The organism is Brevundimonas sp. UYEF29 (assembly GCF_040546195.1).
Taxonomy (GTDB): domain Bacteria; phylum Pseudomonadota; class Alphaproteobacteria; order Caulobacterales; family Caulobacteraceae; genus Brevundimonas; species Brevundimonas huaxiensis.
Window position 1 is genome coordinate 499,819 of the sequence record NZ_JBEPNH010000001.1, and the last position, 50,909, is coordinate 550,727.

Annotated in this window: 55 protein-coding genes (2 of these 55 only partly in view); 33 read left to right on the plus strand and 22 right to left on the minus strand. The window is 66.2% G+C overall.

The window, feature by feature from the left end; genetic code table 11:
• Positions 1-43, plus strand: partial view of a S9 family peptidase gene (locus ABIB58_RS02585; RefSeq protein WP_288758580.1) — the end only. It extends 2,345 nt beyond the left edge of the window; 43 of the gene's 2,388 nt are visible here — the last part of the coding sequence; its start codon lies beyond the left edge, outside the window; its stop codon occupies positions 41-43.
• Here ABIB58_RS02585 and ABIB58_RS02590 read toward each other — a convergent pair.
• The 4 genes from ABIB58_RS02590 to ABIB58_RS02605 form a co-directional block, all read right to left on the minus strand.
• On the minus strand, positions 1-1,691 hold the 5' portion of the coding sequence (locus ABIB58_RS02590; RefSeq protein WP_354038914.1) for an asparagine synthase-related protein. The gene continues 25 nt to the left of window position 1, outside the view; 1,691 of the gene's 1,716 nt are visible here — the first part of the coding sequence; its start codon is at positions 1,689-1,691; its stop codon lies beyond the left edge, outside the window. The two genes, ABIB58_RS02585 and ABIB58_RS02590, sit on opposite strands and share 68 nt — an antisense overlap.
• Before the next feature lie 3 nt (positions 1,692-1,694).
• Positions 1,695-2,354 (minus strand): lasso peptide biosynthesis B2 protein, encoded by a 660-nt coding sequence (locus ABIB58_RS02595; RefSeq protein WP_288758022.1) that lies wholly within the window; start codon positions 2,352-2,354, stop codon positions 1,695-1,697.
• Between the two features lie 308 nt (positions 2,355-2,662).
• Positions 2,663-2,791, minus strand: a complete 129-nt coding sequence (locus tag ABIB58_RS02600) for a hypothetical protein (protein ID WP_288758024.1) — start codon at positions 2,789-2,791, stop codon at positions 2,663-2,665.
• A gap of 70 nt (positions 2,792-2,861) precedes the next feature.
• Complete coding sequence (locus ABIB58_RS02605) at positions 2,862-3,575, minus strand: GntR family transcriptional regulator (protein ID WP_354038917.1); 714 nt, start codon at positions 3,573-3,575, stop codon at positions 2,862-2,864.
• An 87-nt stretch (positions 3,576-3,662) separates the two neighbouring features.
• Here ABIB58_RS02605 and ABIB58_RS02610 point away from each other — a divergent pair, with 87 nt between their 5' ends.
• The 22 genes from ABIB58_RS02610 (at position 3,663) to ABIB58_RS02715 (ending at position 19,904) form a co-directional block, all read left to right on the plus strand.
• Positions 3,663-4,142 (plus strand): helix-turn-helix domain-containing protein, encoded by a 480-nt coding sequence (locus ABIB58_RS02610; protein WP_288758028.1) that lies wholly within the window; start codon positions 3,663-3,665, stop codon positions 4,140-4,142.
• Between the two features lie 95 nt (positions 4,143-4,237).
• Positions 4,238-4,504, plus strand: a complete 267-nt coding sequence (locus ABIB58_RS02615) for a helix-turn-helix domain-containing protein (protein ID WP_288758030.1) — start codon at positions 4,238-4,240, stop codon at positions 4,502-4,504.
• Between the two features lie 74 nt (positions 4,505-4,578).
• Positions 4,579-5,202, plus strand: a complete 624-nt coding sequence (locus ABIB58_RS02620) for a lytic transglycosylase domain-containing protein (protein WP_288758032.1) — start codon at positions 4,579-4,581, stop codon at positions 5,200-5,202.
• Positions 5,199-5,501, plus strand: a complete 303-nt coding sequence (locus tag ABIB58_RS02625; protein ID WP_288758034.1) for a TrbC/VirB2 family protein — start codon at positions 5,199-5,201, stop codon at positions 5,499-5,501. The genes ABIB58_RS02620 and ABIB58_RS02625 overlap by 4 nt, the downstream gene beginning before the upstream one ends.
• Positions 5,501-5,665: a hypothetical protein gene (locus ABIB58_RS02630; protein ID WP_288758036.1), complete on the plus strand. Its 165-nt coding sequence runs from the start codon at positions 5,501-5,503 to the stop codon at positions 5,663-5,665. Before ABIB58_RS02625 ends, ABIB58_RS02630 begins: the two co-directional genes overlap by 1 nt.
• Entirely contained in the window at positions 5,658-5,993 is a 336-nt protein-coding gene (locus ABIB58_RS02635; RefSeq protein WP_288758038.1) for a VirB3 family type IV secretion system protein, read from the plus strand. Before ABIB58_RS02630 ends, ABIB58_RS02635 begins: the two co-directional genes overlap by 8 nt.
• Positions 5,986-8,358 carry a VirB4 family type IV secretion/conjugal transfer ATPase gene (locus tag ABIB58_RS02640; protein ID WP_288758040.1) on the plus strand — a complete coding sequence of 791 codons (2,373 nt, stop codon included), beginning with the start codon at positions 5,986-5,988 and terminating at the stop codon, positions 8,356-8,358. Before ABIB58_RS02635 ends, ABIB58_RS02640 begins: the two co-directional genes overlap by 8 nt.
• Positions 8,355-9,083 carry a TrbJ/VirB5 family protein gene (locus ABIB58_RS02645; RefSeq protein WP_288758043.1) on the plus strand — a complete coding sequence of 243 codons (729 nt, stop codon included), beginning with the start codon at positions 8,355-8,357 and terminating at the stop codon, positions 9,081-9,083. The genes ABIB58_RS02640 and ABIB58_RS02645 overlap by 4 nt, the downstream gene beginning before the upstream one ends.
• Positions 9,080-9,298 (plus strand): hypothetical protein, encoded by a 219-nt coding sequence (locus tag ABIB58_RS02650; RefSeq protein ID WP_288758045.1) that lies wholly within the window; start codon positions 9,080-9,082, stop codon positions 9,296-9,298. The genes ABIB58_RS02645 and ABIB58_RS02650 overlap by 4 nt, the downstream gene beginning before the upstream one ends.
• Before the next feature lie 12 nt (positions 9,299-9,310).
• Positions 9,311-10,231, plus strand: a complete 921-nt coding sequence (locus tag ABIB58_RS02655; protein WP_288758047.1) for a TrbL/VirB6 family protein — start codon at positions 9,311-9,313, stop codon at positions 10,229-10,231.
• A 3-nt stretch (positions 10,232-10,234) separates the two neighbouring features.
• Positions 10,235-10,468, plus strand: coding sequence for a hypothetical protein (locus tag ABIB58_RS02660; protein ID WP_288758049.1), 234 nt, complete (start codon positions 10,235-10,237; stop codon positions 10,466-10,468).
• The gene (locus ABIB58_RS02665) at positions 10,465-11,148 is read left to right on the plus strand and encodes a VirB8 family type IV secretion system protein (protein WP_288758050.1); all 684 of its coding nucleotides are present in this window, start codon (positions 10,465-10,467) and stop codon (positions 11,146-11,148) included. The genes ABIB58_RS02660 and ABIB58_RS02665 overlap by 4 nt, the downstream gene beginning before the upstream one ends.
• On the plus strand, positions 11,145-11,948 hold the full coding sequence (locus ABIB58_RS02670; protein ID WP_288758052.1) for a TrbG/VirB9 family P-type conjugative transfer protein: 804 nt from the start codon (positions 11,145-11,147) through the stop codon (positions 11,946-11,948). The genes ABIB58_RS02665 and ABIB58_RS02670 overlap by 4 nt, the downstream gene beginning before the upstream one ends.
• Positions 11,945-13,084: a type IV secretion system protein VirB10 gene (gene virB10, locus ABIB58_RS02675; protein ID WP_288758053.1), complete on the plus strand. Its 1,140-nt coding sequence runs from the start codon at positions 11,945-11,947 to the stop codon at positions 13,082-13,084. Before ABIB58_RS02670 ends, virB10 begins: the two co-directional genes overlap by 4 nt.
• On the plus strand, positions 13,084-14,091 hold the full coding sequence (gene virB11, locus ABIB58_RS02680) for a P-type DNA transfer ATPase VirB11 (protein WP_288758055.1): 1,008 nt from the start codon (positions 13,084-13,086) through the stop codon (positions 14,089-14,091). The genes virB10 and virB11 overlap by 1 nt, the downstream gene beginning before the upstream one ends.
• A complete protein-coding gene (locus ABIB58_RS02685; RefSeq protein ID WP_354038924.1) occupies positions 14,057-15,919 on the plus strand; it encodes a type IV secretory system conjugative DNA transfer family protein in 1,863 nt (620 codons plus the stop codon). The genes virB11 and ABIB58_RS02685 overlap by 35 nt, the downstream gene beginning before the upstream one ends.
• Positions 15,916-16,524 carry an LPD7 domain-containing protein gene (locus tag ABIB58_RS02690; RefSeq protein ID WP_288758059.1) on the plus strand — a complete coding sequence of 203 codons (609 nt, stop codon included), beginning with the start codon at positions 15,916-15,918 and terminating at the stop codon, positions 16,522-16,524. Before ABIB58_RS02685 ends, ABIB58_RS02690 begins: the two co-directional genes overlap by 4 nt.
• Before the next feature lie 240 nt (positions 16,525-16,764).
• Positions 16,765-17,097 carry a hypothetical protein gene (locus ABIB58_RS02695; protein WP_288758060.1) on the plus strand — a complete coding sequence of 111 codons (333 nt, stop codon included), beginning with the start codon at positions 16,765-16,767 and terminating at the stop codon, positions 17,095-17,097.
• Positions 17,094-17,453 carry a helix-turn-helix domain-containing protein gene (locus ABIB58_RS02700; RefSeq protein WP_354038926.1) on the plus strand — a complete coding sequence of 120 codons (360 nt, stop codon included), beginning with the start codon at positions 17,094-17,096 and terminating at the stop codon, positions 17,451-17,453. The genes ABIB58_RS02695 and ABIB58_RS02700 overlap by 4 nt, the downstream gene beginning before the upstream one ends.
• A 3-nt stretch (positions 17,454-17,456) precedes the next feature.
• On the plus strand, positions 17,457-18,470 hold the full coding sequence (locus tag ABIB58_RS02705) for an ImmA/IrrE family metallo-endopeptidase (protein ID WP_354038928.1): 1,014 nt from the start codon (positions 17,457-17,459) through the stop codon (positions 18,468-18,470).
• A 77-nt stretch (positions 18,471-18,547) separates the two neighbouring features.
• The gene (locus ABIB58_RS02710; protein WP_354038930.1) at positions 18,548-19,153 is read left to right on the plus strand and encodes a C1 family peptidase; all 606 of its coding nucleotides are present in this window, start codon (positions 18,548-18,550) and stop codon (positions 19,151-19,153) included.
• A complete protein-coding gene (locus tag ABIB58_RS02715; protein ID WP_354038932.1) occupies positions 19,125-19,904 on the plus strand; it encodes a thymidylate synthase family protein in 780 nt (259 codons plus the stop codon). Before ABIB58_RS02710 ends, ABIB58_RS02715 begins: the two co-directional genes overlap by 29 nt.
• Here the strand turns inward: ABIB58_RS02715 and ABIB58_RS02720 are convergent.
• The 4 genes from ABIB58_RS02720 to mobC are packed head-to-tail and all read right to left on the minus strand — an operon-like array spanning position 19,890 to position 23,390.
• Entirely contained in the window at positions 19,890-20,573 is a 684-nt protein-coding gene (locus ABIB58_RS02720; RefSeq protein WP_354038934.1) for a uracil-DNA glycosylase, read from the minus strand. The two genes, ABIB58_RS02715 and ABIB58_RS02720, sit on opposite strands and share 15 nt — an antisense overlap.
• Positions 20,570-21,880 (minus strand): nucleoside triphosphate pyrophosphohydrolase family protein, encoded by a 1,311-nt coding sequence (locus tag ABIB58_RS02725; RefSeq protein ID WP_354038936.1) that lies wholly within the window; start codon positions 21,878-21,880, stop codon positions 20,570-20,572. The genes ABIB58_RS02720 and ABIB58_RS02725 overlap by 4 nt, the downstream gene beginning before the upstream one ends.
• Complete coding sequence (locus ABIB58_RS02730) at positions 21,877-22,872, minus strand: relaxase/mobilization nuclease domain-containing protein (RefSeq protein ID WP_354038939.1); 996 nt, start codon at positions 22,870-22,872, stop codon at positions 21,877-21,879. Before ABIB58_RS02730 ends, ABIB58_RS02725 begins: the two co-directional genes overlap by 4 nt.
• Complete coding sequence (mobC, locus tag ABIB58_RS02735) at positions 22,869-23,390, minus strand: plasmid mobilization relaxosome protein MobC (protein WP_354038941.1); 522 nt, start codon at positions 23,388-23,390, stop codon at positions 22,869-22,871. The genes ABIB58_RS02730 and mobC overlap by 4 nt, the downstream gene beginning before the upstream one ends.
• A 406-nt stretch (positions 23,391-23,796) precedes the next feature.
• Here mobC and ABIB58_RS02740 point away from each other — a divergent pair, with 406 nt between their 5' ends.
• The 3 genes from ABIB58_RS02740 (at position 23,797) to ABIB58_RS02750 (ending at position 26,192) form a co-directional block, all read left to right on the plus strand.
• Positions 23,797-24,291, plus strand: a complete 495-nt coding sequence (locus tag ABIB58_RS02740; protein WP_291535377.1) for a helix-turn-helix domain-containing protein — start codon at positions 23,797-23,799, stop codon at positions 24,289-24,291.
• Positions 24,292-24,375: 84 nt separating this feature from the next.
• Entirely contained in the window at positions 24,376-25,059 is a 684-nt protein-coding gene (locus tag ABIB58_RS02745; protein WP_354038944.1) for an Abi family protein, read from the plus strand.
• On the plus strand, positions 25,056-26,192 hold the full coding sequence (locus tag ABIB58_RS02750) for a DUF3800 domain-containing protein (protein ID WP_292176451.1): 1,137 nt from the start codon (positions 25,056-25,058) through the stop codon (positions 26,190-26,192). Before ABIB58_RS02745 ends, ABIB58_RS02750 begins: the two co-directional genes overlap by 4 nt.
• A gap of 35 nt (positions 26,193-26,227) precedes the next feature.
• Here the strand turns inward: ABIB58_RS02750 and ABIB58_RS02755 are convergent, their stop codons facing one another.
• The 3 genes from ABIB58_RS02755 to ABIB58_RS02765 all read right to left on the minus strand — a co-directional run bounded on the left by ABIB58_RS02755 (position 26,228) and on the right by ABIB58_RS02765 (position 28,389).
• The gene (locus ABIB58_RS02755; RefSeq protein ID WP_291535381.1) at positions 26,228-27,112 is read right to left on the minus strand and encodes an ArdC family protein; all 885 of its coding nucleotides are present in this window, start codon (positions 27,110-27,112) and stop codon (positions 26,228-26,230) included.
• 70 nt (positions 27,113-27,182) lie between these two features.
• Entirely contained in the window at positions 27,183-27,479 is a 297-nt protein-coding gene (locus ABIB58_RS02760; protein WP_291535382.1) for a DUF736 domain-containing protein, read from the minus strand.
• A gap of 331 nt (positions 27,480-27,810) precedes the next feature.
• Entirely contained in the window at positions 27,811-28,389 is a 579-nt protein-coding gene (locus tag ABIB58_RS02765; protein ID WP_291535383.1) for an SOS response-associated peptidase family protein, read from the minus strand.
• 120 nt (positions 28,390-28,509) lie between these two features.
• Between ABIB58_RS02765 and ABIB58_RS02770 the strand changes: the two genes are divergently transcribed.
• The 4 genes from ABIB58_RS02770 to ABIB58_RS02785 are packed head-to-tail and all read left to right on the plus strand — an operon-like array spanning position 28,510 to position 34,998.
• The gene (locus tag ABIB58_RS02770; protein WP_291535384.1) at positions 28,510-29,268 is read left to right on the plus strand and encodes an ImuA family protein; all 759 of its coding nucleotides are present in this window, start codon (positions 28,510-28,512) and stop codon (positions 29,266-29,268) included.
• Positions 29,183-30,703 (plus strand): Y-family DNA polymerase, encoded by a 1,521-nt coding sequence (locus ABIB58_RS02775; RefSeq protein WP_354038982.1) that lies wholly within the window; start codon positions 29,183-29,185, stop codon positions 30,701-30,703. Before ABIB58_RS02770 ends, ABIB58_RS02775 begins: the two co-directional genes overlap by 86 nt.
• Entirely contained in the window at positions 30,700-33,945 is a 3,246-nt protein-coding gene (locus ABIB58_RS02780) for an error-prone DNA polymerase (protein ID WP_354038948.1), read from the plus strand. Before ABIB58_RS02775 ends, ABIB58_RS02780 begins: the two co-directional genes overlap by 4 nt.
• Before the next feature lie 42 nt (positions 33,946-33,987).
• A complete protein-coding gene (locus ABIB58_RS02785; RefSeq protein WP_292176449.1) occupies positions 33,988-34,998 on the plus strand; it encodes a hypothetical protein in 1,011 nt (336 codons plus the stop codon).
• Between the two features lie 251 nt (positions 34,999-35,249).
• Here ABIB58_RS02785 and ABIB58_RS02790 read toward each other — a convergent pair whose 3' ends face one another.
• From ABIB58_RS02790 to ABIB58_RS02810, 5 genes are all read right to left on the minus strand, one after another.
• The gene (locus ABIB58_RS02790; protein WP_291535387.1) at positions 35,250-36,614 is read right to left on the minus strand and encodes an AlbA family DNA-binding domain-containing protein; all 1,365 of its coding nucleotides are present in this window, start codon (positions 36,612-36,614) and stop codon (positions 35,250-35,252) included.
• Positions 36,601-37,515, minus strand: coding sequence for a HEPN domain-containing protein (locus ABIB58_RS02795; RefSeq protein WP_354038951.1), 915 nt, complete (start codon positions 37,513-37,515; stop codon positions 36,601-36,603). Before ABIB58_RS02795 ends, ABIB58_RS02790 begins: the two co-directional genes overlap by 14 nt.
• Before the next feature lie 1,409 nt (positions 37,516-38,924).
• Entirely contained in the window at positions 38,925-39,497 is a 573-nt protein-coding gene (locus ABIB58_RS02800) for a thermonuclease family protein (RefSeq protein WP_354038953.1), read from the minus strand.
• The gene (locus ABIB58_RS02805; RefSeq protein WP_291535393.1) at positions 39,463-40,347 is read right to left on the minus strand and encodes a hypothetical protein; all 885 of its coding nucleotides are present in this window, start codon (positions 40,345-40,347) and stop codon (positions 39,463-39,465) included. Before ABIB58_RS02805 ends, ABIB58_RS02800 begins: the two co-directional genes overlap by 35 nt.
• A complete protein-coding gene (locus ABIB58_RS02810; protein WP_291535394.1) occupies positions 40,344-40,532 on the minus strand; it encodes a hypothetical protein in 189 nt (62 codons plus the stop codon). Before ABIB58_RS02810 ends, ABIB58_RS02805 begins: the two co-directional genes overlap by 4 nt.
• Before the next feature lie 106 nt (positions 40,533-40,638).
• Between ABIB58_RS02810 and ABIB58_RS02815 the strand changes: the two genes are divergently transcribed.
• A complete protein-coding gene (locus ABIB58_RS02815; protein ID WP_291535395.1) occupies positions 40,639-40,965 on the plus strand; it encodes a hypothetical protein in 327 nt (108 codons plus the stop codon).
• A 66-nt stretch (positions 40,966-41,031) separates the two neighbouring features.
• The gene (locus ABIB58_RS02820) at positions 41,032-41,670 is read left to right on the plus strand and encodes a hypothetical protein (RefSeq protein ID WP_354038956.1); all 639 of its coding nucleotides are present in this window, start codon (positions 41,032-41,034) and stop codon (positions 41,668-41,670) included.
• Here the strand turns inward: ABIB58_RS02820 and ABIB58_RS02825 are convergent.
• The 3 genes from ABIB58_RS02825 to ABIB58_RS02835 all read right to left on the minus strand — a co-directional run bounded on the left by ABIB58_RS02825 (position 41,654) and on the right by ABIB58_RS02835 (position 46,495).
• Entirely contained in the window at positions 41,654-42,592 is a 939-nt protein-coding gene (locus tag ABIB58_RS02825; protein ID WP_354038958.1) for a hypothetical protein, read from the minus strand. The genes ABIB58_RS02820 and ABIB58_RS02825 overlap by 17 nt on opposite strands.
• A gap of 241 nt (positions 42,593-42,833) precedes the next feature.
• Positions 42,834-44,876 (minus strand): ParB/RepB/Spo0J family partition protein, encoded by a 2,043-nt coding sequence (locus ABIB58_RS02830; protein ID WP_354038960.1) that lies wholly within the window; start codon positions 44,874-44,876, stop codon positions 42,834-42,836.
• A gap of 512 nt (positions 44,877-45,388) precedes the next feature.
• Complete coding sequence (locus tag ABIB58_RS02835) at positions 45,389-46,495, minus strand: IS110 family RNA-guided transposase (RefSeq protein WP_354038962.1); 1,107 nt, start codon at positions 46,493-46,495, stop codon at positions 45,389-45,391.
• A gap of 79 nt (positions 46,496-46,574) precedes the next feature.
• Here ABIB58_RS02835 and ABIB58_RS02840 point away from each other — a divergent pair, with 79 nt between their 5' ends.
• Positions 46,575-47,222, plus strand: coding sequence for an aldo/keto reductase (locus tag ABIB58_RS02840; protein WP_354038964.1), 648 nt, complete (start codon positions 46,575-46,577; stop codon positions 47,220-47,222).
• 77 nt (positions 47,223-47,299) lie between these two features.
• Here the strand turns inward: ABIB58_RS02840 and ABIB58_RS02845 are convergent, their stop codons facing one another.
• From ABIB58_RS02845 to ABIB58_RS02855, 3 genes are all read right to left on the minus strand, one after another.
• Positions 47,300-49,267: a DUF3732 domain-containing protein gene (locus ABIB58_RS02845; protein WP_292176444.1), complete on the minus strand. Its 1,968-nt coding sequence runs from the start codon at positions 49,265-49,267 to the stop codon at positions 47,300-47,302.
• Positions 49,264-49,746, minus strand: a complete 483-nt coding sequence (locus ABIB58_RS02850; RefSeq protein ID WP_291539392.1) for a three component ABC system middle component — start codon at positions 49,744-49,746, stop codon at positions 49,264-49,266. The genes ABIB58_RS02845 and ABIB58_RS02850 overlap by 4 nt, the downstream gene beginning before the upstream one ends.
• On the minus strand, positions 49,743-50,909 hold a 1,167-nt coding region (locus ABIB58_RS02855), incomplete at its 5' end, for an ABC-three component system protein (protein WP_354038967.1). The genes ABIB58_RS02850 and ABIB58_RS02855, both read right to left, overlap by 4 nt.

The window sequence follows — 50,909 nt, forward strand, 5'->3', positions numbered from 1 at the left end:
ATCTGCCAGCGCCGGAGCCATGCCTCCGTCAGGGCGAGACTGATCAGCCTGGAAAAGCCCCCTCGCCACAGCAGGGCTTCTCGGGTGAGTTCACTGGAAAAGCCGGGAGCCAGCAGGCCCGCCTGGGCCAGTTCTCCTTCGAGGAGGAAGCTGCGGAGAAACGGCAGGTTGGACGCGACAGCCTCCCCATAGAACTTGCCCAGTTCACCCTTGGAGCGACGTGAGAAGATCGCGGGCGGCAGGACGTCTTCATAGGCCGCGCGAGCCGCGGCGCGATCCCGGCCGCCCTTCGTCAGTTCGACCGACGACAGAGCCAGCCCGGCTTCCATGACTGGCTGGCTCAGCAAAGGATGCACGCTCGGTCCTGGCCGATTTCGCACCGCCAGGCCGTGAAAGGTCTGGCAGTTCACCAGGGCGGCGATCTGCAGGGCCTTGCCCGGGGGCACGCCCTTGAGGTCCTGAAACCATGGGTGCTCCCATTTGCTGCGGCCTCGCCGATGCCCTCTCCAGGCTTTCATCCAGGCGGCCGGCCATAACGACTGCCCTGTCCAGCGCGCGGTCTGATGAAGGACCGGGAAACGCGCCATCAGCCTGCGTTCAAAGACCTCGTCCAGTGCAACCAGATAGCTGGGCATCTGGAAAAAGACCGCATCTCCACCCTGCCCCGTCATCGAGCCACAGGCGCCTGAGGCCTCGACCCTGGCGGCGACATCGTCATTGTAGTCGGTGTCGAGATCATTGATCGCGGGCCGAAAGCCGTGGGCTGACCGATCGAGCCGAGCTTTCGACAGGGTGACGCCCCGCCGCCCCACCTCTGTCAGGACGTGGCCGTGTCGTTCCACGATCGGGCGCGCGAATACGCGCTCATCGCCCTCGGGGTCGTCAACATAATGGTTCAGCCAGACGGAAACCTGCGACCGCGCCCGATCACCGAGGGCGCCGGCGACGATGGCGGAGTCCAGTCCTCCGCTGACCTCCATGAGCCAGCGCCCTCCGCCGGCGAAGGCGCACACTGTCCGGTCGACAACGGCGCGGATGTCCGGTCGGGCCCCGTGTCTCGCGGCGCGATAGATTTCTCCGGGGGCCCAGACCTGGGAAGAGCGCCCGGCAGGCCCGCGCACACAGGCCAGTGCGCCCGCCGCGATCGGAAAAAGCCCTGTCAGGGCGAGCTCGTGCCGAAAGGAGCCGCCCCTGTGAAGGAGCTGGCCAAGCGAGTCCCAGTTTACTGCGAGTTCGTCGGGCAGAAGCGCGTCCAGGGCTGAAGGTGCGCTAGGCGCGATGACGGTGACGCCAGCCTTGCCCCAGGCCACCGCCTCGAGCGCCCCGGACGGATCTCGAAGGACCGCCGCCTCTCCAGAGACTCTTCGCACGAGGACGTAGCGCCCCCAGTGGCTCCGTACGATCCGCTCTGCCCGCGTTGGATCCAGGGGCCTGCAGGCGACCGCGCCCCGATCATCTTTCGACAGGGCGCGCCCTTCATTGTCGAATATCTGTCCGAGGACCACGCCGTGGCCATCAAGACCTTCGGTGATCTCGAGCCGGGACGTGGCGGGCGCGAACACCTCGAGGTAGGGCCGCGCCACGACCTTCCTCCATCCGGCTCCGGCGAGGCGGCGACCGACTTGCTCTGAGAGCCGCTCCAGGGCCCCGGGCTCATCCTCCACCAGGACGACGTAGCTATCCGCGCTCATGGTTCAGATCACCATGATGGGGCGATACATTGTGAGGGTCTCGGGGTTCTGACTGACGCAGTGGTCCCCGATCTGCAGCCAGCAATGCGCCATGAACGGCCAGGTTCGGACGCCGAAAACCCAGTCGGCATCCAGGCCGGCCGCATTGAGGAAACGAAGAAGAAGCTCGGCTTGGAACAGGCATGCGCCCACCCGCGGCGCAAAGGGAAGCAGGCGCCGAAACATCTCGACACGTCCGGACACAGCGATGAGGTCGTCACGACAACCCTCCCGACCGGCGAAGCCCTCTACCAGCGCCTGGAGGGCCGGTCTGCGCATCGAGGCGCCGGCCCAGATCGACGCAAAACTGGCCATGTCCCGCAGTGACGGATGCTGGGCGGCTGTCTGCGGTAGGGCATATTTCGGCAACGGCGGCGCCCCAGGGCGGTCGCTCGCCGGACCATCCGACTGAAGAAGATCGTTCGCGGCGAGATCGAGCAGCAGATCCATGGGGGCTCGAAGCGCAGCCCCGTTCACCTGCACGGTCGGACATTCGGGCACGAGAATGTAATCGTCGGTCTCGAGGTCCAGCAGGATGAGATCGTCTCCCGATTTGACGGCGTGGACGGTTCTCGCCAGCAGAGCGTTCTCGGATAAGGCCGAAACCTGGACGTCGGCGACCATGCAGATGTGCCTTATGTGACCCACCCGGCGAGCAGAGACGGGCGGCGTTTTCTCCAAGGAGGCGGACCGCCTTGCGAGCGGCCCGCTCCAGTGTCAGCCGACCGACATCTCCCAACGCTCGGGAGAATTCAGTTCGATCAGGTGTCCGGTCATCGAGGACCGGGTCAGGCAGCGGGCTTTTCCAAGCCGCAGCACGCGGGTGTTGGCGTTCATCGCCATCTCCTTGTCTTGGAGCGCCCCTTCTCTGAACGCATCGGGCGGGGCGAAGCCGAGCGTCCGGGCCGCCCCTCAGGGACGGCCCGTCTCGATCAGGCGCTCGCCGGGATGTCGTATCGTTCCGGCGAGTTCAGCTCGACGAAGTCTCCGTCGGTCGCCGAGCGGGTCAGCTTGCGCGCCGCGCCAAGGCGCACGAGGCGCGAGATGGTCTTGGGGGTCATGGTCGTCTCCTGTTTTGAACAGCCGACAAAACGTCGACGACCACCCATCAACCCCCGGACGACAATCGATTCAAACTATATTTCGCGTATACTCGGACTGACCGGGATCGATCCTGCGAGCGCGTGAGGCGAGACTTCCTGCACCCACACGCCAGCGCTCATGATAGGCCTTCAGCCCATCCTTCTCCTGCGGGTCGATCTCCACTTCAGTCAGACCGTTCAGTCGGCGCAGTGGCGACAGGCGGCGGCGGACGCGGACGAGGCTCTCGACAAGAGGCTGGTTCTCGCAGCGGCTGAGGATGTCGTCGATCCAGGCCTCGACGGCGGCGTCCGAGCCATCCGATGGAGGCGTCTCTCCCATGGCGGCGGCCGCGAGCCGGAGATGGGCGACCTCCAGATCCAGCAGGCCCAGGATGTCCTCAAGGGGAACGCCACGGGTGAAATAGCCGAGCCCACGGCGGTCTTCGATCAATCCTTCGCCGCACAGTCGAGAGAGCGCCTCGCGAACAGGGCTTGTGCTGAGCCCGAGGCCGGCCGCGATGTCCGCGATGGACAGATGCTGTCCGGGAGCGAGGCCTTCATCAAGGGCTGCGCGCAAACTCGCCAAGGCGGTTCCGAACGGGTCGCGCTGCCTCATGACCTCGCCCCTGTTGCGGCAATACGAACGTCCGCGATGACAAGTTCTCGGGTCGACCAGGCCATGGTCCGGTTCCAATACTGATCTCCGCAAGAAACCTGCGCCTGAACCGCAGATTTTATGCTCTTGATCTTTCAAGGCTTTCATTTGGCGCCCCTGTGAGGCAGTTTTCAACCTGCAGGGGTGCGGTTCGGATAGCGCGCGTGGCGCCCGCAGGAGGGAGGACTTGGCGACATGGACGCCCGGCAGACGCAGACGGCGAACGCGGTCCTCTCCTCGAGCCTGCGGCTGATCCGGACCCACAGGCGGATGCGCTCGGCCGATGTCGCTCAGGGGATGAACATGGCCCTGCGCTCGTATGAGCATTTCGAGTCCGGTGCAGGCCGCATCAATATCGAGCGCATTCATCGCTTCGCCGAGGTCACGGACAGCGATCCGCACGGCATCCTAGCCGCGCTCGCTATCGGATCCCCCGCATTCGCCTTGCGGTGCGCCGACAACAAACTTGCGACGATCCTGGCCGTGGCGCTCCAGGAGTTCGATGAGGAGGCGGGCGACGCCATCAGCGAGCTGGGCGCGCGAACAATCATCAACGCCTTCACAAAGACGCTCCGGGACCTTGCCGACCTGTCCGTGCGGCGTGACGCGGAGGCGGACGCCTGGCTGGACCAACGTCGAGGGCGGCTGCTCGCACCGGCCCGGGATGACGGTTAGCGCCCGACCGCGCAACGTGACGCCTGCGGTCGTAGATCCACGGTCGTTATGTAACGGACTGTCGCTGCAATCCCGTTTCGCGGCTGGATTCGGGGATGCAATCCCCCGTTCCCGCCTTCGCACCGACATCCACTCCGGAGCTCGACGCCCTGACGACGCGCCAGCGCCAGTGTCTTCGTCTCGCGGCGCTCGGGCTCACGTCCTCGGGCATCGGAGAGCGGCTCGGGCTGTCACCTCGCACCGTTGATGAGCATGTGATGACGGCGTGCAGCGTTCTGGGCGTCCGCACTCGTGTCCAGGCCGTCGCGCGGATGGCGGTCGGCGACCGGCGCGCTGACGAAGCCCGCTCATTCCGACCGTAGATTTCCCACCGGGTTCTGGCGGGTCGTTTCCGGCAAACGATTCCGCTGAGCTGATGCGTCCACTGGAACGCCCCATGCTCGATCTCGCCTTCGTCCTCGCTCTCGCCCAGACCTGCGCCCCCTCGGTGGCGCCGCAGACCCTCGCCGCCGTTGCCTATGTTGAGAGCCGCTTCGACCCCTTCGCCATCGGCGTCAATCGCGGAGGGTCCAAGCCCCCGCGCCAGGCCAGCGCGCAGCAGGCGGTCGAGACGGCGCATCAGCTCCTGCGCGACGGGGCCAACCTTGATCTCGGCCTCGCCCAGATCAACAGCGATAATCTCCAATGGCTCGGCCTCACCGTCGAAGACGCCTTTGATCCCTGCCGCAGCCTCGCCGCCTCCGCCGAAGTGCTGCGCGCCGGCTATCGCCCGACCGGTGACAGTCCTGATGCTCGCCAGGCCGCGCTCCGCGTCGCCCTGTCCCGCTACAACACGGGCCATCCGCAGCGTGGATTCCGCAACGGCTATGTGCGCCGCGTGGAGGCGGCCGCGGCGCGGCTGTCCCTCACCCTGCCGTCCCAGGTCGCCGCCCCGTCGTCGGGCGCTCCGGTCCATCTCGCCGCGCAGGCTCCGCCTCCCGCCTGGGACATCTTCGCCCGGGCGCGCGCGGCCGCCCACATCGCCGTCTCGACACACCCCATCGGGAGTTCGCCGCCATGACCGTTCGTGTTTCCAACGCCCGCCGCTTGGCCGCCGCATCGGCCATCGCCTGCGCCGCCAGCCTGGCCGCAGCCGGTCCCGCCTTCGCCTCCGCCAATGTCGAAGGCCTGCTACAGAATGTGGTGGACATGCTGACCGGCAACACCGCCCGGCTGCTCGCGGTCCTCGCCGTCGTCGTGGTCGGCATTCTCTGGATGTTCGGCCTTTTCGACCTGCGCCGGGCCGCCATCGTCGTGCTGGGCATCGTCGTGGTTTTCGGCGCGGCGGAGATTGTCAGTCTCATCACCGGGGGCGGCTGATGACCGGCACCTGCGTCACCGCCGCGATCCTCGCGCTCGGGCTCGGTGCCCTGCCGCTGCGCCGGATCGTCTCGCCGGCGCGGTTCGCCCAGACGCTGGGCGGCGTCGCGCTCGGACTGCTGCTCGCCGCCAGCGTCGCCCCGGCGGGAGGCGGCCATGGATGATGAGCGCCTGGCGGAAGACCCGCTGTTTCTCGCCTGCACCCGGCCGGCGATGGTGATGGGCGTCCCGATGGAGGCCTTCGGCGTCAACGTCATCCTGTCGGGGATCGTCTTCCTCGTCGGCGGCAGCCTGCTTTATCTGCTGGTCGCCCCGGCGCTGCATCTGGTGTTTCGCGCCATCTGCAAGGCGGACCACAACGCCTTCCGGCTGCTGGTCGTCTATGTCGACACCAAGGGCCGGGCGCGAAACGGCGCGACCTGGGGCGGCTCTTCGCCGACGCCCCTGCCCTTGGTGCGCCGCCTCACGCCCAGAGGTCTGCGTCATGGCTGACGGCGTCTCCATGCGGCGGCTGAAGCAGGAGCCCGAGGCCCGGGCCGCCCTGCCCTACGCGCGTCACGTCACCGACGAGATTGTGGCGCTCGACAGCGGCGCCCTGATGATCGGCCTGAAGCTCGACGGCGTCAGTTTCGAGACCGCCGATGCCCGCGACCTGAACGACTGGCACGTCAAGCTGAACCAGGCCTGGCGCAACCTCGCCGACGATCGGCTGGCCGTCTGGCACCATGTCGTGCGCCGCCCGATCGCGCTGAGGCCCGCAACGGGCCACGCCTCGGCCTTCGCGCGCGAGCTGTCGGTCGACTATGACGCCCGGCTCGCGGCCGGACGCCTGTTCGTCAATGAGCTCTATGTCTCGCTGGTGCTGCATCCGGGCCGCGAGGCCGGCGAGCGTGCCGGCGCCCTGATGCGGCGGCTGCGCGCCGCCCGGCGCGGCGGCGCCGAGATCGACGCCGCCCTGCTGCGCCGTCTGGAGGACGCCGCCCGCGACCTCGTGCAGTTTCTCGGGCGATACGGCCCGCGCTGCCTCGGCCTCTATGAACGGCGCGGTCTGTGGTTCTCCGAGCCGCTGGAGATGGTGCGCCTGATCCTGACCGGCCGGGCCGAGCGGGTGCCGCTGACCTGCGGCCATCTCGGCGACGCCGCCTATGCCGCACGGGTCATCTTCGGCCGCGAGGCCCTGGAACTGCGCGACGTCGCGGAGACCCGGTTCGCCGGAGTCCTGGCGATCAAGGAGTATCCGTCCGTCACGCGGCCCGGCCTGTGGGACGGTTTGCTCGACGCGCGCTTCCCCTTCGTCGTCGCCCAGTCCTTCGCCTTCCTGTCCAAGCCCGCGGCCCGCGCGGTGATGGAGCGCAAGCAGAACCAGATGGTCTCCGCGCGCGACCGCGCGGCTTCCCAGGTCAAAGGCCTGTCCGACGCGCTGGACGATCTGGTCTCGAACCGCTTCGTCATGGGCGAACACCACGCCTCCATCCTGGTCTATGGCGACGACCCGGCCGCCCTGGCCGACCACCTGGCCAAGGCGCGCGGCGTGCTGGCCGACTCCGGCTTGGTAGTGGCGCGCGAAGACCTGGGGCTGGAAGCCGCCTTCTGGGCGCAGTTTCCGGGCAATTTCACCAAACGCACCCGGCCCGCCGCCGTCACCTCGCGCAACTTCGCGGCGCTCGCGCCCTTCCACGCTCATCCGGTCGGGCGGCGATCGGGCAATCACTGGGGGGAGGCCTTGGCGGTGCTGCGGACCACGGCCGCCTCGCCCTTCCATCTGAACCTGCACATCGGCGACCTCGGCCACACCTTCATCTGCGGCCCGTCGGGCTCGGGAAAGACCGTGGTGCAGAACTTCATCCTGGCCCAGCTGGAGCGGTTCGGCGTCCAGCAGCTGTTCATCGACAAGGACCGCGGTGCCGAGATTTTCGTGCGGGCCTCGGGCGGCGACTATCTGGCGCTGAAGGCCGGCGAGCCGACCGGCTTCGCGCCGTTCAAGGCGCTGACGCCGTCCCCCGCCAACCGGGCCTTCCTCGCGCGGCTGGTGCGCGCCCTGGTGGATCGGCCCGGCGAGACCCTGACCGTGTCCCAGGCCCGCGCCATCGACGACGGGGTCCGGGCGCTCGAATCCCTTCCGAGGGCGCAGCGTTCGTTGTCCGCGCTCAGGAGCCTGCTCGGCCAGGGCGACGCGGGCGGGATCGGCGCCCGGCTGGAACGCTGGGTTCAGGGCGGGCCGCTCGCCTGGGTGCTGGACAATCCGGAGGACGCCGTGGCGCTGGACGCCCGGCTGGTCGGGTTCGACATCACCACCATCCTAGACGACGCCGAGGTGCGCGCCCCGGTGATGCTCTATCTGCTGCACCGGATCGGCGAGCGGGTGGACGGCCGCCGCCTGGTGCTGGACATCGACGAATTCTGGAAGGCCTTGGGCGACCCGGCCTTCACCGATCTGGCCCGCGACGGGCTCAAGACCTGGCGCAAGCAGAACGCGGTGATGGTGTTCGGCACCCAGTCGCCGTCCGACGCCCTGGCTTCGCCGATCGCCCCGGCGATTCTCGAACAGTGCGCCACCAAGATCTTCCTGCCGAACGCCCACGGCCAGGCCCGCGACTATGTCGACGGCTTCGGCCTGACCCAGACCGAGTTCCGCCTGATCCGCGATGAGCTGACGCCGGAGTCGCACCGCTTCCTGGTCAAGCAAGGTCACGCCAGCGTGGTGGTGGAACTGGACCTGACCGGCATGGACGACGCCCTGGCGATCCTGTCCGGCCGGGCCGAGACCGTCGCCCTGCTCGATCGCCTCCGGGCCGAGCATGGCGACGCCTACGCGCAGTGGCGCGACGCCTTCCACCAGCAAAGGAGACTCCCATGATCCGCCGTTCCCTCGGCGCGGCCGCAGCGGCCGCCGCCCTCTGGCTCGCCGCCGGCGCCGCCCAGGCCCAGCAGATCGTCCACGACCCGACCTCCTACGCCCAGTTGGTGCGCGAGGCCCGAACGGCGCTGGATCAGCTGGAGCAGCTGCGCGAACAGGTGCGTCAGGGCCAGCAGCTGTTCGACAGCCTGAACGACATCTCCGACGTCAACGCCCTGGCCCGCGAGCTCGGCCTGCCCGAGGTGCGCAATCCGCTGCCGGACCTGCGGTCGCTGCGGGCCGCCGCCGACGGCGATCTGTCGGCGCTCGGCGCCCTGGCCGAACGGGCCGACGCCATCCGCGCGGAGACCCGCCTCTATACGCCCTCGGCCGGCGAGGTCCCCGAGGTCGATCGCTACTACCGCGAGGCGCTGGAACGCTCCGGCGCCCGCACGGCCCGCGACCTGGCCGTGGGCGAGGCCGTCGGCGCCGCCGCCGACCAGCGGCTAGCCGGGCTCGAAGCCCTGCGCCAGGCTCTCGACACCGCGCCCAACGCCCGGGCGGTGATGGACCTGGACGCGCGCCTCGCCGCCGAACAGGCGCTGATCCAGAATGAACAGGTGCGGTTGCAAGGCCTGGCCCTGACCCAGGCGGCCGAGGCGCGTCTGGAGGAGCAGCGCGCCCGCGAGCGGGCGGCCGCGGCCCGGGACGCCCGCCTGTCCACCTACCGGGAGGCGATCCAGTGAGGACGGTCCTCCCCCTCCTGGCCGCCCTGGCCCTCGTCGGCTGTTCGGACGACGGCGGCTCGGTCGAGACCTTCGCCACCGACCGTCCGGCGGCGGAGGCGGCGGTGGCGGACTGCAACGCCGGCCGCCAGTCGCGCGGCTGCGACGCCGCCCGCGAGGGTCTGGCCGAAGCCAAGCGCCGCGACCGCGAAGCTCTTTACCGGCAGGCCCACTGAGGGACCGGCGCCATGAGCTTCCGCGTCTTCGAGCCCAGCTACGTCTTCATCGACGACCGCCTGAACGTCTTCCTGGGCGATCGGCTGTCGTCGGTGATCGCCGTGGTCGAAGGCCCGCTGCGCGTGGCGCTGGTCCTCTATGTGCTGCTCTACGGCTACGCCATCCTGCGGGGCGCGATCTCCGAGCCTGTGATGGACTTCGCGGTCCGCTCGGTGAAGCTGGCCTTCCTCTACGCCCTGGCGACGACGGCGGCCTATTCCAGCTTCGTCACCCAGCCGCTATTCGTCGATCTGCCCAACGCCCTGACCCAGGCGATCAGCGGCTCGGGCGCCCCCAATGTCGGGGCGGCCTTCGACCAGTTCCTCGCCTATGCCGGCTATCTCAGCGAGACCATCGCGCGCGAAGGCTCGGCCTTCGATCTGGCGCCCTACATCGTCGCCGCCGCCGTCCTCGTCATCGGCGCCCTGGCCTGCGCCATCGGCTTCGGCATCGTCATGGTGGCCAAGCTGGCCCTGGCGCTGCTGGTTACGCTGGGACCGATCTTCATCGCCGCGGCCCTGTTCGACGCGACGCGGCGCTACTTCTTCGGCTGGCTCAGCCAGGCGGTGAACTACCTCGTCCTGTTCGCCCTCATCATCGTCATCTTCCAGCTGATCCTGTCCCTCATCCGCGACCAGTGGGGCGCGATCGAAGGCCAGGACCCGATGGTGGGCGGGCTGATCTTCATCGCCCTGTGCCTGCTCGGCGCGATCTTCTTTCTCCAGACTCCGGCCATCGCCGCGGGCGTGGCGGGCGGCGCCAGCGCCGGCCTCGCCGACTTCGCCAACGCCGCCGCCCTCGGCTCCAGCCGCTCCGGCCGCGCCGCCGGTCCCGTCGAGGCGGGCCGGGCGCCGCCGCGCGGCGGCGGCTCCATCCGACCTCAAGGACGCTGACCCATGCGCAAACTCCTCCTGCTCGCCGCCCTCCTGCCGCTCGTCGGCGGCTGCGCCAGCCTGACGGCGGACCGCCTGCCGGTCTGCGACGGTCAGGCCCGCCGTCCGGCCAATCCCCACGGCTCGGTGCTCCTGCCGGCCGCGCCTCCGGCGCCGGAACAGCCGGTCGGCCCTGCGGTCGATCCCGCAGAGCTCGCTGAGCCCCTAACTGACAGCGCGACGGGAGGCTGCGTATGAGCGGCGTCCCGTCCGACGACCTGAAGCGCTATTTCACCGAGGCGAAGCGCTGGGATCAGGACCGGCTGGCCTCGGCCGTGCGGTCCAAGCGTTTGGCCTGGACCGTGGCCGCCACGGCCGGGGGCCTCGCCATCGCGGCCGTCCTGGCCGTCGCCGGCCTGACGCCGCTGAAGACGGTCGAGCCCTTCGTCATCCGGGTGGATCAGGCGACCGGCGCGGTCGATCTGGCGCGAGGCCTTTCCGAAGAGACCGGCCCGGTCCGCTACGAGGAGGCGGTCAGCAAATACTTCCTCGCCCAATATGTCCGCGCCCGCGAGGGCTATCTGGACACGGCGGCCGAGGAGAATTTCCGCCTGGTCTCCATCCTATCAGGCCCGACCGAGCAGCGGCGCTGGGCCGACCGGTTCCGGGGCACCAATCCGGACAGTCCGCAGAACCTCTATGGCCGGGCGGCCGAGGCCTCGGTCTCGATCCGCGCCGTCGGCTTCATCAATCCCGAGGTCGCCAACGTCCGCTACCGGCGGACGGTGCGCCGCGCCCAGCAGGTCGAGGAGAGCGACTGGATCGCCACCATCGCCTTTGCCTACACCCGCGCGCCGATGACCGAGGCCGACCGGCTGCGCAATCCCCTGGGCTTCCAGGTGCTCTCCTACCGCTCCGATCCGGAGGTGATCCGATGAGACCGCTCGCCGCGCTGCTCGGCGCATCCGTCCTCGTTCTGGCCGCGCCCGTCGCGGCCCAGGACGGTCGCATCCGCGACCTGACCTATGCGCCCGGCGCCGTCTATCGCATCGACGGCGCCTTCCGCACCGCGACCCAGATCGTCTTTTCGCCGGACGAGACCATCCGGCACGCCGCCATCGGCGACAGCGTCGCCTGGGAGGTGGCCGCCGAGGGCTCGGTCTTGTTCCTCAAACCCCGCGAACGCCACGCCCCGACCAATCTGCTGGTGGTGACGGAACGGGGCGGCGAGATCCGCCACTATGCGTTCGAGCTCACCGCCGGGGGCGGCGCCGGCGCCGTCTATCAGGCCCGCTTCCGCTATCCGGACGACGAGCGCGCCGCCGCCGAGGCGGCCCTGGCGCGGGCCGCCACTTCTGCCGAAGACCGCCTCATCGGACTGGAGCTGGCGCACGGCGCCGTCGCGGGTCCGCGCAACCTCGCCTATTCGGTCCAGGGCGACGCCGCCCTCCAGCCCAGCGAGGTCAGCGACAACGGCCGCTTCACGGTGCTGCGGTTCCCCGGCGGCCAGGCCATCCCGGCCCTGTTCGAGGTGGACGGCGAGACCGAACGGCTGGTGCCCTATGACGTGCGGGGCGAGTTTGTGGTCATCCACGGCGTCGTCCGGGGTCTGCGGCTGCGACGCGGCCAGGCGGTGCTGTGCATCTTCAACGAGGCCTTCGACGACCGCGCCGGGGCGACGGGAACCGGCACGGCCTCGCCCCAGGTCGATCGCCTCCCGGCGCGAGGCGCGGCATGACCGACCCGATCGAACCCCGCCGCGACCGGGACGCGCCCGAACCCCGGATGCCGGAGCCGAAGGCGGCCCCCGCCGACCGGTCCATTTCGCCGATCGCCGGCCGCTTGGGCGGACCGCGCAGCCGCTGGATCACCCTGGCTGCCCTGACGGCGGGCTGCGGCGCCTTCCTGTTCGCCACCTGGGACCAGGGCGACCGTCGGGACCGCCCGGCGCCGGACGAACCGGCGCGGCAGTTCGTGCCCTTCGAGCCCGCCCGGCGCCCGGCCGACCCGCTGCTGTCCGATCAATATGAAGACCCCAACGCCCCGTCGCTGACCGGCGAGCCCGTGGTGCCCGCCATCGACGGGGCCGCCTCCGCCTCCCCGGAGTCGCGCGGCCCGTCGCCCGAGGACCAGCGCCGCACCTTGGCGGAAAGCGCCCAGCGGGCGCCGGTGCTGGCCTATAGCCGATCGGGCGGCGGCGCCGCGCGCCCGACTTTCGGTGACGGGCCGATGGTCGAGCCTGCCGGTCCCGGCGAGCCGAACGCCCTGGACCGGTTGCGTCAGGTCAGCCCGATCGGACAGGCGCGGGCGGGACGTCTGCCGGATCGGCGCTTCCTCATCACTGCCGGAACCACGGTCCCGTGCGTGCTTCAGACGGCGATGGACAGCGCCACACCGGGCTATGTCAGCTGCGTCATCCCGCGCAACGTCTATTCCGATGACGGCTCGGTCGTGCTGATGGAGCGTGGCGCCCGCGTCCTGGGCGAATACCGCGCCGGCCTCCAGCGCGGCCGCGGAAGGCTGTTCGTGCTGTGGACCCGCGCCGTCACGCCGGAAGGGGTGGCCGTCGCCCTGGCGTCGCCCGCCGCCGACGCGCTCGGCCGCGCCGGCTTCGACGGCCGGATCGACAGCCATTTCTGGGAGCGGTTCGGCGGCGCGCTCGTCCTCAGCATCGTCGATGGGGCGGCCTATACCGCCGTCGATGCGGGGACGGACCGGTCCGTGGTCCGCGCGCCGTCCGAAGCCGCCTCGGTAGCCTTGCAGGACTCGGTCGGCATCCCGCCGACGCTCCGGAAGGACCAGGGATCGGAGGTCTCCATCTTCGTGGCCCAGGACCTGGACTTCGCTTCCGTCTATCGCCTGAGGCCGCGCTGATGGGCGACACCGCTGTCCTCGACCACTATCTGACGCCGCTGCGGCCGCTGCTGGAGCCCGACGACGTCACCGAGCTGGTGGTCAACCGGCCCGGCGAGGTCGGCGTCGAACGGTCCGGCCGTTGGGTCTGGCGCGACGTGCCGCAACTGTCCGAACCCTGGCTGCGGACCCTGGCCGTGGCGGCGGCGGCCTACACCCGCCAGGACGTGGGCGCGGATCGGCCCATCTGCTCGACCGTCCTGCCTGGCGAGGAACGCTGCCAGATCGTCCTGCCGCCGGTCGCCCCGGAGGGCACGGTGTCCCTGACCATCCGCAAGCCCTCGCGGCGGTGCCTGACCTTGGAGGATTTCCGGGCCGGCGGCCTGTTCGAGACCACGGCCGTCGCCTGCGAGGGCGAGACGGACGCGATTGACGCGGAGTTGATCCGGTTGCGCGACCTGGGCGACTGGCCGGCCTTCTTCCGCCTCGCCGTCGAGGCCCGGCGCAACATCCTGGTCTCCGGCGCCACGGGTTCGGGCAAGACGACCTTCGCCAAGGGCCTGGTTGAGTTGATCCCGGCCGAGGAACGGCTGCTGACTATCGAGGACACCCGCGAACTGGTCGCGCCCCACCGCAACGTCGTCCCCATGATCTATTCCAAGGACGGTCAGGGCCTGGCCCCGGTCGGCCCCAAGGCCCTTCTGGAGAGCGCGCTTCGGATGCGGCCGGACCGCATCCTGCTTCAAGAGCTCCGCGACGGGACGGCCTTCTTCTATCTGCGCAACGTCAACTCGGGCCATCCGGGCTCGATCACCACGGTCCACGCGGATTCCGCGGCCCTGGCCTTCGAACAGCTGACCCTGCTGGTGCGCGAATCCGAAGGCGGCCGCGATCTGCCCCGCGACGACATCCGCGCCCTGCTGCATCTGCTGATCGATGTTGTGGTGCAGATGAAGAAGATCGACGGGCGCTTCCGCATGACCGAGGTCTGGCATGAGCCGCTTCGCAAGCGCCGCGCCGGGGCCTGACGCCTTAAAGCTGGCCTTCGGCCTGTTCGCCGCCCTGCTGTTCGTGACGGTCGGCGGCGGGACCATCGCCCTGGTCGGCCTCGGCCAGTTCTCCGGCGACGTCGATCCGCTGCGGGCGCCCGCCTGGTTCTGGTATTATCGTGGCGATCCCGAGGTGCGGCGCTGGCTGACCATCGGCGGCGCCTCGACCGGCCTGCTCGTCCTCCTGACAGCGGCGGCTGTTGCGCTCTCCCGGCGCCGGCCGCTGCATGGCGCGGCCCGCTGGGCCACCGGGGCCGAACAGCGCGCCGCCGGATTGCGCGCTTCCGCAGGAATCCTGCTGGGCCATGCGTCGGGCGGCGGCTTCCTGGTCTCGGACGGGCCGGAGCATGTGATGCTCTACGCCCCGACCCGGACCGGCAAGGGCGTTGGGGTGGTGATCCCCAACCTCCTGGCCTGGCCGCACTCGGTCGTGGCGCTGGACATCAAGCGCGAGAACTTCGCCGCCACCGCGGGCTATCGGGCCGAGGGCGGCCAGCGCGTGCTGCTGTTCGATCCCCTGGCGCTGGACGGCTGCACGGCCCGCTTCAATCCGCTGGGTCATATCCACCGCGCCGACGCCATCGCGGTGCTGGACGAACTCCAGCGCATGGCCGCCATGCTGTTCCCGGGCCACGATCACGCCGATCCCTTCTGGGCGGAAGCAGCCCGGACCGGCTTCATCGGCGTGGGCGCCTATGTGGCGGCCAGTCCGCCCCTGCCGTTCACCTTGGGCGAAATCTTCCGCCAGCTGACCGAGGACGATCCGCGCCGGCGTTTCCCCAAGGCGATCGAAGCGCGCCGCCAAGCCGGCGATCCGCTGCCGGCGCCGTGCGTCTCCGCCCTCAACGACTTCTGCACGTCGAGCGAAAACACCTTCGCCTCCATCCGCCAGTCGATCACCACCCGCATGGGCCTGTGGCTGAACCCGGCGGTGGACGCCGCCACCAGCGCCAGCGACTTCGATCTGCGCGACCTGCGCCAGGGCCGGATGTCGCTCTATCTCGGCGCCACGCCCGACAACCTGCTGCGCGTCGCTCCGCTCTACAGCCTGTTGTTCCAGCAACTGGTGGACCTGAACAGCCGCAGCCTGCCGGGCCCGGACGACAAACCCGTCCTCGTCCTCCTGGACGAGTTCGCCCGGCTCGGCCCGGCGCCCGTGTTGGCCCACGCCTTCTCCTGGGTGGCCGGCTATGGGCTGCGGCTGCTGCCGGTGATCCAGAGCCCGTCGCAGCTGCGCGGCCTCTATGGGCCGGACCTGGCCGAGGACATCCTCGCCAACTGCGGCGTCGAAGTGGTGTTCGCCCCCAAGGAGCTGAAGGTGGCCCAGGAACTCAGCGAACGGCTAGGCGCCTATACCTATGGCGCCCAGAGCCGCAGCCGGCCGCGCGCGCTCGGGCCTGGGCGGCGCACCCTGACCACTTCGGAGCAGCGCCGGCCGCTGATGCTGCCGCAGGAACTTCTCCAACTGCCGGGGTCCGTGCTGATGGTGTTCAAGGCCGGCACGCCGCCGGTGCGCGGCCGCAAGATCGTCTATTACCGCGAGGCGGCGTTCCGCCGCCGCCTGCGACCGCCGCCGGAGATCGCCCAAGCGCCGCCGCCGCCGCCGCGGCCGGCTCCCGCGCCGGTCTTCCCGATTTCATCGCCACCTCAGGAGGACGCCGACATGGAGTTCGACGCGATCGTTCGCGCCTTCGCCGAAGAGGGGCTGTCGCCACCCGCCCACGGCGCCTCGGAGGGCGAGGTCCGCGACTGGCTCGACCGCATCATGGCGGAGCCGCCGTCGTCACATCAGGAGCGTGAACCATGACCGATCCGACTCCGCCGCGCGACCGCGCCCAGGACGGCCCGGCCGCCAACCGGATCGGGCCGGACCGCGCCCGGTCCGGCGAGGCCCAGACCCGCTCGGTCGCCAAGGGCGACGTGCCGCAGACCCTGCTGGACCGCTATCTGATCGAACGCGACCTGAGGGGACGACCGGAGCGGTTCTACCGCGACCATCGCACCGCCGATCCGGCCTTCCGCGACGCGGGCCGGCGGCTGAGCGCCGACCGGACCTATCCGGACACGGTGGCCGACATGCTCAAGGTCGCCCAGCATCGCGGCTGGTCCCGGCTGAAGGTCGAGGGCGAAGAAGGGTTCCGGCGCGAAGTCTGGGTCCAGGCCCGCGCAATGGGGCTGGAGGTGCAGGGCTACCGCCCGCGCGACCGGGACCGAGGGGCGGCCGGCCTGCCGCACGGCCGGACTCAGATGGAACACCGGCTGCGCATGGCCTCGACCGTGGTGCGGACCCTGATCGCCGATCCGGAAGCCCAGCAGCGGCTGATCGCCCACGCCGCCGCGCGGGTGGGCCTCGCCCCGTCTCACCACCAAGAAGATCGAACTCCACCTGTTGACCGAGGTCGTGATCGGTGACGCCACGCTCTGAACAGGCCTTTCACAAGCACCCTTATGTGGGCGCTTAAGGCCCGCATCTGCGCCTAACACCCATATGTAGGGGGTTGTGAGGCAAACCCGGCCTTGGACCGATGAGGCGGCGCTGATCCACGCGCCCACCGCCTAGCCGGCCAACGCCCGCAGGAAAATCATGGGAAGCAGTTGAATGTCTGATTTTCAGACATTACATTGGTGTCGTGTCGGATTTTGGATACCCCAATGACCCAGATTGACGAAGAGACTCAGGTCAAGACCTTTCCTCTCCAGGAAGTGTCGAACGCCTTGCTCGCCGAACTCACCCTGCTGGTGGAAGGAGAAGCCCAGATTCAGGGCATTCCCCTCCCCACCCAGCCGGCCGCGCTGAGGACCATGCACATCCGCCTGGATTCCTTGACGGTCGTCGCCATCACCTGCGCATTGGACGACATTCTGGGCTTCGAGCCCAAGGACATCGTCAAGGCTGGGGGGTATGATTCGATCGACGCCGCCATGAAGCACATGATGCCGCGTATCGAAGCCGCATGGGCCAAACGCCATCCGGTGAAGGCATGACCGATCTCGACGACGAGACGGCGCGCAAGAGCCTTGGCGAACGCCTACGCGAAGCTCGGGAATACCTGGGCCTCAAGCAGGACGAGGTCGCCGCCTACCTTAAGCTGCCACGAACAGCCCTGACGGGGATTGAGACTGGGCAGCGCAAGGTCGAGGCGATCGAACTCACTCGGCTGGCCAGGCTTTACCGCCAGTCGATCGGCTATCTGACGGGCGAGGAAGAGCAAGCGCGTGATCTTCCCCCCGATGTCGCCCATCTCGCCCGTCAGGCTGCCGACCTGTCGCAGGACGACCGGCAAGAACTGGCCCGCTTTGCGGACTATCTGCGCACCCGCGCCAAACTCGACAAGGTCTGACTCTTGGCGCGCACCTATGCAGAGGCAGTCAGAAATGGGACCGCGGCGGCGAGTAAGCTGCTGCGACGGCTCGACTGGCAAGCCAAGCTCGAAGCCGAGCCCGGCGCCGTCGACATCTTCGCGATCATCGCCGAGCTCGATCTGCCTTTGATGCTGCGCCCGTTGAAGGGGCTCCTGGGCGCCTTCCTGAAGGTTCCCACGCCTGGGATCCTGGTCACCACCCAACGGCCGTTGAGCATCCAGCGCTTCACCGCCGCGCACGAGTTGGGTCACTGCCTTCTGGATCACGAACCCAGCCTGGACGACGAAGACCAGATTCTGCGGCGAGCGCCGCGCGCACAAGACGCGCGCACAGGCTTTCAGGAGACAGAGGCGGACGCTTTCGCTGTCGCCTTGATGATGCCGAAGTGGCTGATCCTCGCCCATTGCGCGCGCCAGGGTTGGCGGGTTCCGCATCTCGAGCAGGCCGACAATGTCTACCAGCTCTCGGTTCGGATCGGCGCGAGCTACGAGGCGACCGTGTGGACCCTCGAGCGCTACGGCCTGCTCAATGCGGGCCGCCGGGCGGCGCTCTTGCGGACACAGCCTCGGGCGCTGAAAGCCAGCCTGCTCGAGGACTTCACCCCGCCGAGCTACCACGGTGATGTCTGGCTCCTGACCGAAAAGGACCAGGGCGGCCGCATCGACGGAAGCCGCAACGACCTATTCGTCGTCAAACTGCCGGAGTTGGGCGCTGCCGGCTACCTCTGGGATTTCGACACGCTCGCGGAGAGCGGCTTCAGCATCGTGCGCGACAGCCGACTCAGTGTGGATGAAGGGGGAATCGGCGGGCCCAATACCCGCCGTGTCTTGGCTGTGCCCGATGAGGATGCGCACGGACTACTGCAGCTCGAACAACGCCGCCCTTGGCTGCCAGCCGCGCCTCTATCGACTTTGACTCTTCCCTTCGACCTGACGGGGCCGGAAGAGATCGGCCTGTCCCGCGCCGAGCGTCGCCAACGCCTGGCGGCCGCATGAGCCATTCCATCGTCTTCATAACGGACCTGAGGGCCCGGTTGGGTTCCGCCAGGGACCAAGGGCCCCGGCCGACTTGCTTGGCGTTCGCAGCGAGCGATCTGCATGCGGCCATCCGACCCGGATGGGATCCGTTGTCGTGCGAGGCGGCCTTTTTTCATGCCCAGCGTCGCGCTGGCCGCCCGCCGTCGGTGGGGGCGACCCTGCCTTCCATGCTCGAAGCGCTCACGCTCGACGGCCAGCCTATCGAAGCGGCATGGCCTTATCTCGCCGAGACTCCCATCGGGTCAGGCGCGTGGACGCCGCCGTCGTTTTCCGAAGACGTCTTCAAGCGTTCGGGCTCCGCCGTTACGCCGGGCTGGTCTCATCTCACGGACCTGCTCAATGCCGGCAAGCCGGTCCTGCTCCTGATGACCCTTTCGCCCAGCTTTTTCCGTCCCGTCCAAGGCCTGGTGGAGGCCGCCAATGACGAGGCGCCCGACCCGACGCTCAGACATGCGGTTCTCGCGGTGGCCCACGGCGCCGTAGACGGCAAGGCTGCCGTCCTGGTGCGTAACAGTTGGGGTGAATCTTGGGGCGCAGCTGGACACGCCTGGCTCACCGCCGATTTTGTCACAGCCCGCCTGTTTGGCATGGCCCTCCTGAATGAGGATGAGAATGTATCTTCCCATTCCATCGCAGCCTGACTGCGCCACCACATGGCGCGAGGCGCTTCGGGCGGTCATCGCCCAGGGGATGGAGGCGCATAACGTCATTCTCGACATCGCCGATCCAACCGCCGGAGCAACCCTGGCCGATCCTGTGGTTCGCAAGGTCGATGAATTCCTGCGGTCCAAGAACGTAAAACCTGTCGAGACGGTCGCCAACACCTTGTTCCCGGCCGCCCTCTCTCGGCGTTACCCTGGGCCGGACCTCTACGAAGCCTTCATGACGAAGGTCCTTCGCGCCGCAGGGAAGAGCGGGCCCTGGTCCGGCTACTATTTCGAGCGGATGATTCATCTGCGCGGGCCAGACGGCGCCGTCGTCAACCAGCTTGCCGACATCATCGACCGGATCTCAGACCCGAAGGTCGTCGCCCGGAACAAATTCGAGATACAAACCTTCGACCCGACCCGGGACGTGACCCGGTCCCCCTATGGGGGCCAATGTCTAAGCCACGGCAGTTTCAAGCTGCGCAAGGCTGGAGCCGTGGACAAGCTCGACCTTACGGTTCTCTACCGCAACCATTTCTACGTCGAGAAGCTGCTCGGCAATCTGATCGGCCTGGGCCGGTTGATGGCCTTCGTCGCCGAGCAATCCGGCGTCCAGGTGGGAGCTCTGACGGTTGTGTCGACCCACGCCTGCGCCGATCAGCCCAGGGACGCCCAGAAACGCCAGACCTCCGTCGCGGAGATCAAGGCGCTGCTGACCGCTTGCGATGCCCTAGTGACGGACTGAGGAACGGTCCTGGTCATCAAGGAGAGGCAAGCCAGTCAACGACGGCGCATAGAGAGCAAACATCCCCGCCATGAACTCCGCCTGACCACCGTAGCTCGGGTGGCGGACGGGCTCCGCAGTGACGCCGAGATCAGCGAGGGCGACGCTCGCATCCCGGCCGATGGCGACAATACGTTGTGGCTGGACCATCTCGATCAGCGCCTCCAACAGCGGCCAGGTCTCATCGCGTTCGGCTCGCGTATGACATCGGTTCGACATCGGATCGTCGGCCTGGTGGGGATGGAAGGGAAAGACATTCCACAGGACCACGGGCTGGCGCACCTGTTCCAGCACGCGCCACACCACTGCGGCCGTCCGCTCCGCCATAATGGGTCCTTCTGTCGCCCGGACCAGATCGATGTCCCCCAACAGCATCGAGGCAGACGCGAGGTGAACTTCGTCGGTGAGAGGCACCCCAGTACGACGCCCCCCCCGGTAGCCGAGATCGCGCCCCACCCACATGGTAGACACCTCTGTTGCGATCGCCCGCTCGAGGAATAGCCGGAGGTTCTCACGACGGAGCGCTGCGGCGTCTCCGCGATCATGCACGGCGCAATGGTCCCGCCAGGGGTTGAAGACGTTGGGTAAGGAGGCGGCCTCTAGGGCGCACACGAACTCGGACGGGGTCATGACGCGAGCGGCTCTATACGCAGTTGCCGATTCCCGAAATCGATTGTGACCAGGCCGCGCCGGTGCTCCTGCAGAAAGCGGAACGCCGCATATCCCTGCAGGATCGCCTCCTCCCAGAGCCACAAGGGGTAGTCCTGGGGTTCATAGCCTTGGACAAATTGGTGGACCTGCTTCAGCAGGTCGAGCGGCAACTCGCCGGCCTTCATGCCGCGGAAATAGTCCAGCGGACGCGCCATGCTGAACACCCAGGTCGAAATGCCCTCCTCGATCAGGATGGCGCGAGCGCCATCCTCGGTTTCATCAAGTTTGGCGTCGCTCTTCCGCTTGAGGCGAAGGAGCGAGCGAACGACCGGAGACCAGCCGAGCACGGCCACGAACGCATAGTGGAAGACGTCGTGGAACCGGTAATCGTCGGCTTCGTGGGCGTTGTCCGTCAGGCGATCGCCGATAAAGAGCTCGTTGCATCGCTGGAAGACAAAGGGACGGTCGCCCACGCTCTTCTCGAATATCTCTATCGCCATCTGGCGCGGCAACTGCTCGTCGTAATCCTTGTCGGCGTCGGGGGCGGCCGGATAGATTTTCTCCTCTGGCCAGCGCCCCAAGATTTTATGCCGGTTCTTGACCGCCGCGCCTTCCAGCGTGAGCCCGGCTTCCCGGGAGGCCTTCAACAGCAGTCTGAACACGTTGGTCAGCCGCCGCGCCAAAGCCTCCCCGCCCGGCACGAGGGCGGCGTTCTGATGATCGGCCACCATCGCGCCGACTTCGGCCGCAAGTGCAAGCAGCGTTTCCTCGAATTGGGGAAGCGGCGCTGCGGTCCGCACGATCGTATGCGGCTGAAGGGCCTCAAACGTGAGGGCCGGGTCATCCTTGTTCAGCCATTGCCCATCCTTGCGGTAGAGGTGGGCGGCGATGGCGCTGAGGCTTAGACCGCCCCGTCGCGCGATAGCGGCGAGATACCAAAGGACATCGCCGAGTTCCTCGGCGACGGCGTCCGAATAGGCCACAGACGACGCCCGGTCTCTCTGCTTCTTTTTCAGGGCGCTCAGCAGACTCCCCGTTTCGCCAAACAAGCCGAGCAGCGGGAACGCCAACGATTGACCCTCGACGCCCCGATCTGTCTTGGCGGCCTGGTCCGCGTAGGCTGCGACTGTCAGTGGTGCGAAGCTGCCGTCCATGCGTGCTGTCACGATCCCCCGATTGCGCCTTCGTCCTTCGGTCACGCGATTCGCCCAACTGAGCGAATCCTGTTCGAGGTCGAAATGGGATACCGGTTCAATCCACACGCCCTCCATCGGCGGGTCGATCATCGCTTCCGTCCAACATCGCCGTGCTGTTCCTGGCCCATGCGCGCCAACTGCTCAGCGCGGATCTCGACCTTCGGCAGAGCCCGGACATGCTCCGCCAGGGCCGCGCCCAGGATGCGATCCTCGGCGCGATCGGACCGAGAGAGCGCGACCGCTTCGGCCGCCAGGGCGCGACGGATGCGGCGCTGCCGTTCCCTCAAGGCCGTGTCCCAAGGCACCTGTTTGGCACGCCAATCGATCGCATCGCGCACGGCCCCGACCAGCACCTTCGGTGCAGCCCCCCTTCCATCGGCGAACCGCTCCCGCAGCTTGCGCACCGGCGTCCGCTCCGCCTTGCGGATGACGCCGCGCGCGCGCCGCGGACTGGCCTCGGCCTCCACGCCGCGATCGCGCAGGGCCTGGGCGAACGTCTGTCGCCACAGCGCCAGGTCCGCCTTCCTTGGATTGAGACGGCGGCCATCGGCGCCCAGCACCCGCACGGTCAGATGGACATGGGGCTGGCGGTCCTCGTCATGGAGCGCGAACACATAGGGGAACCGCTCCCCGAAGGTCTCCTTGGCGAAGGCGCGCGCGGCGTCGTGCAGCCGCATCGGATCGGTGCCCGCCGGCATACTGAGGACGATGGAGCGGGACACGGGGCTGTCGCGCCGCCGGCCCGGCTCCAGGGCCAGTTCGGCAGCCCAGGCCCCTGCCAGATCATGGACCGCCGCCCGTCCCTCGTGGCGTTCGCCGTCCGGCCCCTCAAGCCCCAGCTTGCCGTTGCGGCTGATGTAGTCGAGGTGGTGTCGCAGATGTCCGGCGTCCATCGTCGTGCCGGTGATCTTGACCACCACCTCCGGCGCCCGGCGGATGATCCGCGCGAGTTGCGCATAGGCGGCCGCATCGCCGGCCCGTCCGGGCGGCCGGAGCACCGCCTGGGTGATGCGCGCCCGGCGGATGTCGATGGGCGGACGCAGCACCTCCTCGAACCCGAGCGGTCGGCGGAAGTCGCTCATGGCTCGGCGGACCAATAGGCCAGGTTGCCGGCGAAGGCCTCGTCCAGGCCGCCCAGGTGGCCCCGGATCTCGGATGCGAAGGCGGCCAGCTGGGCCACCTCCAGGTCGAGGACGGCGCCCTCCATGACAGCGGTGTTCAGGGCCCGGGCGATCTGATTGATGTTGACGCCGATGCGGTGGAGCTCGCGCCGGACGCCGATCAGGGCGACCGCTTCCGGCGGGGTCAGCTGCAACCGCCCATGCAGCCGACGGCGGATCAGGGCCGCCGCCCATTGGGTCCGCATCAGCCCGGCGCGGGCCGCCTCGGCCTCCAGCATCGCCATGTCATCGGCAGTCAATCGGAGCGTCAGCTTGGCCGACTTCGCGCCGGGCGAGGCCGGCTCGGACGCCGGCAGGGGCGCCTGCGCGGCCCTTTCCATGAGCGCACGCAGGTAGCGGGACCGTCCGCCGCGCGCGACCGCCGCCGCGTCGAAGCGGCGAGCCAGGTCGGGCGGAAGGCGAAGGGTGAAGCGGTCCATCGGGGAGCGGGTCTGTCAGACATTGCCGGCGCAAAGCCTATCCTGCCCTAGACCGTCACCCCCTTCGCCCCGTAGGCCTACGGGGCTGCCCGCCCTCCCCTCGGCGGTCGAAGCCGTCCGCTCGCCCGCCGCCCTGAAGGGCACCCCAGCCTGGGCGGTTCAGTCGCTGATCTTCGTCTGTTTGAAACGAGGTAGGTATTTTTGATGACCCACCGGTCTGGTTCGAGGATTCCATACCTGGGTCGTCAGACCGCCACTGAATCATCGCGACGGTAATCATCGCATTTGGCGTAACGATCGTAAGCATACCTAGTCAGGTGGGTCATGGCGGCGCCCTACCCCGAGCAGGCGAGAACCTTGTTCGCCAGCCACGGCGACCATAGGTTGGGTGTGAAGGAGCATTCCTATGACCACGCCCACGACAACCACCGTGCTACCATTTCCGCTTCCGGCGTCTGCGCCCGCTAAGACCGTCGCCTCCCAGGACCGGATCTGGGGCAAGGCGGTGACGGCCAACGGCTATGCGGGGATACCGTCGATCCTCATTCAAGCGCAGTCCCGGCTCGGCCTGACCGCGATGCAGTTCAACATTCTGGTCCAGCTGCTCGACTACTATCGCGATCCCAACCGGGCGCCGTTCCCTTCACGCGCGGAACTGGGCCGTCGGATCGGCGTGAAGCCGAAGACGATCCAGACGAACATGCGTCAGCTCGAACAGGCCGGTCTTGTGCGCCGGGAGATGCGTAAGACCGCAGCCGGCGACTGGGCCTCAAATGTCTATCATCTGGATGGGCTGATCGACCGTGTCCGCAAGTTGGAGCCGGAGTTCACCCAGGCACGCAAGGAACGGGAAGCAGTCCGGCTCCGCGTCTCGACCCCCGTGGGCCGCCGAACGTCGTAGAAACCCGGGGCTGAAATTGATTTACCCCGGGGGCATGCTTTGCAGCAGAGGCGATCCCGGGGTGTACGAAGGTAGAGATAATCCATGACCCACCCCGTTGCAAGGGCGGCCGCCGACGCCGACGCGGTGGAGGCGGCGCTCTCTCTGGAACGCTTCGCCCGGTACGTCGCCTGGGCCGACGGCGATCGCGAGCGCGCCGTCTCCCTCTATACGCTGAACACCCAGGTGTCCGAAGCCCTCTACGTGCCTCTGCAGGCGTTGGAAGTGGCGCTGCGCAACCGTATACACACGGTCATGTCGGCGGCTCACGGCCCGGGTTGGTTCCAACCCGAGGCCGGACATGTCACCGACCGCCAGGCGGAACAGGTTCGTGCGGCGGTCGCCGAGTTGACCGAGGCGGGCAAGCCGATCGAGGACGGGCGCGTCGTCGCCGCCCTGACCTTCAGCTTTTGGACCTCGATGTTCGGGCGGGAGCAGGACGATCTTTGGAAGCGGACCCTCCACAAGATCGCGACCCGCGACGGCCGCTTCCTGTCGCGCAAGGACTTCACCGCGCGGCTGACACAGGTGCGCCTGCTCCGTAATCGGATCGCCCACCATGAACCCATCCTCTACTGGAACCTGCCCAAGCTGCATCAATCCATGCTTGAGATGACGCGCTGGCTGTCGCCGGCGATGGATGATTGGCGTGGCACGGTCGATCGCTTTGCGCAGGTCCATCCGGCGGAACGGCTCGCCCTGCCACGTCCCGGAAAGGACGAGGCATGACCGAGGATGACCCCGAGCCGAAACGGGTGATCGACGTGAACGAGATACGCGATCCGTCAATCCTGGCGCACGGGCTCGATCGCGCCGACCGAGCCTACTGGCTTTACTACGACGAGACGCAAAACATCCGCCGACTCCATCTCGAACGCGGCACGCTCAACATCGCCGCTCCGGACTGCTGGGTGCTCGGCGGCGTCGGTCGGCCCGACGACACCCCAATCGACCTCGCGCCCCTGCGCCAGCGCGCGCGTATCCAGGCCTCGGCGGAAGAGCTGAAATTCCACCTGTTTGGACAGAAGGGCGGCGACCTCCTCGACGCTCTGGCCAAGCCGAAGATGGAGACATTTCTCGACTGGGTGATCGAGCAGGATCTTCTCGTCCACTATCTGGCGCTCGATCCCTTTTATTGGGCGATCGTGGACATCATCGATTCCGCTCTGCCCGATGATCCGGGCATGCTCGTCATGGCCATCCCGCAGTTGAAGTCGGACCTGTTCCGGCTTCTCCGGTCAGATCGCGACCGGGCGGCATCCCTCATGGTGCGGTTCAACTACCCGGACATCGCGCCACAAAACCGGGCGCCGTTCATGACGGCCCTCATCGACTGGCTGAGCGAGGCGGAGGAGGCCTTCGACCATTTCGACTACCAGATGCTTCGCGGCGTCCTGCAAATGGGCCGACGAAAGCCACTGACCTTCATCGAGGGCGAAACACCTCATGTCCTGATCGACGGGTTCAGGACATTCTTCATCGAGCGCATCTGTCTCCTGAAAAATGCCCGCCATGTGTTCGATCAAGAGGATGTGGTCGCCGCTGAGCTCGCGAAAATGGAGTTTGAAGACGACGGGTTTCAGTTCTGCAACCATCGCTTCGCGCCGCGGTCGCATGACGAGCCCGGCGTTCAGGCATCCGACATCATGGCGGGCCTGATTGGCCGGTTGTTCAGTTGGGCGGCCGGCGTGGACGATGAGGATGTCATGGAGACACGCGCGGCGCTCACCCCACTCCAGGAGCGAAGCCGCCAGCGCCTCTCCACCCTGATCCGCGCAAGCCGAGCCGAGAACGACGCCCTGACCAACGCGGTCGTGAGTCTGGAAGACCAGCGCAAGATCGCCGGGTTCCTGGACCTGTGATCGAATCGGCGCCGTCAGGCGCCGGTTCGCCCTGCTCAGGTCTGGTAGCTTCTGAGATGATCGACGGCCTTCTGAGCGTGAGACGCGGCCGAGATGATGAACCGCTTGTCGCCGCGCAGGACCTGCAGCCATGAGCCGATGTAGGCCGCGTGATCCTCGCGGGGTTCGAGCGCCAGACCCAGGTCGGCGCAGAGGAAGGCCGCACCGAGTTCGGCCACCAGCTCTTCGCGCGCATACCCTTCATCGCCATGGCGACGTCGGCCGAAGTCCCGGTCGAGCCGAGCGGGGTGGCGCGTCCAATGCGTCAGCTCGTGGCCGAAGGTGGCGTAGTAGGCCTGGGGATCCAAGAAGCTCTCGAACGGCGGCATCTGCACATAGTCGGGTTCGAGAACGTAATAGGCGCTCCCGCCCCCATGGCGGACATCGGCTCCAACGGCGGCGAAGAACGCTTCCGCGTCGGCGACCCGTTCGCCGGGATTTATCGCGGGCGCCGCGACCGGCGCGTACCTGTCGCCCAGACCGTCGATCTGATCGACGTTGAAGACGGTGTAGGCCTTCAGAAAAGGCACGCGCGAGGGCTCCTCGTCTCCGCCTTGGGGAGACGGGTCGCGCTGAAGCGCGCCGGCATAGACGACCGTTGCGCCCTTCTCGCCCTTGCGGACGCGGGCGCCGAGGGCGAGCGCCTGACGGAAGGTCATCCAGGTGTCGGACTGGAAGCCCCGGCTGGCCGCCTCGGACCAGAGCAGCAGAACGTTAATGCCGCTGTAGGCTTCACCGTTGTGGCGCAGCGGCCGGGCCACATTGGTCTGCGAGGCCCAAGGCTGTGTCCAGGGCCGAACGCCGACCTCAAGCTGAGCGATGATGCTGTCGGTGATGCGAGTGTAGAGATCGGGGCGAGCGGGATCGGCGGGGCGCGACATGGCGGCCTCCTCGATAAGGGGTTTGAAGGAAGGGGCGGCGGCGCTTTCGCCAGCGCCGCCGCGACTTGGGTCAGCGAGACCAGATCAGGCTGTGACCGCCGTCGATCTCCACCAGGGAGGCGTAGATCGGGGCCGGGAAGCTGGGGTCATCGAGCTTGACCGAAAGGTACTCCCGATCTTCCCGCGAGGTGCGCTTCCAGGCGGCGCCGAACTCGGTGGAGCCGGAGAAGATGCGGAAGTCCGGCGCCTTCTCATCGGTCTTGTCGTTGGCCCGAAGCTGGGCCGACTTGACGTTCAGGCTGAGGGTCTTGATCGAGCCGCTGTAGTTGCCGTCCGATTGCTGGGTGAAGGTTCCGATGGTGGCCATTGAAGTCTCTCCTTGCTGATTTCGGGCCACGCCTGCCGCGGCCTCGATGGCGATCGACGGACCGGGGGCCGGGCGGCGCGCAGGGCGAGCGGAGAGAGCCCCCGCAGCAAAGCGGAGGACCGGGAAGAGCGAGTTTCTTGTTTCGCGAGGAAGGCCGCAGGCCGGGGAAGAAAGTCGCGCGAGCGGTTGCGCAAGCCGACCGGACCTCGGTCAGATCAGGCCATTGAGAGGCCGCGCCGGCTGGACCGACCTTCAGGAGAGATCACGGTCGCACTCGCCGCCACAACAGATCGACCACGTCTACAGGCTTGACCTGCTCCCGCCCTCAACCTCATGCCGCCAGCGGGAACACCTTCTCGACCGACAGGGACCCAGGCGGCAGCGGTCGCAACAACTCCGTCTCCGGCCGCTCCAGCCCCAGCCAGGCCGCGCCCTCCTCGGGACGCAGCAGTACAATCTGTCGGTCGTGATAGGGAGCGATGTCCGGGCCCGGCTCCGTCGTCAGGAGAGCGAAGGCGTCATTCTTTATGATCCCAGCGATCCAGAAGATCGGTTCTTCGGCGAGAGTGAAGCGCCATTTGGTCTTTCGCTTCTGGCCCGCCTCGGACGGCGTAAACTCGAAGAACCCGTCCGCCGGCGCCAGACATCGGGTGCTTCCGCCAAATGTCCGGCCGTCGGAACGGAAGTTGAAGACCGGAGCGCCGGTCGGCCCCTTCCACGCCCACGGCAGGGTGACCATCTCCGGCCCGGCGGCTCCCTGAACGATGATGGGTGCGCGATCGCCGATCCGGATGGACGACATCGGCCCGAAATTCGGCATGCCGCCGGGGAAAACCACCCGGCTGCCGGTGCGGTTGAAGGCCTCGATCACGTCATCGAAGGGCAGGATCAGTTGGTACTCATTGCACAAGTTTCGGTCCTCCGGCGTCCAACCTGTCCCCAACGCAGGCGGACCATCCTGGTTGACTCCAGACCAAAATGAGAACCAGAACATTTCAGGAACATTTATGACCTTGGAAAGGAGGCCGCTATGGCGTTTCGGCCTGCCGCCGAGCTGTCGGCGCTACGCGAACAGATTCAGCGTTTGGAGAATCCGGGTCGCACCCGCGCGGGGATGCTTCCGTTCGGCGTGCCCGGTCTGGACGCCGCGCTTCCGCAGGGAGGGCTTGCGACGGGCGCGCTGCACGAAGTCGCAGGCGGCGGCGACGGCGCCGTAGATGGCGCCGTCGCCGCCCTGTTCGCAGCAGGAATTGCCGCCCGTCTGCCGGGGCAGGTGTTGTGGTGCGTGACACGTCCGGACCTGTTTGCACCCGCGTTGCGGCAGTCAGGTCTCGATCCCGATCGGGTCCTCTACGTCGAGGCTGGCGACGAGACGACCCTGTTGGCGTGCTTCGAAGAAGGGCTACGTCACCGCGCCCTCGGCGCGGTCGTGGCCGAGATCTCCCGCCTCTCGATGACGGCCTCGCGCCGTCTGCAGTTGGCGGCCGAAAGCTCGGGAGTGACCGCCCTGGCCGTCAGGCGATGGCGACGCGCCACCGAGGCTGCCGATTTCGGCCAGCCAACGGCGGCCGCGACCCGATGGCGGGTCACGCCCCAGCCCTCATCCCCGCTGCCCGCGCCAGGTGTGGGACGTCCACGCTGGTTCATCGAACTCTTGCGCTGCCGCGCTGGCGGATGCGCCGAATTCACTCTGGAAGCCTGTGATGAGAAGGGTCGTCTCGCTGTACCTGCCGAACTGGCCCATCGATCGGCTGCGCCGGCGACTGGGCGCCGCCGCGCCGCCGCCTGACGCCCCGACAGTCCTTGTCGGCCGGGACCGCCGTCGCCGCATCATCACCGCCTGCAATCCTTCCGCTCGACTTCTGGGTCTTCGCCCCGGTCTCGCCGCCGCCCAAGCCCACGCGCTCGCGCCGGGCCTCCTTCCATTCGACGCCGATCCCGAAGGCGACGCCGTTGGTCTCGAGCGGCTCGCCCTATGGGCGCATCAACGCTATGCGCCGGTCTGCGCCGCCGATCCGTCGGACGGCGTCGCCATTGACGCGACGGGCGCGACGCACCTCCGGGGCGGCGAGGCGGCATTTCTGGCTGACCTGGAAAACCGGCTCACGAGCGCCGGTGTTCACGCTCGAGCAGCCATCGCGCCGACCTATGGCGCGGCGCATGCGGTTGCCCGATTCACCCGCGGGCCGGCCATCGTCGCCGAAGGCGAGATAGGCCGTCGTCTGGGCGCGCTCCCTTTGGCCGCGCTCCGGCTTTCCGAAGACCTGCGAGACAGCCTCGGCCGCTTGGGGTTCGAGACCATTCTGGATGTGGAGCGCCAACCCCGGGCTCCGCTGACGCTGCGTTTCGGCCCGGAGCTCGGGAGACGCCTTGATCAAACCTTCGGCCGAACATCAGAACCGATCGTTCCCGTTGTGGACGAGACTCAACCCCGAGCGGAGCGGGTCTTCGCCGAACCGATCGGGGCGCCCGAGACCATCGCGCGCTACATCGACCAGTTGGTCGAGGTGCTCACGGCGACACTCGAGCGCGACGGCCTCGGCGCTCGCCGCCTCGATCTCCTCTGTCACCGGGTCGACAACCGTATCGAGGCCGTCCGGGTGGCCACGGCGCGGGCGATCCGGGATCGCAAACGGATAACGCGACTGCTTCACGATCGGATCGAAGCCATCGCCCCCGGTTTCGGCATCGAGCGCATGACGCTGGTCGCATCGATCGTTCAGCCCCTGGATTGGCGGCCAGCCGACACGCGGTTTGGAGAAGCGGATGTCCCCGATATCTCCAACCTCGTCGATGTGCTGTCGAACCGCATCGGCCCAGGACGCCTCTACCGTTTGACGGCGGTGGAGAGCGATGTCCCCGAGCGTGCCGTCCGCAGGGCGGCTCCGCTCGAGACAGTCGCCGCGACAGGCTGGACGCAGGACTGGCCCCGGCCCGTCCGGCTTTTCCAGCCCCCCGAACCTGTCGAGACCATGGCGCTTCTCCCCGACAACCCGCCGACGCACTTCACCTGGCGCGGGGTCCGCCGACGCATCCGAAGGGCCGACGGCCCTGAACGGATCTACGGCGAATGGGCGCGTCGAGATGCTGAGCTTTGGGCCGTTCGTGATTATTTCCAGGTCGAGGACGACGCGGGCGAGAGGTTCTGGCTGTTTCGCGCCGGTGACGGGGAGGACGCGCGGACAGGCTCACAGGCCTGGTTCATTCACGGGAAGTTCGGATGAACTACGCCGAACTTCAGTGCGCCTCCCATTTCTCATTCCTTCGCGGAGCGAGCTCCTGCGAGGAGCTTTTCAGCCAAGCAGCCGTCTGCGGTCTGGACGCTCTGGCGATCACGGACCGAAACAGCCTGGCCGGCATCGTCCGCGCCCACGTCGCCGCCAAGGTCACGGGGGTTCGCCTGATCGTGGGTTGTCGACTGGTCCTGACGGACGGCTCGGAGGTGCTGGTCTATCCGACGGATCGACCGGCCTATTCGCGCCTCTGCCGCCTTCTCTCCATGGGCAAGCGACGCGGCGGCAAAGCTCGCTGCCTGTTGGATTGGGACGATCTCGCTGACCATGCCGAAGGGCTTGTCGCTGTACTTTCGCCGGATGACGCCGGTGAACGGACGCGCATCGGTCTTGCCCGGTTGGTGTCGATTTTCGGCATCGACGCCCATGTCGCACTGACCCTGCGCCGGCGCCCCCGCGATCAGATGAGGTTGCATGCGCTCGCGGCGCTCGCGGTCGAGCTGGGCGCATCGGCGGTGGTCACCAACGACGTCCTCCACCACCATCCGGACCGTCGCATCCTTCAGGATGTGGTGACCTGCATTCGCGAGGGATGCACGATCGATGCCGTCGGCTTCCGTCGCGAGCGGTCGGCCGACCGCCACCTGAAGCGGGCGAAGGAGATGCACCGACTGTTCAAGGCCTACCCCAGCGCTCTGGCCCAGACCCTCGCCATCGCCGATCGGTGCCGCTTCTCCCTGGACGAACTCTCTTACCAGTACCCAGAAGAAGCGAGCATTCCGGGAATGACGCCCCAAGAGGCGCTCGCCCATCTGACGTGGGAGGGCGCGCGCGAGCGCTATCCTGAGGGCTTGCCGGACAAGGTCCGCAAGAGCCTCGATCACGAACTGAGGTTGATCGGCGAACTTGGCTACGCCCCGTATTTTCTGACGGTGAACTCTATCGTCCGCTTCGCCAGAAGCCGGGACATCCTGTGCCAGGGCCGAGGGTCTGCCGCCAACTCGGCGGTGTGTTACGTCCTCGGCATCACCTCCATCGATCCTGACCGGAACGACCTGCTGTTCGAACGCTTCGTCAGCCAGGAGCGCAAGGAGCCCCCGGACATCGACGTCGACTTCGAGCATGAGCGGCGCGAGATCGTCATGCAGTGGATCTTCGACACCTACGGCCGCAATCACTCCGCTCTATGCTCGACGGTGATCCGCTATCGCTCTCGCGGCGCCCTTCGCGACGTCGGTAAGGCCCTGGGTCTCACCGAGGATCTGATCAAGACCCTGTCCTCTCAGGTGTGGAGCTACTCAAGCGAAGGCGTCGAGGACAAGCATGTCGAGGAGCTGAACCTCAACCTCGAAGATCGCCGCCTGAGACTGGCGCTCGATCTGTCGCGTCAGTTGATCGGATTCCCCCGGCATCTGAGCCAGCATCCGGGCGGGTTCGTTCTCACCCATGACCGGCTCGACGATCTCGTGCCGATCGAACCGGCGGCGATGAAGGACCGTCAGGTGATCGAATGGGACAAGGATGACATCGACGCCCTGAAGTTCATGAAGGTGGATGTGCTGGCGCTGGGCATGCTGAGCTGCATGAAACGCGGGTTCGACCTCCTGGCCGAACACAAGGACGTCCAGCTCGACCTCGCCACCATTCCGGCCGAAGACCCCAAGACCTACGCAATGATACGTAAGGCCGACACGCTCGGGGTCTTCCAGATCGAGAGCCGTGCGCAAATGGCCATGCTGCCACGGATCAAGCCGCGCACCTTCTATGACCTGGTCATCGAGGTGGCGATCGTTCGCCCCGGACCTATCCAGGGCGACATGGTGCATCCCTATCTGCGCCGTCGTGAGGGCCGCGAGCCCGTCGATTATCCCAAGCCTGAACTGGAGAAGGTGCTCGGAAAGACGCTGGGCGTGCCACTGTTCCAGGAGCAGGCCATGCGGGTCGCCATCGAGTGTGCGGGCTTCACCGCGTCAGAGGCCGATCAGCTGCGCCGGGCCATGGCCACTTTCAAGATCACCGGAGGCGTCAGCCACTTCAAGGACAAGCTGGTCAACGGCATGGTCGAGCGAGGCTATACAGCCGAGTTCGCGGAGAAGACCTTCAGTCAGTTGGAAGGCTTCGGATCCTATGGCTTCCCCGAGAGCCATGCCGCCTCCTTCGCGCTGATCGCCTACGCCTCTTCATGGCTGAAATGCCATCACCCCGACGTCTTTTGCGCGGCCCTGCTCAACGCCCAACCGATGGGCTTCTACGCTCCGGCCCAGATTGTCCGGGACGCCCGCGAGCATGGCGTCGAGGTCCGGCCGGTGTGCGTCAACGCCAGCCGTTGGGACTGCACGCTTGAGCCCACCGGCGAAGACGGTCGCTTCGCCGTGCGTCTGGGCATGCGCATGGTCCGCGGTCTCGCCAACGCGGATGCGGCCCGCATCGTGGCGAACCGGTCGGATCGGTCATTCGGATCGGTCGATGATCTGTGGCGCCGCGCGGGCGCACCTGTTTCCAGTCTCGTGCGTCTTGCTGAGGCGGACGCATTTCAACCGGACCTCAAGCTGGAGCGGCGCGAAGCGCTCTGGGCGATCAAGGCGCTCCGGGATGATCCGTTGCCGCTGTTCGCGGCCGCCCCGACCGACGGCCAGGCGTCGCCCCCCGAAATCTCCGAGCCCGTCCCGACCCTGAAATCCATGACGCCGGGACGAGAGGTGGTGGAGGATTACAGCCACCTCGGTTTAACCTTGCGGGACCATCCCCTCACCTTCCTCCGCGACGAACTATCCAGCCGCCACGTCATGACCTGTGCCGACGGCACGGCGATGCGGGATCGGCGGCTCACCCGGGTCGCCGGCCTCGTGCTGGTGCGTCAGAAGCCGGGATCGGCGAAGGGCGTGATGTTCATCACCATCGAGGACGAGACGGGCGTCGCGAACCTCGTGATCTGGCCCAGCCTCTACGAGCAGCAGCGCCGGGTCGTGTTGTCCGCCAGCTTTCTTGTCGTGGACGGCAAGGTCCAGCGCGAGGGCGATGTGGTCCACATCGTCGCCACGCGGCTACACGATGGATCGGACCTGCTCGCCTCAGTCGGCGATCGCGGCGACACCTTCCCGATTCCGCATGGTCGGGGCGACGAAGTCTATCACCGCAGCGCCCCCGATGCCCGCTCGCCCAAGGTACGCGACATTTACATTCCTGATCTGTCGCTGGAGGCTATCAAAGTTCGTACGCGGGACTTCAGATAGCCCGATCGAATTTCGGGTATCTCCAGAACCGCAGGAGCCGGCATGAGTGACGAAGAAGTTCCCGAGATGGACCCGGCCGAGGCCAAGATGTTCCTCCGGTTGTGGTACCTGGGAAGCGCCTGCCGAGCAGGCGAGCCTACCGAGATCGAGGGAGTGAACTTCGAGCTCGCGCATCCGGACCTAGATCGATCGCAATGGTCGCCGAGTTCAGTGCTTGGCTCGCCGCGATTTGATCGCAACGCGCCTCGGGTGCTTTTTCCTTGGAGCACCGAAGACGATCGCGTGATTCAGAATGCTCGTGGATCCGCCATCGAGGTCAAGAAGGGTGACACACTTATAATCACCGGTATGAAGGTTCTCGCCGTTCGCGCCGGGCGAGGCAAACTCGATCATCCTCATCACCAAGAAAATAGATGGGCGGAGCTGGCTGTTCGGTCTCCGGCTGGTCGCATCACTCCAGTCGCCCAGGCGTGGGAGTTTCGGGGTGCGGCGGATGTTATGTCTCCACTGTCAAAGGGCGACTACTTCCATGCGCAACAGGCGCTTTACGCACGGCTACAGGCAGCGCTCGGCTTTGAAGAGGATGTTGAGAGCCTGCTGCTCTCAGATGACATGAGCGATTGGCCCCCGTTCTCCCCTTCGGCCGACCCGCTCTATGAGCAGGCGCTGAAGGCGCTATGGACGGCTGAATGTGGTGCCGATGAGGAGGGGCGAGCCGTCTTCGGCTACCTGATGGGACGCGCCGAAGCGAACGAACGGCTTCTACCGCTTGCGGCTCGCCATGCGGACCAAACAGCCAACAATCGGAGAAACGCTCGGAAGCCGCGACGGCGTGGAGAAGAAACACGAGAGGCCGCGATGAGCGTGATTGCCCAGAACGAAACCATTTCAAAGCGCCGGTGCGCCGAGCGGGTGGCGGAAATCCGAGAGTTGACGGACATTCGCTCGATCGAGCAGCGGATCTCGGAATATTTCGAGAAGCTACCGAACGGCCGATTTAGACCGACAGCAACGGCTGTCGCCAAAGCTCGGGCTGCGAAAAGGGGGGGTTAGCGACGTTAGGTCCGGAAAACTTGAGGGGGTTAGCGATGCTACTCCCCTCTCCCACGACCTTGGCCGCCTCGGATGATGCTCGAAACTGGAGCTCATCCCATGAAACCTCGCCCCATGCCGTCACTGGCTTTCATCGCCGACCTGATCCGCCTGACCGCAGCAGTGGTCACTCTCATAGCCGCGATACTGCGGGTGTAAGTACTCACCTTCCAGCAAAGCGACCAGAACAGGGGCTTCCTAGTCATCTCGGGCTAGCGGTTACGTCTCCATTCCGTGCTCTGGGTGGAAAACCAAGCTGGCGTGACGACATGGCCGACTCCGAATGCCCGCATGACTGGCCCCGCCAGCAGAGCCGCTACCTCTGTCCAGTTCGCCTCCAAGGCTCCGATGGTCGCGGTCGCCCGGGACTTTCGGACATCGTCCGTCGCCTCATGCCCTTGGAACATCCATCGGTGGTGAAAGTCATGAAGGGTACGGCCCTTCAGCCCGCGCCACTCGCAACGGAAGTGGACTTGGGTGGCGAAACCAAACTCACGCGCCATCAGCGTCGCGTGGCGAACGACCTCGGCGATCCCCATCGCCATCTGGTTGGGACTAAAGGCAGCGCCCGGCGAGGTGCCCTTCCACCAGCTGGTATCTTCGATATAGCCGCGCTCGATGCTGGCGAGGCCGGTCGCTGACACACGCCACACATCCATTAAACCGACGCCGCTATCGGCCTCGAGCAGGTTCATCTCGAGGAACTCCAGCTCCCCGCCATCAAGCTGCTGATCTGTTTTCGAGCGAGGGGTCAATGGCCCATCAAAGACATGGAAGGCGCCCCAGCCCGTGTGGATCTCAGGATCGAGCTCATTGGCGACACGGCGAAGCATGTCCGACAGCTCGTTCGGGCTCGGAAGTTCGCCGGAGGTCTCGATCAGATAGGAGAACCGGTAGTTTGACTTCGCGATGATCTCAGGCCGGCCGTTCTCGGCGACGCCCTTGAGAAAGGCGGCGGCCATCGCAGCATCCCAGTTTTCCAGGCGCTCCATCGCCGATACGGCATCAGGCCCTGTGGCGCCGCCGCGTAGGGCAAGCTCGATGGCGCCGAGGATGCTCGACCGCTCCGCCATGGCGCACCTTCGGATGAGCGGTGTCCATTCTTCCGGGGTCAGGATCGGAGCGCTCTCGGGCCCGACCTTTCGAATGTAGTAGGCGCCGCGGTTGATGCCTTGGACCTTGCCGCTTGGATTCTGAGGGCCATCCGCGCGACAGCAGACCGGGGTCGGCCCGTGGGTTGGCACAATGACTACGGCGTAGGTTCGGCCTTGCGGGTCATCCAGCAGCCGCACGTCGCACTGGAAGACCGGGATGAGATAGTCTTTGACGACGCGTGCGATCGTGTCTCGGCTCGGCAGTTGTGGCCGTGGAGATGCAGGCTCCAGATTGTCGTCAAAGCCGATGACGATGTGCCCGCCGCCGTGGTTAGCGAGAGCGGCGATATGCCTGGCGAGTTTCGCGCGGCCCAAGGGCGTCTCGAGATCGACCTGTGCCTTGTACTCGGCACTGAGCGTCTCGTTCGGATCGTCGACGAGAAGCCGAAGCGCATCAGGTCCGAGGGTGTCAGTCGGAGTCACGTCCCGCCTCTTCGCGAAGATCGCGGAGCCGCTCTTCGCACACCGTGATCGCGAGGCTGCGCAGCACTTCGACCCGTTCTGTCAGCCACACGAGCTCCTCGTCGGTGATCCGATAGTGCTCGGAGTAGCGCGCCTTCACGTAGGCCTCGCGCAACAGCTCGAAGCACCGGCGCTCGAACTTGGTCTCGCGCGGCCAAGCCTCCGCGAGCCGGGCGTTGATCGCCTCGGCCTTCTTGCGGAGAAAAGCCAGATTGTGGGCCTTGCCGCTGTAGAGCGTCACCACGAGCAGGATGCAGTGGTAGAGATGCTCTGACGCCTGGTGGAGACTGAATGCCGCTAGGCTGTTGTTATCGCGCTGCGCGTAGAAGACAGCTCCCGCTTGGAACTCCTTTGAGCTGTGCATCCACTTCGAGAAGAAGCCCTCAGCTTCGGCCAGCGCAGCCTTGGCTTTGATCGTCGCCGGCTTGTGCAGTTTGGCTCCAGGTGTGTCGTACAGGACGACACCATCGCGCAGGATGTCGGCAAAGAAGTAGCGGCCTCTATCCAGCTGTTCGTTCACGTCATCGAGCGTGTGAACAATGATGCTGACGGGCGTGCGGATTTCGCCTTCGCCGGGCATGGTCCGGTTATTGGCGTCGAACCAGAACTCGCCGTCCGTCAGATCCTCATGATCGACGATGACCAGGAGATCAAAGTCCGAAAAGTAGCGTCCGACCGGATCGTGGACCCAGTCCCCTCGCGCGTATGATCCGTAAAGGACGATGTTGAGGATCTTGCCGTTCTTCAGCCGCTCGGCGCGACGCGTCGAGATCGCTTCGTCGAACGAAGTACGGATCACATCGACGACGTAGCGGAGCTCGGACTGCTTGGGCAGCGGCAGATGATCAAGAGACTTTTTCACGGGCAGATTCTCCCCGAACGGCTCGCGCGCCGCAAGGCAAAGTTGAGCGCACCCCTTATCATTCGCCGGTCGAAGCGGGCTGCGGCTCCTCGCCTTCGATGACGACGGCAGTCGAAGAGAAGTAAGGCGGGGGCGTATCCGGCATCAAGGACATGATCCGCCCGTCGGGCCGAACGAACTCATGCGTGGCGCCGCGAATGAGCGCCGGGTCGAGCGGGATGAGGGCGTTCGGATTGTGAATGACGACCATCCCCTCGACCCATGTCTCGGCATAGCCGGGCGCGTGCACCAGATCCCGGAAGGGACGCGGCGCTGGATCGTCCGGATCGCCTTCGTGGCGCCTGTAACCCTCACGCAGCATCCGAACGCGAGGGTCACCGAAGCCGGCGAGGAAGCCCATGCGATTGAACTTCAGCAGCGTTCCTTGCGGATTGATTAGAACGGCGCTGACGTTTTCAGCCCGCTCATAGGCGAAGAAGCCGCTCGGCTCGTTAGCGGCGCCGTAGATGTGGCGCTCGATGCGCTCGACGTGAATCTTCCCCTCCCGCATCGAGTGACGAACACCGAACAGCAGCTCGTTCGCAGCCGGCGCGATGAACCGCATGGAGCCCTGCGCGTGGAAATCCTGGAGCGCCAGAACGAACGGCCGGTCAGCCATGCCTTCAGCCGCCCAGTAGGGCGGCTGTTTGCGAAGCTTGCGACGAAGGGGCCGCACCAGCTTGATAGGGATGAAGTTGGTCAGATAGTCGTCGAATGTCTCCCGAGTGAGCGGCGGCGCCTCAGCTTCACCCTGCGGCGCGTTGGCGGTGGTCGCCTCCACACCGAGGCTGCCGTTCAGGCCCGAGAACTGAAAATCCGGTGCGACCGCGTCGCCCTGACGGGCGAAGCCGCGCTCGGTAAAAGCCGCGAAGAGGTAAAGCTCCCATAGGCGCGCATCGAACCCGACGGTCTGGAACTGCTGGACAAAATTGCCGTCGACGTCCTGATGATAGCGCATCATCGCGGCGATAAGCTCGCGCGCAGGTGAGTATCGCGGGTCGGAGATCAATTTGCGAAACGCAGGGTGCTGATCCGCCTCTGGAGTGATCGGCTCGAAGAAGTCCATCGGAGGGGGGCCATCTTCACCCTGAAGAAGGTCTTCCGGGGGGCCCGCCTGCAGCCGATCCATCGCCGCGACGAGTTGCGCGCGCGCCTCATCGGCGGTGGCGAGGGTGCTGTTGACCTCCACCGCGCGGAACTGCTCCCGTTCGTCCCGGCCCAGCGCGATCCAGCCGAAGTCGTGATCGTGGCGGTCCCAGACCAAAACGCCAATGACGCGTTCATCGTCGGTCGCCAGCCACTCGAACTCCTGCGCCACTCTGACCAGACGGGGATCACGGGTATAGCCCGCCAGGGCGTTGAACCGGATTTCACTCAGCGCTCGCGCGGCCACGGCGTTGCTCCTTTCGCCAGTCTTCGGGGAGTTGAAACTCGCCGGCCCATACGCCTCTGGCTGCCCGGCGGGCCTTCGCCTCTTCAGTCCGATACGCCAGACCGGCGTATCGCGCATAACGAACCGCCAGACCTTGACCGACTAGCCAGGCGCCGAGGTCATCGCCTGCGACCTCGCAACGCGCGACCATGCGGCCGTATCGGTCTGTATCCTGCTCGAAACAGGCTACGGGCCGCCCGTCCAGAAACTGATCGAGCCGGTTTGCGGCAATGCGTCCGCAGGCGACGTCGCGACCCCCGAGCCGACACGACTGACGACTCTCGGAGGCGTCAACGCCCCAGAGCCGGACGCGCTGACCGTGAACCTCCAGCGTGTCCCCATCGATCACCGAGGCCCGGCCCTCTATCGTCGGAGGTAAGGCGGCGCCGCAGCCCGCAAGACACAGCGCCGCGACGATCGCACCCTTGGTCCAAAGCCTGAAACCCTTAGCTGGCCAGCGATCAGACACGCCCAAATCAGACCTCCACCGCGCCGTAGAAATCCTCCGCATCGACGTCGAACTCCTCGAGAAAGGACTGGCGGCGATCCGTAGAGCCCAGGACCGTCTCTTTCTGAAGAAAGACCTGGGCGTTGTGATAGCGCGCCAACCATTCGAACTTCCGCGCCGTCCGCCGGTCCGCTTTCGTCTCTTCACGACCCCTGCGGATCAGCGCCGCGTGGCGTTCCAGAAACAACAAGTAGTGCGCCGGGCTGTCGAACTCGCCCAACTGCGCCAGATAGTCGATGTAGCGGATACCGTCGTCGCCGGTCGCCAACAGGCCATCAATCGCGCGCTCTTCGTCAGCGTAGCTGTTACCCGACATCCAGAGCCGTTTGTCGGTGCGATGCGCCTCGAGCAAGGCGTCATCGACGACGATGCGCGGATAGACGGCCTCGTCGGTTTCAATCTCATAGGCTCGGGCCAACGCTGGACCGAAGACCGGCCCCTGCCCCTTCAGGCCGATATAGGCCTTGCCGACGGTCATGCCCCCTCTCACGAGCACACCCCGGTTCACCAGTTCGATCTGGGCGTGCACAAGATCGATAAGCTCCCAGACCAAGGCCCCATCGCGATGCTGGGTATCATAGGGGCGAACCCGTACGATGGCGTCGGACATTGCGAACGCGAATGGTCGGCTCGTGAGGCGCGCCTCCTTGACCTTCACAGGCTTGCCATCGTCCACCGACTGCCTGAACAGCTGCATCTGGTTCAGCACGTCCATGACGTCAGCCGCCTCGCGATTTTTGAGGAGGTGGCGAAATCCGAGGACATCGGTGAAGCTGACGATGCAGTCTTCGTAGGCCACATTCTGGGACGCGCTCGCCTCAGACTTCCGCGCCTTACCCGGAGCCTTGGTCATGGCCGGTGCAGCCGATCATGACGTGCTTCGCCCTCCCACAGACTCACGTGCGCCATTGCCTTCTCTTCCGTCTCGAACGGGAGCACGCGCTGAATGCCGACCTTGGTCTCCCAGTGCTGGGCGCCGTCCTCGCCGGTCACGCGCCAGACCGTCGCGTCGCGGTTCTCGTAGATGACTTCACGCATGAATATCAGGACGTGATTAGAATGACTTATGGTTGCGAGGGAGCTTCGCCATATCCATACAGGTGGTGCGTCGGCCCTGTCTCGGCGTTCGTTGGGGAAACGGAAAATGGCGACCGTGATTTACTGGCTGAGCTTCAAGGTCTCGACGGATCGGTCTCCCTCGAAAGGCGTCGATGGGGTCCGTCGCCAATCCATCTACGACGCCGTCACCACCTTTGATCCTGGCTATTGGGAGGAAACGACCTCGTTCATCCTCTTCGACGCCGAGGACGATATCGATGCGGTCGGCAGAGCCGTCGTGGCCGGCCTTGATGCCGATCTCGACACCGTGGTCATCCGCAAGATGTCCACCGCCACCGGCCGCTTCTGGGGGAAGGTGACGATGCCCACGTTCTTGCGCGGCTATGTCGCCAATATCACCCGCCTCTCCTGACACGGCGGGCGGAGTTGGGGGCGGCCTTGAAACCGGTCTGGGTCGCTGAGTTCCCGAGGCTTGAGGATGGGTGCTGAACTGTCGCACTGGCTTCCCGACATCGACATCGCCGTCGGCGATGATCGAGGCGCCTTTCTGAGCCGGATGGCTGATCTCGGCCGGGCGTCCGGCCGCTTCGATATCGAACATCATCGCGACGCCGGCGGTACGGCCGGCTTCGACGTCGTGAACTTCAGGGATCTGGAGGCCAGTCCGCATCGGGAGTTGGGCTTTCAACTGCTGACACGACCGGACACTCCAGACCGGGTCGCCGTCGAGGTGCGCGCGCAGCGGTGGACGCCGGATCCTCCGACAAACGCGGTCTACTGCGACGCGGCCCGCCATCTGGTGTCGCCATTGCTGACGATGTTGAACCGAAGTCACTCCACGCGATATCGACTTCGGATCGAGCGATCTGCTTCGGACCGGTTCAAACTCTCCCCGCGCAACAAGGTCCTAGTGGACCGGTTCGCCCTGCTCGCCAACACGTCCTCGCTGCACCCGCTCGATTGGAAACGGTTCTACGAACTGGTCCGTGAAAGCCGCCAGGAGATTCCCGAAGCCGAGCTTCGGGCCCTGCTGGGCGCGCGGGGTTTCTCCACGGCCCGGTCCGTCGAACTGGCCGAGCTCTACGGCCACCTCTGGGCGTTCAAGCGCCTTCGATAGACCTAGCGGCCTCGTCTGGCGTCGGGGGCTCGTGCCCGGCCGCCTCAGCCAGAAGCTGGAGATAGTCCGGCGCCAGTCGGACACCGTCGGCTTCGAGCAGGAAGCGACTGATGTGATGGACGTGATTCGTGAGATCGTCGTTGGACATCACGCCGTTGAAATACGTGCCGTAGGTTGCGAGCAGGACGTCCACGACGTCGTTGCGAGCCTTCTCGGGTTTTCGAGCGCCGATCCCGCGTTGGATAAAGGACAGCATATAGACGCCGTTGCAGAAGGCGTTTCGCAGGATGAAGTGGTTGGGCCAATTTTTGGGGCTGGGGTAGGTCAGCGGGCTCGGCGCACTCCGGAATATTGAATGAGCGACTGCGCCGACGGCGGTGTCGAACTTGTCGTGCATTTCGGGGGTCAGCGTACCACCACGACGCATATGGGCGACGTCCGACGCCGTGAAGAAGGCCTCGAACTCGGCCAGGTCAGCGGGAAAGTCGGAAGCGCCCTTGAGCACGACCGACATCTGCGTTTGCGCCCATTCGGCGCGTTCCCGAAGCTGGCGCAGGAGACTCGCCTCACCTTCGAGGGCGCGATCAAGAAGCTCGCAGAATTCGCCGAAAGCCTCGGTCTGATCGGCATCGACCATGGCCTGAGGAAGAGGTTCAGCGTCGGGATTCAGGCGTGAGATTTCTCCGGTGCCTTTCAGGATCACGACCTGATCGGCAAACGGCCTGATCACAGAGAAGCCGTCGCGGAGGGCCCGAAGGTTGTCCGGCTTGAACCGCTCCATGGCAACATAGTCGGGAAAGATGGCGCGGTTCTCGCTCGACGCGGAGAGGAATGCGCGCAGCTCATCACTGGCCAAGGCATTGGTGTCGATGACGACTCGCAGCGGCCCGGACTTTTCACTGATCGCTTCGAACATGCCCATCGTGCCCGTCAAGACGTTTGTATCAGACCCACGATGAGCCTCCTGCGGTCTGACCGCGCGCCTCCCGCTGGAGGCTGAGCCGATTTTTCAGGCACGAAGCGCCGTCAGCGAGGACGCCCTTTGCCATCCCGCTATGGGTTCGCACAACCTGATCGCCCCCGTGTTGTTACGGTGCAACGCAAAAAAAATGCCGCGCGCCCCCAAAGGGCGCGCGGCAAGTTTTCAGGTTTAGAGCCGAACCCTATTCAGCGGCGAACGGATAGGCGTCGGGGTCCGTCGCCTCCCCCTCGCTTGTGGCGGGCGCAGCCTCTCCTTCCACTTCCTGCGCCGCCGGTTCGGTTCGCAGGACAGCGGGCAACCAGCCCTTGCCCTCGACCAGACGCTCGGCGGCCTCGGCCATATCGCCCTTCTTGAACCCGGCGATCCGACCGGCCTCCTCGGCGCTGGTCGCTTCGATCACGTCCTCCAGCACCCGCGCCTTGGCGACCCGGCAAAAATAGCTGGACGCGGTGGCGCTCCACGTCCCGGCCATGTCGAGACCGACCTCGGTCGCCAGCCGCTCGGCCTGCGCCAAGGCGCCCGGCCTGCGGTCATGCGGATCGCGCACGGCGTAGAGGCCGACCCCAACGCAGCAGGCCATCAGGTCCAGAAGGTCGGCCCGGCGCATCGGCGCCAGAACCTCCCAAAGGGCATCCACCCGCTCGGGGAGACGCGCGCCCCACGCTTCACACCGGTCGCGGACCCGGCGCCCTGCCGGGCCGTCCTCCACCCCCGGCGCCAGCCTATCCAGACCGTTGACGGTCAGCCGAAGCTGCAGGGGCGTCCACACGCCGTAGCCGGGATAGAAGACCTGCAATGCCAGGGCGTGAACCACCGTGGCGAGAGCGGCGGCGGGGTCGGCCTGGACTGCATCGCGGAGGCCCATGGTTTTGTGAGCGGTCAGGTCGATCAGAAGACGATCCGAAAGGCCCGGCCCTTCGTCGGGCTCGCCGTCACGACGCCGGTCGTCTTCGTCGCCGGGCCGGACCCCAGCCCCCTCCTCCTCGCTCTCGACCTCAGGCGCGTCCGGATCGGGCGCCCGATCCGAGACGACATCCTCGCGCCGGACCAAACCGCGCTCGAACCGAGCGAGACCGTCGTGGCCCAGAAGGACCATGACCCCGGCCCGCGCCTTGACCTCGACCGGATAGTCATAGTCCGGACCAAAGGCCTGCAACGCCTTGTCGATCTCCTCCAGCCGCGCGTCCACCTCGGGCGGCAGGGTCTCGGCGCTGTCCGTCTCCGAAACCAGCCGGTCATACTCTTCCGACAGGGCTGTGATGGCGGCGGCGTCCACTTCCGAACGTTCGACCGCGACGGGATAGACCCGCCCGAGCGCGGAGACCTCGGCATACTCCCCAGCGGCCTCGGCCCATTTCCAGCCCTCCCGTTCGCGCGCCTCGAGCGCCAAACCGGCCAGCTTTTCGGACACCAGCCGGTCCAGAAGTCCCACGTCCTCGAACCATCCTCCGTCATCCTCGGTGAAGAGGTCGCGCAGGATGGCGCCGCCCGCCGCCTGATAGGCCTCGTTGCCGACGAAGGCCGCGCGCCGGTCATCTGCGCGGACCTTGGACTCGGTCATGGCGCGCCGGATGGCGTAGGCCGGAGTGTGGGGACCGATCTGGTCCAGCACCTGACGCTGCCGCTCCTGATCCTCGCTGATACAGAAGGCGGTCAGTTGGTCCAGAGCCAGACGTTCCTCCCGATAGGCCGTCATCAGCTCCGGCGCCGCCGCCGCGAGCCGAAGGCGTTGGCGCACCACATGGGCCGACACCCCGAACCGGGCGCCGATTTCCTCGGCGCCGTAGCCCTTCTCTTCGGACAGCCGCCGGAAGGCCTCGAACTGGTCGGCGGGGTGCATGGCCTCGCGGGTGATGTTCTCGTCGAGGCTGATTTCGTGGGCGTCGTTGTCGGCGTCCACGATCACCTTGACCGGATGGGTCCGCTTGATCGCCTTGCGCTTGGACAGAAGCCGCAACGCCAGCCGCCGCCCCTCCCCGATGGTCACAAGATAGTTTCCGGTCGGCGCGCCTTCTTCGTTCGTCTCGACCTCCACCACCGGCGGCTGCAACACCCCCTTGGCCTTGATCGAGGCGGCCAGCGCCTCGATGGCCGCCGCCGAATGCGGGGTCTTCCTCGCGTTTCTCGGCGAGGCCTTGAGTTGATTGAGGGGCACGAAAACCTCCGCGCCATGCTGCGGCGCGCTCGCTTCGATGGCGGTGGTTTCGATAGGTTGGGCGGTCATGTCTGCCTCCTTTGGGCAAGGGTTGCAGGCACGCGAACTGCGCGCCTGAAACCCTGCCCGTCGGCGAGACCGGGGTAGCAAGGGCCAGGGCGGACCGACCGGAGGGGGATCGCCCGACCTGCACAAGCCTGGCGGCCGTTGCTGTCGTGGAGACCCTGTTGGCGCGGAAGGTTGGGGAGACCGGTCGGTCCGGCGGCGAAGCCGCGTACCCTGACCCGCGCGAGGGCGGAGCCCTTCCATGTCCTTTTTCAAGTGTCTGGACGTGCAAAACCCTTCCGCGCCGCAGGCGCGGAGATGAGCAGGATGAGAGGTTCGTCAGGTTGGGGGCGGAGCGGCGTTGGCGACGGTCGATCAGTCTTCCATTCGCGTGTTGGTTACCGCATGAACGCTTTTCGTCGCGGGCTGGCCTCTGACTTAGGTCGGGCGTCGGCACATGGCCTGCCCACTGGGCTCTCGAGGATGTCCCTGACCTTCCGCTCCACCCCCCGGCCTGACGGGCCAGGGCTCGGCGCTCAAGGCGCCGCTGGCCGCACCTCCTGACCGATCGCCCAGATGAAGCCCGACAGCTCCCGAGCGATAGCGGCGATGACGACAGTCGGCCGCTTGCCGCCGGCGCTGAGACGGCGATATCTATCGCACAGGCGCACCTGGGCCTTCCACGCCACGTCCCGCACCACCTTCGGCTGGCGAGAGACGACGTCGGTCTTGCCGGTCGAGACCCGCGGCGGGTAGCGATAGCTCCAGGCCGCTTCCACCAGCATCCGCCGCGTTTCGCGGTTGCCGGTCTTGGTGATGCCTCCGCGCCGGATCCGGTCGCCGCTGGAATGCTCCGAGGGGACCAGACCCAGATAGGCCATCAGCCGTCGTGGATTCTCAAACCTGCCGAGATCGCCGACGGCCGCGACGAAGCTGACGGCCGAGATGGTGTCGAGGCCGCGCAACGCCCGAAGCGCCTCGACCAGAGGCGACAACGACCAGCCCGCCAGCATGGCGGAGATCCTCGCTTCGAGCTGTTTCCGGCGGTCCTGCGCCGCCCAGACGGCCTCCACGTAATCTTGGAAGACGATGCGGTGCGCATCCTGCTCGAACGCCTGACCCGCCAGCCAGCGGCGGTGCCTCAAGGTCCATGGCTTGCCGACCGGGTAGGTCCGGCCGTGCCGCAGCAGAAACGCCAGCAGTTGCTGTCGCGCCCGCATCAGGGCCATCATCGCGTCTCCCCGGGCCCGGACCAGATCGCGCATGGCCTCATGCACTTCGTCGGGGACCCAGACCGCCGTCAGACCACCCGCGCGGTGTTGAAGCGCGAGCATCTGTGAATCCCGTCGGTCGGTCTTGATGCGATCGCCTGGCTTGCGAGCGATCAGCGTCGGCGCCGCGACCAGGCAGCCATGATCCATCTCCGTCAGCTGGCGGTAGATCCCGTAGCCACAGCCGCCGGCCTCGTAACAGAACTCCAACCGACTACCGGACCGCGACAGCCGACCCGCCAGCTTGCGAACCTGTTCCGGCGTGTTGGCGACCTCGCCGCAGAACCTGACGGCGCCGTCGCGTCCGTCCTCTGCAGTGGTGACGCTGATGCTCAGCTTGTGAACATCGAGCCCCACAAAGAGCGTGTCCATTCCTTCCTCCTAGGCGCTGCTGAAGGCTGCAGCATCCGGCGCCAGGCCGAACGAGGGCAAGGACATACGGACTTAGCTCTTGGCTATTCGCAGCCTTGGCGGCGGCGCCTCAGGCACCGCGCTCCGCCGAAGGGATCAGCATGTCATCGACCATTCTGTGCAGGAGCGAGACGTGGCTCTCCTCGCGCGGCCGGGGCGCTGGGTCCGACGTCATGACCGCCGTCAGAGCGAGGTCGGGCACAAAAAAATCCGTCAGCAGCGCGGCCGCTTCGTGAGATTAACTCAGCGGACCGCTGGGCGTTGCTCACTCCGGGACATGACCAGCGCCACCGCGACGACGAGGCTCGACGCCACGATGCCTGCGCTGACACCGAAGACCATCGCCGACGAGACCCTCGGCATCATCACCCAGGCCTGGTCTCCGATCGGCGGCGTGAACCGCTATTGGGACAGCGGCGAGGACCCGCTGTCACACCCGTTGATCGTGGGTCTCGCTGAAAAATACGCAAAGACCCCGGCTCAGGTCATCCTGCGCTGGCATCTGGATCGCGGCGTGTCGGTCATTCCCAAGTCCGTCAATCCGAAGCGGATCGCCGAGAACATCGATGTCTTCGACTTCACCCTCGCCAGCAAGGATGTGCGCGCTATCGACGGCCTAGATCAGAACAAGCGCGGCGGCCCCGATCCGGATGCAGAGCGCCCAGGTCGGCCCGCTAAGCCAGCCTGATTGATCCTCCGCACTGGAAGGGTGAGGCGGATACATTCCTCGGCTCTTTTAGTCTCCTGCAGAAATCGACCAGAAGGTCAGACGTCTGGTCGCGAAGGCCAATCAAGAGGGAGCAGTCCCCTTCCCGACGCGCGTGTCCATCGTTCGCGCGTTGCGTCCACATATCGAGGATCGTCCGCAAAATAGGCGTGCTCGATCAGGATGACCTGTAGCCCTTCCCGCCGTTCGACCTCGGCGAAGAGGAAGTTCATGTGCTGGCGCATAGCCTTGATGTCTTCGTCCTCATCATCGCCGTCAGCAGAAATTGAGAGTTCGTCGCGCTTCTGGCCCTCCGTCGATGGGAAGTATGGCCGGCTGATCTGATCGAAGATCAAGACTCCAGGCACGGGCGCCCGCACCTTTTCCAAATAGCGCTGCAGCGCGAAGTTCAGAGCGATGTGGATGGCCAAATAGTTTTGGTCTGAGCCCACATCCGACATCTTCAGCACCACCGCGCTGTCAGCCTCTATGACCGCGATATCCGGTTCGGTGGCCGAGAAATCCAACTCGGAACCAACGCAGGGTTCAATGGTCGGCAACGCCGAAAAAACCTCGGTCGCATACTCGGAGATTTTGCGCTCGGCGAGACGAAGCCTCACCATTCTGGCCTCGGGATTGACGAGGCCCTCCAGCTCGCGGATTTGGTCCCGGAGCACAGTCAAATCAGCTGGCTGAGGTCGGTTCTCATCGCTCATCGTGTCGAGGAAATAGGAGACCCTGCCCATCAAGTGGGCCCGGACCTCCGCGAGATCAGCGAGCTTTCGGCTTTCGTCGGACTGCCGCATCCAGGAAGCGATCCTGTCGTCGACGCTTCGGAGCTCACGCTTCAAGCCGTCGATCTGGCGGCCCAAGTTTCCGTCATAATCGATCAGACGAGGCTTGATCCGTTCCACGGCCGCACTCTCACCTCGGACTTTGGCCAGGGTCGTCCGTAGCGCGTCCGCCGCCCTTGCGCCCACATCCGACCGCTGGGCACACAGGGGACAGTGGTCGGAAACTTCCGCCAGCCCCAGATGCGCTCCAAGGTCGAGCTTCTCGCGTTGCCGCTGCACAGTGGTTTCAAATCCGGACACATCCTGGATGGCCAGACGAGCGGCGTCCGCCTGACGTCTCGCGTCAGAGAGTCGGCCGAGCACGTCGCGCCGTTGCCGATGGAGGGCAGACAGTTCACTCTCACTCGGAAGGGTTCGCGCTTCACCGGACGATGACGCGATTTGTCCAAGGAGGCTGATCAGGTCGGCGTCCACCGTTTCGATAGGAGGGGTATTGGCGACACCCAGGCGTTCCGCCTCTGCCAGAAGGCTGAAAGCCCGGCTCCGCATCGCACTCTCGGCAGTGGCGCGTAGCCTGTTCCGGTTTTCGTTTCGCTCAAGGTCGCGTTGCAAAGACCGAAGCCGACGTTCGTTCAGGGCGTTGGCTTCGTCCGTGGCTCGTAGGAAATAGGGGATCGTTGCGATGATGTCGGGCGCCTTGTCCGACTGCTCAAGCCCGTGAAGGAGCACCTGCTCGCTGTAGATGACCTCCTTGGTGACAAACATGTACGGGGTGACATGGCGGACGGTCGCTCGGCCGCGCATTCGCCCCCAATCATCGGGCTCTCCGGGAAGGTCGCCGATACCGAACGCCCGTTCGAGGAACGCCTTTCCAGCGCCAAGCGGAACCGGACCTTCGAACTCCTCTGGCGACGATGGCACGGCAAGATTGCGGCCCGCGGTCGCGAACATTTTGTGGCTGCTGTCCTGCCCGACAGGCGGGATGATGCGGCCGACGATCATTTCGTCATCGCCGGCGACCCATTTGACGCCTACCGCGATGCTGTGACGGCGGATGTGTGCCGGGAGTTCGCATTCGCTTGAACCAAGGCAGTAATCCACTGCCTTGATCAGTGCGGATTTCCCCGTTCCGGATGCGCCGGTGATGATGTTCAAGCCCGGTCCAAACGGCACCAGACGCTGCCGACCGTCCAATCCAAGGAAGAATATCGACGCGATGTTCCAGCGGTTCAAAGACTGATCCCCACAATATCGAAGATTGTTTTGGTGGAGCCGGCCATCCCCATCCAATATCCGAGTCGGTCCGCACGTTTGACCGGGCCGGCGAGCGCTGGCGATAGCCCCTTCGCCAGGTCGGTCTTGAGAGGTAGCGACCCCACGAGCAGACGCCCCTCAGTGTCCAGTCGGACGGCATTGGTGAAGCAGCCAAGACGCACGGCCTCGCTCACGATGCGAAGCGACCCGTTAAGGCGATCGCCGAGCTCCAACTGGATCTGGGGACTGCGTTCGACCCACTCGCGCAACCCAGTCTTCTTGTTGGTGCCGTCAAACGTGCTGAGAAGGTCGCCGGACAGGCAGATCGGCAGGGCCAGATAGGCGATCGGGAGATCTACGCCCTGCGCGCCAGCTTCGCTGAAGCCCCTGATGAAACTGCTGAGCACCCATGCGCCCCAGGCGGGGTTGGTCTCAGCGTATATGTCATGAGCAATCATGCCTCATCATCCTTGAGGCGCTCGACGTAGTCAGGATGCCAGCCCACTTCCCTGTTTATGGCGAGAACCTGAAAGCTACCCCTGACGTAGAATGGCGCCTGCCAGCCTGGAGATATCGGCTCAATCGCCTTGGGGGCGTCCCCATGCGTCCAGCGCAGCAATCCTAGACCGCTGGCGCGCTTTTCGTCCTCGCCCACGCTGACGCAGTCGTCGACGATCCGCCCGTGCCGATCAGACCATTCCTCGCGCATGATCGCGTCGTGCCGCTCAATTTTGGACGCCATTGCGGGTCGATCAACGATCCATTTCGCTCGCTGTTGGCGTGCCCGCCATTCCTCGCGGATAGCCCAGGCAATATCGGAATTGCCGCCTCCAACCAGAGCGATCTGACGCGTCAGAAGTCCCTCCGGCTGATAGTCGGCCGGTGGAACCATGAGCTCGAAGTCTGGCATCAGAACCTCGTGCTCAATGTCCGAGATCCTCTCGGCAATCTCCTGAAGCAATTCGTCTCGCCCGATGAAACGTTGGCGGCGACCGCAGAGGGCATACACGACCTGGCGGTCCCACCACTCAATTAGAGACCTCGCGATCTGTGGACGGTCACGCTCCCGAATCTGATGGAGCTTCGAAGCAATCTCAGCCTCCATCTGGTCGATCGTCGCGGCGCCTGTGACGACATGGATGCGACGGAGAAGGTTCAGTCGAACGGATGCCGACAGCTTGAGAAACGCGTCGCAGCCGTCCGCCCGATCGGCGTGTGGAATCTTCTTTCCCTCTGCCTTCGCAGCCTCACGCTCTTGCGCGACCCGCTCCGCCTCCTTCACGAGCGCGGCGACCAAGGCCTCACGCTTTGAGCCAGGCGTCCGAAGTGCCGTTAGCTCGCTGTCCGCACCGAGTTCGCCGACCGTCACGAGATGGAAACTGGTCTCGGCAAGCGCGAGACTAGGTAGCAAGTCGATCCAGACTTTAAGCGTTCTCCAGAGGGCGCGAGAGGCCAATGTGACGGCGGGCGGGTTTTCCCCCATGGAGTGCTTGAGCTGATACAGGAGGGTCTCGCTGTTGACCTTCTGACGTGACCCCCTGAAACTCCTCCAGGAATAGCTAGAGTCCGCCCAACGAAGGACGGACAGAATGAAGCGATCAAGGTTCACGGAAGAGCAAAT

Coding starts and splice junctions, on each gene's coding strand:
- ABIB58_RS02595 (WP_288758022.1), bottom strand. CDS start 2,354: ATGGTCGCCGACGTCCAGGTTTCGGCCTTATCCGAGAACGCTCTGCTG.
- ABIB58_RS02600 (WP_288758024.1), bottom strand. CDS start 2,791: ATGACCCCCAAGACCATCTCGCGCCTCGTGCGCCTTGGCGCGGCGCGC.
- ABIB58_RS02605 (WP_354038917.1), bottom strand. CDS start 3,575: ATGAAAGCCTTGAAAGATCAAGAGCATAAAATCTGCGGTTCAGGCGCA.
- ABIB58_RS02610 (WP_288758028.1), top strand. CDS start 3,663: ATGGACGCCCGGCAGACGCAGACGGCGAACGCGGTCCTCTCCTCGAGC.
- ABIB58_RS02615 (WP_288758030.1), top strand. CDS start 4,238: ATGCAATCCCCCGTTCCCGCCTTCGCACCGACATCCACTCCGGAGCTC.
- ABIB58_RS02620 (WP_288758032.1), top strand. CDS start 4,579: ATGCTCGATCTCGCCTTCGTCCTCGCTCTCGCCCAGACCTGCGCCCCC.
- ABIB58_RS02625 (WP_288758034.1), top strand. CDS start 5,199: ATGACCGTTCGTGTTTCCAACGCCCGCCGCTTGGCCGCCGCATCGGCC.
- ABIB58_RS02630 (WP_288758036.1), top strand. CDS start 5,501: ATGACCGGCACCTGCGTCACCGCCGCGATCCTCGCGCTCGGGCTCGGT.
- ABIB58_RS02635 (WP_288758038.1), top strand. CDS start 5,658: ATGGATGATGAGCGCCTGGCGGAAGACCCGCTGTTTCTCGCCTGCACC.
- ABIB58_RS02640 (WP_288758040.1), top strand. CDS start 5,986: ATGGCTGACGGCGTCTCCATGCGGCGGCTGAAGCAGGAGCCCGAGGCC.
- ABIB58_RS02645 (WP_288758043.1), top strand. CDS start 8,355: ATGATCCGCCGTTCCCTCGGCGCGGCCGCAGCGGCCGCCGCCCTCTGG.
- ABIB58_RS02655 (WP_288758047.1), top strand. CDS start 9,311: ATGAGCTTCCGCGTCTTCGAGCCCAGCTACGTCTTCATCGACGACCGC.
- ABIB58_RS02660 (WP_288758049.1), top strand. CDS start 10,235: ATGCGCAAACTCCTCCTGCTCGCCGCCCTCCTGCCGCTCGTCGGCGGC.
- ABIB58_RS02665 (WP_288758050.1), top strand. CDS start 10,465: ATGAGCGGCGTCCCGTCCGACGACCTGAAGCGCTATTTCACCGAGGCG.
- ABIB58_RS02670 (WP_288758052.1), top strand. CDS start 11,145: ATGAGACCGCTCGCCGCGCTGCTCGGCGCATCCGTCCTCGTTCTGGCC.
- virB10 (WP_288758053.1), top strand. CDS start 11,945: ATGACCGACCCGATCGAACCCCGCCGCGACCGGGACGCGCCCGAACCC.
- virB11 (WP_288758055.1), top strand. CDS start 13,084: ATGGGCGACACCGCTGTCCTCGACCACTATCTGACGCCGCTGCGGCCG.
- ABIB58_RS02685 (WP_354038924.1), top strand. CDS start 14,057: ATGAGCCGCTTCGCAAGCGCCGCGCCGGGGCCTGACGCCTTAAAGCTG.
- ABIB58_RS02690 (WP_288758059.1), top strand. CDS start 15,916: ATGACCGATCCGACTCCGCCGCGCGACCGCGCCCAGGACGGCCCGGCC.
- ABIB58_RS02695 (WP_288758060.1), top strand. CDS start 16,765: ATGACCCAGATTGACGAAGAGACTCAGGTCAAGACCTTTCCTCTCCAG.
- ABIB58_RS02700 (WP_354038926.1), top strand. CDS start 17,094: ATGACCGATCTCGACGACGAGACGGCGCGCAAGAGCCTTGGCGAACGC.
- ABIB58_RS02715 (WP_354038932.1), top strand. CDS start 19,125: ATGTATCTTCCCATTCCATCGCAGCCTGACTGCGCCACCACATGGCGC.
- ABIB58_RS02720 (WP_354038934.1), bottom strand. CDS start 20,573: ATGACCCCGTCCGAGTTCGTGTGCGCCCTAGAGGCCGCCTCCTTACCC.
- ABIB58_RS02725 (WP_354038936.1), bottom strand. CDS start 21,880: ATGATCGACCCGCCGATGGAGGGCGTGTGGATTGAACCGGTATCCCAT.
- ABIB58_RS02730 (WP_354038939.1), bottom strand. CDS start 22,872: ATGAGCGACTTCCGCCGACCGCTCGGGTTCGAGGAGGTGCTGCGTCCG.
- mobC (WP_354038941.1), bottom strand. CDS start 23,390: ATGGACCGCTTCACCCTTCGCCTTCCGCCCGACCTGGCTCGCCGCTTC.
- ABIB58_RS02740 (WP_291535377.1), top strand. CDS start 23,797: ATGACCACGCCCACGACAACCACCGTGCTACCATTTCCGCTTCCGGCG.
- ABIB58_RS02745 (WP_354038944.1), top strand. CDS start 24,376: ATGACCCACCCCGTTGCAAGGGCGGCCGCCGACGCCGACGCGGTGGAG.
- ABIB58_RS02750 (WP_292176451.1), top strand. CDS start 25,056: ATGACCGAGGATGACCCCGAGCCGAAACGGGTGATCGACGTGAACGAG.
- ABIB58_RS02755 (WP_291535381.1), bottom strand. CDS start 27,112: ATGTCGCGCCCCGCCGATCCCGCTCGCCCCGATCTCTACACTCGCATC.
- ABIB58_RS02760 (WP_291535382.1), bottom strand. CDS start 27,479: ATGGCCACCATCGGAACCTTCACCCAGCAATCGGACGGCAACTACAGC.
- ABIB58_RS02770 (WP_291535384.1), top strand. CDS start 28,510: ATGGCGTTTCGGCCTGCCGCCGAGCTGTCGGCGCTACGCGAACAGATT.
- ABIB58_RS02775 (WP_354038982.1), top strand. CDS start 29,183: ATGAGAAGGGTCGTCTCGCTGTACCTGCCGAACTGGCCCATCGATCGG.
- ABIB58_RS02780 (WP_354038948.1), top strand. CDS start 30,700: ATGAACTACGCCGAACTTCAGTGCGCCTCCCATTTCTCATTCCTTCGC.
- ABIB58_RS02785 (WP_292176449.1), top strand. CDS start 33,988: ATGAGTGACGAAGAAGTTCCCGAGATGGACCCGGCCGAGGCCAAGATG.
- ABIB58_RS02800 (WP_354038953.1), bottom strand. CDS start 39,497: ATGCGGAGGATTTCTACGGCGCGGTGGAGGTCTGATTTGGGCGTGTCT.
- ABIB58_RS02805 (WP_291535393.1), bottom strand. CDS start 40,347: ATGACCAAGGCTCCGGGTAAGGCGCGGAAGTCTGAGGCGAGCGCGTCC.
- ABIB58_RS02810 (WP_291535394.1), bottom strand. CDS start 40,532: ATGCGTGAAGTCATCTACGAGAACCGCGACGCGACGGTCTGGCGCGTG.
- ABIB58_RS02815 (WP_291535395.1), top strand. CDS start 40,639: ATGGCGACCGTGATTTACTGGCTGAGCTTCAAGGTCTCGACGGATCGG.
- ABIB58_RS02820 (WP_354038956.1), top strand. CDS start 41,032: ATGGGTGCTGAACTGTCGCACTGGCTTCCCGACATCGACATCGCCGTC.
- ABIB58_RS02825 (WP_354038958.1), bottom strand. CDS start 42,592: ATGGGCATGTTCGAAGCGATCAGTGAAAAGTCCGGGCCGCTGCGAGTC.
- ABIB58_RS02830 (WP_354038960.1), bottom strand. CDS start 44,876: ATGACCGCCCAACCTATCGAAACCACCGCCATCGAAGCGAGCGCGCCG.
- ABIB58_RS02835 (WP_354038962.1), bottom strand. CDS start 46,495: ATGGACACGCTCTTTGTGGGGCTCGATGTTCACAAGCTGAGCATCAGC.
- ABIB58_RS02850 (WP_291539392.1), bottom strand. CDS start 49,746: ATGATTGCTCATGACATATACGCTGAGACCAACCCCGCCTGGGGCGCA.